This is a genomic window from Pseudomonas rustica (genome assembly GCF_018336155.1).
GTDB classification, from domain to species: domain Bacteria; phylum Pseudomonadota; class Gammaproteobacteria; order Pseudomonadales; family Pseudomonadaceae; genus Aquipseudomonas; species Aquipseudomonas rustica.
The window spans coordinates 55723-97285 of the sequence record NZ_JAGYHF010000016.1 but is presented as its reverse complement, the minus strand read 5'-3'; the positions used below and the strand labels follow the sequence as shown (position 1 = coordinate 97285).

Annotated in this window: 37 protein-coding genes (1 of these 37 cut by a window edge); 15 read left to right on the top strand and 22 right to left on the bottom strand. The window is 60.8% G+C overall.

Going from position 1 to position 41563, the window contains the following annotated elements:
- Positions 1-188: hypothetical protein (locus tag KFS80_RS25055; protein WP_212546266.1), on the top strand; the 188-nt coding region annotated here is incomplete at its 5' end.
- Positions 189-211: 23 nt separating this feature from the next.
- Here KFS80_RS25055 and KFS80_RS25050 read toward each other — a convergent pair.
- The 6 genes from KFS80_RS25050 to KFS80_RS25025 are packed head-to-tail and all read right to left on the bottom strand — an operon-like array spanning position 212 to position 10399.
- The gene (locus KFS80_RS25050) at positions 212-1024 is read right to left on the bottom strand and encodes a YfaP family protein (protein ID WP_212546265.1); all 813 of its coding nucleotides are present in this window, start codon (positions 1022-1024) and stop codon (positions 212-214) included.
- A 3-nt stretch (positions 1025-1027) separates the two neighbouring features.
- The gene (locus KFS80_RS25045; RefSeq protein ID WP_212546264.1) at positions 1028-2647 is read right to left on the bottom strand and encodes a DUF2300 domain-containing protein; all 1620 of its coding nucleotides are present in this window, start codon (positions 2645-2647) and stop codon (positions 1028-1030) included.
- A 1-nt stretch (position 2648) separates the two neighbouring features.
- Entirely contained in the window at positions 2649-7223 is a 4575-nt protein-coding gene (locus tag KFS80_RS25040) for an alpha-2-macroglobulin family protein (protein WP_212546263.1), read from the bottom strand.
- Positions 7220-7846 carry a DUF1175 domain-containing protein gene (locus tag KFS80_RS25035; protein ID WP_212546267.1) on the bottom strand — a complete coding sequence of 209 codons (627 nt, stop codon included), beginning with the start codon at positions 7844-7846 and terminating at the stop codon, positions 7220-7222. Before KFS80_RS25035 ends, KFS80_RS25040 begins: the two co-directional genes overlap by 4 nt.
- A gap of 8 nt (positions 7847-7854) precedes the next feature.
- On the bottom strand, positions 7855-9567 hold the full coding sequence (locus KFS80_RS25030) for a DUF2138 domain-containing protein (RefSeq protein WP_212546262.1): 1713 nt from the start codon (positions 9565-9567) through the stop codon (positions 7855-7857).
- Between the two features lie 40 nt (positions 9568-9607).
- Positions 9608-10399 carry a YfaP family protein gene (locus KFS80_RS25025; protein WP_212546261.1) on the bottom strand — a complete coding sequence of 264 codons (792 nt, stop codon included), beginning with the start codon at positions 10397-10399 and terminating at the stop codon, positions 9608-9610.
- Positions 10400-10996: 597 nt separating this feature from the next.
- Here KFS80_RS25025 and KFS80_RS25020 point away from each other — a divergent pair.
- The 4 genes from KFS80_RS25020 to KFS80_RS25005 all read left to right on the top strand — a co-directional run bounded on the left by KFS80_RS25020 (position 10997) and on the right by KFS80_RS25005 (position 16161).
- On the top strand, positions 10997-11239 hold the full coding sequence (locus tag KFS80_RS25020) for an exodeoxyribonuclease VII small subunit (protein WP_212546260.1): 243 nt from the start codon (positions 10997-10999) through the stop codon (positions 11237-11239).
- On the top strand, positions 11236-12123 hold the full coding sequence (gene ispA / locus KFS80_RS25015) for a (2E,6E)-farnesyl diphosphate synthase (protein WP_212546259.1): 888 nt from the start codon (positions 11236-11238) through the stop codon (positions 12121-12123). The genes KFS80_RS25020 and ispA overlap by 4 nt, the downstream gene beginning before the upstream one ends.
- A 91-nt stretch (positions 12124-12214) precedes the next feature.
- Positions 12215-14113 (top strand): 1-deoxy-D-xylulose-5-phosphate synthase, encoded by a 1899-nt coding sequence (dxs, locus tag KFS80_RS25010; RefSeq protein WP_212546258.1) that lies wholly within the window; start codon positions 12215-12217, stop codon positions 14111-14113.
- Positions 14114-14277: 164 nt separating this feature from the next.
- Entirely contained in the window at positions 14278-16161 is a 1884-nt protein-coding gene (locus KFS80_RS25005; protein WP_212546257.1) for a TonB-dependent receptor domain-containing protein, read from the top strand.
- A gap of 111 nt (positions 16162-16272) precedes the next feature.
- Here KFS80_RS25005 and KFS80_RS25000 read toward each other — a convergent pair whose 3' ends face one another.
- From KFS80_RS25000 to nrdR, 12 genes are all read right to left on the bottom strand, one after another.
- Entirely contained in the window at positions 16273-17073 is an 801-nt protein-coding gene (locus KFS80_RS25000; protein ID WP_212546256.1) for a cobalamin-binding protein, read from the bottom strand.
- The gene (locus KFS80_RS24995) at positions 17073-17492 is read right to left on the bottom strand and encodes an MFS transporter (RefSeq protein ID WP_212546255.1); all 420 of its coding nucleotides are present in this window, start codon (positions 17490-17492) and stop codon (positions 17073-17075) included. Before KFS80_RS24995 ends, KFS80_RS25000 begins: the two co-directional genes overlap by 1 nt.
- Positions 17489-18106: a GTP cyclohydrolase II gene (gene ribA, locus KFS80_RS24990; protein ID WP_053124247.1), complete on the bottom strand. Its 618-nt coding sequence runs from the start codon at positions 18104-18106 to the stop codon at positions 17489-17491. The genes KFS80_RS24995 and ribA overlap by 4 nt, the downstream gene beginning before the upstream one ends.
- 254 nt (positions 18107-18360) lie before the next feature.
- Entirely contained in the window at positions 18361-19098 is a 738-nt protein-coding gene (locus KFS80_RS24985) for a substrate-binding periplasmic protein (RefSeq protein WP_212546254.1), read from the bottom strand.
- A 35-nt stretch (positions 19099-19133) separates the two neighbouring features.
- The gene (locus KFS80_RS24980) at positions 19134-19637 is read right to left on the bottom strand and encodes a phosphatidylglycerophosphatase A family protein (RefSeq protein ID WP_007910933.1); all 504 of its coding nucleotides are present in this window, start codon (positions 19635-19637) and stop codon (positions 19134-19136) included.
- A complete protein-coding gene (gene thiL, locus KFS80_RS24975) occupies positions 19634-20599 on the bottom strand; it encodes a thiamine-phosphate kinase (protein WP_212546253.1) in 966 nt (321 codons plus the stop codon). The genes KFS80_RS24980 and thiL overlap by 4 nt, the downstream gene beginning before the upstream one ends.
- 18 nt (positions 20600-20617) lie before the next feature.
- On the bottom strand, positions 20618-21118 hold the full coding sequence (gene nusB / locus KFS80_RS24970; protein WP_053124252.1) for a transcription antitermination factor NusB: 501 nt from the start codon (positions 21116-21118) through the stop codon (positions 20618-20620).
- Positions 21115-21591 (bottom strand): 6,7-dimethyl-8-ribityllumazine synthase, encoded by a 477-nt coding sequence (ribH, locus tag KFS80_RS24965; RefSeq protein ID WP_123390292.1) that lies wholly within the window; start codon positions 21589-21591, stop codon positions 21115-21117. Before ribH ends, nusB begins: the two co-directional genes overlap by 4 nt.
- Positions 21592-21826: 235 nt before the next feature.
- Positions 21827-22918, bottom strand: coding sequence for a bifunctional 3,4-dihydroxy-2-butanone-4-phosphate synthase/GTP cyclohydrolase II (gene ribBA, locus KFS80_RS24960; protein ID WP_008081846.1), 1092 nt, complete (start codon positions 22916-22918; stop codon positions 21827-21829).
- A gap of 16 nt (positions 22919-22934) precedes the next feature.
- On the bottom strand, positions 22935-23600 hold the full coding sequence (locus tag KFS80_RS24955) for a riboflavin synthase (protein ID WP_159815460.1): 666 nt from the start codon (positions 23598-23600) through the stop codon (positions 22935-22937).
- 47 nt (positions 23601-23647) lie between these two features.
- Entirely contained in the window at positions 23648-24781 is a 1134-nt protein-coding gene (ribD, locus tag KFS80_RS24950; RefSeq protein WP_212546252.1) for a bifunctional diaminohydroxyphosphoribosylaminopyrimidine deaminase/5-amino-6-(5-phosphoribosylamino)uracil reductase RibD, read from the bottom strand.
- Positions 24778-25242 carry a transcriptional regulator NrdR gene (gene nrdR, locus KFS80_RS24945; protein ID WP_007910946.1) on the bottom strand — a complete coding sequence of 155 codons (465 nt, stop codon included), beginning with the start codon at positions 25240-25242 and terminating at the stop codon, positions 24778-24780. The genes ribD and nrdR overlap by 4 nt, the downstream gene beginning before the upstream one ends.
- A 128-nt stretch (positions 25243-25370) precedes the next feature.
- On the opposite strand from nrdR, the gene KFS80_RS24940 reads away from it, so the two are divergent.
- The 3 genes from KFS80_RS24940 to trxA all read left to right on the top strand — a co-directional run bounded on the left by KFS80_RS24940 (position 25371) and on the right by trxA (position 27494).
- Positions 25371-25835: a YbaY family lipoprotein gene (locus KFS80_RS24940; protein WP_053124259.1), complete on the top strand. Its 465-nt coding sequence runs from the start codon at positions 25371-25373 to the stop codon at positions 25833-25835.
- Positions 25832-26488 carry a class I SAM-dependent methyltransferase gene (locus KFS80_RS24935; protein ID WP_212546251.1) on the top strand — a complete coding sequence of 219 codons (657 nt, stop codon included), beginning with the start codon at positions 25832-25834 and terminating at the stop codon, positions 26486-26488. The genes KFS80_RS24940 and KFS80_RS24935 overlap by 4 nt, the downstream gene beginning before the upstream one ends.
- Positions 26489-26621: 133 nt before the next feature.
- The gene (trxA, locus tag KFS80_RS24930; RefSeq protein ID WP_212546250.1) at positions 26622-27494 is read left to right on the top strand and encodes a thioredoxin; all 873 of its coding nucleotides are present in this window, start codon (positions 26622-26624) and stop codon (positions 27492-27494) included.
- Positions 27495-27582: 88 nt separating this feature from the next.
- Here trxA and KFS80_RS24925 read toward each other — a convergent pair whose 3' ends face one another.
- Positions 27583-27942 carry a hypothetical protein gene (locus tag KFS80_RS24925; RefSeq protein ID WP_212546249.1) on the bottom strand — a complete coding sequence of 120 codons (360 nt, stop codon included), beginning with the start codon at positions 27940-27942 and terminating at the stop codon, positions 27583-27585.
- Between the two features lie 134 nt (positions 27943-28076).
- On the opposite strand from KFS80_RS24925, the gene KFS80_RS24920 reads away from it, so the two are divergent.
- The 5 genes from KFS80_RS24920 (at position 28077) to KFS80_RS24900 (ending at position 32197) form a co-directional block, all read left to right on the top strand.
- Positions 28077-28670 (top strand): DUF2796 domain-containing protein, encoded by a 594-nt coding sequence (locus KFS80_RS24920; protein ID WP_212546248.1) that lies wholly within the window; start codon positions 28077-28079, stop codon positions 28668-28670.
- Between the two features lie 127 nt (positions 28671-28797).
- Positions 28798-29508 (top strand): ABC transporter ATP-binding protein, encoded by a 711-nt coding sequence (locus KFS80_RS24915; RefSeq protein WP_053124268.1) that lies wholly within the window; start codon positions 28798-28800, stop codon positions 29506-29508.
- Position 29509: 1 nt separating this feature from the next.
- Positions 29510-30775 carry an ABC transporter permease gene (locus tag KFS80_RS24910; protein ID WP_212546247.1) on the top strand — a complete coding sequence of 422 codons (1266 nt, stop codon included), beginning with the start codon at positions 29510-29512 and terminating at the stop codon, positions 30773-30775.
- Between the two features lie 11 nt (positions 30776-30786).
- Positions 30787-31305, top strand: a complete 519-nt coding sequence (locus KFS80_RS24905; RefSeq protein ID WP_053124335.1) for a DUF3299 domain-containing protein — start codon at positions 30787-30789, stop codon at positions 31303-31305.
- Between the two features lie 193 nt (positions 31306-31498).
- Positions 31499-32197, top strand: a complete 699-nt coding sequence (locus KFS80_RS24900) for an OmpW/AlkL family protein (protein ID WP_053124272.1) — start codon at positions 31499-31501, stop codon at positions 32195-32197.
- 357 nt (positions 32198-32554) lie between these two features.
- On the opposite strand, the gene KFS80_RS24895 is transcribed toward KFS80_RS24900, so the two are convergent.
- Together KFS80_RS24895 and KFS80_RS24890 are read right to left on the bottom strand one after the other, a co-directional pair.
- Positions 32555-33487, bottom strand: a complete 933-nt coding sequence (locus KFS80_RS24895; RefSeq protein WP_212546246.1) for an NAD-dependent epimerase/dehydratase family protein — start codon at positions 33485-33487, stop codon at positions 32555-32557.
- On the bottom strand, positions 33480-34364 hold the full coding sequence (locus KFS80_RS24890; RefSeq protein ID WP_159815618.1) for a sugar nucleotide-binding protein: 885 nt from the start codon (positions 34362-34364) through the stop codon (positions 33480-33482). Before KFS80_RS24890 ends, KFS80_RS24895 begins: the two co-directional genes overlap by 8 nt.
- Before the next feature lie 308 nt (positions 34365-34672).
- Between KFS80_RS24890 and KFS80_RS24885 the strand changes: the two genes are divergently transcribed.
- On the top strand, positions 34673-38959 hold the full coding sequence (locus KFS80_RS24885) for a DEAD/DEAH box helicase (protein ID WP_212546245.1): 4287 nt from the start codon (positions 34673-34675) through the stop codon (positions 38957-38959).
- Between the two features lie 115 nt (positions 38960-39074).
- Here the strand turns inward: KFS80_RS24885 and KFS80_RS24880 are convergent, their stop codons facing one another.
- Complete coding sequence (locus KFS80_RS24880; protein WP_053124278.1) at positions 39075-41171, bottom strand: mechanosensitive ion channel family protein; 2097 nt, start codon at positions 41169-41171, stop codon at positions 39075-39077.
- A 302-nt stretch (positions 41172-41473) separates the two neighbouring features.
- Between KFS80_RS24880 and KFS80_RS24875 the strand changes: the two genes are divergently transcribed.
- Positions 41474-41563 carry the start of a DUF72 domain-containing protein gene (locus tag KFS80_RS24875; protein ID WP_159815621.1) on the top strand. It continues 837 nt past the right edge of the window, so the window shows 90 of its 927 coding nt (coding positions 1-90); it begins with the start codon at positions 41474-41476; the stop codon falls past the right edge of the window.

Below are 41563 nucleotides of genomic sequence, written 5' to 3'. Positions count from 1 at the left end.
CACTTAACTCATTGAATCTCAAGGAGTTTTCCGTTTCGACTGCGCCGGAAGTGGGGCGAATTATAGACGTCTGGGATTTGCCGTCAACGTCTATTTTCATATTTCTGTCACATTGGTCAAAAAAGCCCGCAAACACGAAGGCCGACCCCAAGGGGTCGGCCTTCGTTGCCCTGCTCTTCTATATATAAGCTGCGATCGCTGTACCTGAGCCTCACGGATAGCTAAACGACTTAACCAGCGTCAACTCCCCCACCGCGCGCATCGGGATAAGGAACGTCTCCATCTTCTCGCTCGGTGTTCCCTCTTCGGTGATCACCGTTACCTGCGCCGTGGTTAACGGCTGTACCGCGTCATCCCCTCCCTCTTCATCTCCTCGATAGCCACCGCCGTAATAATTCACGTAAACCAGATACTGACCCTTGATCGGTGCCGGCATGGCGAAGATTTCCGGGCCGTAACCAGTGGTGACGTCGACATCCAGCGCTGCACCGTTTGGCGCGACGCGATTGCCGTACCAGATGTGCGCGCCATCGGGCGTGACGAGGTGCAGGTCGAGGTCGGTACCGTCGCTGTCCCATGCCAATAAAACGCGAAGCTTGGCCGGGGTCGCACCACCACTGGTATTGAGGAACTGCGTGCGGTGCCGTTGTTGTCCGTCGGGACTGCGCACCTCGACACTGTTGCTCCCATTGGGAAAAGAGAACGGTCGATCAAAGCGCCCGGACTCGTCAATTTTCAACGGCATGCTCACGCCGTTGACGATCAATCGACCCGGCTCATTGCCCTTCGGCGTGGCTTTGATCTCGCCACTGATGCGCGCGGTCTTGGCTTGGCCAACCGGCGTATTCACTGATGAGGCCGGATAGTTGACGGTCTGACGAAAACTTTCGCCCTCGCCTTCGGGTGCGCCGCTGCGCCAGCCACCGACCGGCGTGTCGAGTTTGACGCTGTCGGCAGCCATGGCCACGGGCAGCACATTAAAGGCACAGAGCAGCAGCAAGACCTGTGGATAACGGAGTGTCATGGTCTATTCCAGCAAAAGGTGACGGGCGAGCCCTTCGATGTAGGTTTCATCCTGGCCATTGGGGTGTGCTTCAAAGGCAAGGTGCAGATATTCGTGAGTCAGATCGAGGCGATCCTGCAAGGTCAGCACGCCGCGCACATAAATGCGCTGGCGTTCGCGGTCGACGTAAGGTCGTCCGAACGCGAGTTTGCACACGGCAAATGTGCTGACTTCGTTGTAGCCGGTTTCGCTGTCCAGTTTTGGCCGCCAGCCACGACGCTGTTTTTGCAGCCAGTCCTGTGCGCCGGGCAATGCTTGGCAAGAAGCAATCGGGTTATCCCAACGGCTGAGGCTGGCGCGCGGATAGGCGTGTAGCAAAATCGCGTCATATCGTTGCCCCGCATTCGCCTGCTCGACAGCCTGCTGCCAAGAGAGTTTGTCCGGGCCGGGCTGATCCGAGTGATAAGTGACCGTACTGCCGGCCAACACCAGATCGGCTGTCCACGCGGCAATGTTGCGCGATTCGACAGAGGCCGGACGCGGCGCAACTCGCTGCCGATTGCTGCTGTCATCAATGCTCAGGCAATCGCCATTGCGCGTCGCGTTCTGCAATAGATAGGTGCGAATGGCGACGGCAAGCGCTTTGGCAGCTTCAGCGGGTTCGGCTTTGGCTTCGCGCTCGAGGACTCGGGCGACGTATTCTTCGCGATCCACGCGGGCGACGAGTTTGTCGTTGAGCAGAAACAGTTCGCCGTCGCTGTGGATATCCAACGCGTTGCCGTTGGCGAACTCGACGCGGTAGTCACCCTTTAGTGAACCCGATGCCGCGATACGTTCGCCCGCTAAAACCCTCGAAACCGGATATTTCGAAAACAGGCCGACTTCAACACAGCGTCCCGCGTCCACCGGCCATACCACTGGCAACACGGTCGACAGCGCCTGCCCGAAATGACGCAAGACCATCTGACTGGTGCCGCGCCCGCCCGCCCAGATCGGCGAGCCGTCAGCCGTCCAACCGGCGAAACCACCCTGCCGTGACTGGGGATCCCGATCGCCGAGCCAGCTCCAGGTTTTCACCCGTAGACGTCCGCCCAGTTCACCGACGACATTGCCGTCCGCCGCATTAAGCAGCACATCGAGCAGCACCCGCCGCGCCTGATCCTGCGCCGGCAAAGTTGCCAACACCTTAAGTAACTCGACAACGGAAATACGTTGCGCCGGCTGCACCGATGGCAAATCCAGCAACCACGACGGCGCCTGCCGCGCCTGCCAATAAGCACGCCAATCCCCAGCCGCTATCCCCAACCGCGAAGGCTCGAAATACAACCCGCAAGATTTCACCAACGCCTGATCACGTTCGATCTTGCCGCCAACCGTGCAGCAATAAACCTCTTCCTTCGACTGCCCACGACATTCATATGCCGGTTCCTGCGCGCCGGTATCCACCAGCCACGCATAGACGAACAACTTCCACAGACTGCCCAGAGGCGTGTCCAGCGTCGGTGGCAACGGTTCGCGCGCAACCAACTGCGTGTGATTCAGCGACAACAACTCGCCTTTATAAGCCAGACGCAGCGGCTCATCCTGCGCCGTCGCCAGCGCAGGCATCACACACAACATCAGCCACAGCAGCGAGCGGATCATGTCAGTTGACCGTGACCTGACCGAGCGCGGCTTTCGCTTCCTGGGCCTGATGCTGCGGCGCGTAAATCTGGGTGAAGCGCACCGGCGGCAGATTGAACTGGCCTTTCTGCGAGAAGCGCACCAGATGACGCAGACGCAACTCGCCGCTCAGCGCATCCACCGGCACCGCATAAGCCAGTTGTCCCGGCTCGAAGCGCGCCTTCTCCAGTGCGGTCGGTTCGGTGCCTTCCTTGCCCTGCAACTTGATGCCCCACGTCGTACGCTCGACATCGGCACCCGGCGGCAACGGCACTTCGAGCATGCCGTAACGCAGCGGTTTCGGCGCTTTGCTGGTGAGGATCACTTCGTCCAGATAAAGGCTGTCGCTGGACAACGGCTTGCTGCCGACCGGCTCCAGTTTGAAGGTGAAGGCTTCGTCGCCCGGCACCAGTCGCGACAGACGACGAGTGATGGTCACAGCCATCGGATCGACTGCCGGCTGCTGAGTCTGGAAGCTCAGCGCCGCGCGCAATGGACGCTCCTGCGTACCGGAAACCGTCAACACGCTTGGCACCGGCGTCGCGCCCTGCCACGTCCAGTACATCTCACCGGATGCACCGTAGTTTTTCTTCCAGCCGTCACCCGGCGTCAGCGCGATGGTCGGCGAGGCTTGAGCGATACTGCGTTGCAGCCAGGTCAGCGCCAGCGCTCGCTCCAGGGTCGATTGCTGCGGCAACAGACGTTGCAACAAAGCCTGCGCGCGCGCCTGATCAAACGGTTGCAGCGACAAATGCAGCGCTTCGGCAAATGGCTGCGAACTGACCGACAGACGCTGTTGCGCAGCGCCCACCTGACGATTGAACGCTTCCGGCAAGGTCACTTTCGACTGCGCGGCCAACGCTGCGGTCAACACCCGCGCCGCCGCCAGACCGAGCGCCGAATCCGGATCGCTCATCACCAGACTGTCTTGACCATCGTCGAGCATGGTTTCGGCATTGCCTTCACCAGCCTTGGCCAGATCCTCCATCAATCCCGTCAGCAACGTATTCACCGGCAGATGCATCTGCTTGGCGAACGACAGAGTCAACGCGCGCTGCAGCAACGGCGTGTTCGGCGCTTGTTTAGCGTAAACCTCCAACACTCGCTGCCAGTGCTCCGGCGGCAAGGTCAGTTCCAGCACTTGGCTGGCGTTGAAGTCGGCGTAATAAGCGTAAGCGGTGAGGAACGCATCCGGCTCACCGTCGTAGCCCCACCAAGTGAAGCTCGCCGATGGCCCGGCCATTTGCACCAGACGCAGACGGCTGTTTTGCATGATCAGGCGCAAGCGATCGCGGATCTGCGGGTTCGACGCCAGCGATGGATAAGCGATGCTCAATGGCAGCAAGCGGCTGGCCGTTTGTTCGACGCCGCCGTACGGATAGCTGAGCAGATCATCGAGCGCCGAGCGGAACAGCGCTTGCGGACTGTCGTCCAGGCGCAGGCGAATATCGGTGGCATCCGCCGGCAGGCTCAGCGCGGTATCGCCGCTGGCGACGTCGAGACTTTGCGTCTGCGTCACTTGCCAGCCATCACCCGTCGCGCTGAGGCGTACAGCCAAGGCATCAGCAGTTTTACCGCCCTGCACCAGTTCCGCAGTCCATTCGCCGGAAGCCAATGAGAACCCTGGCAGCGGCAGATAATTGATGCCGTTGTTCAAAGTCACCGGCAAACGCTGTTCGGTGCCAGCGTAGTGAGTGACCAGTTCAGCCTTCACCGGTTTCTCGGCCTGACTGAACGCGAACACACCAAGCTGTGGCTGATCACCTTTGCGGAATTTGCTCGGGCCGCTCCACTTCAGGTACAGCGGTTTTTCCGAGCGCACGAACTGCTTCTTCTGCCCGACCTGACCGTCGTCGGCGATCGCTCGGGCAGTGATGCGCCAGCGGGTCAGCGAGTCTGGCATCTTGAAGGTAAAGCGGGTTTTGCCATCGGCACCGGTCAACAACTCCGGTTGCCATGCGGCGGTGTCAACGTCTTCGCGACGCGGCCGCTCCAGCACTTTCACCCCGCGCTCGCTGCGGTTGGCTTTGCCGGGTGCGCCGGGGCTGCCCGGCAACGCGACGTCGTAACTGATGAACGACAGGCTGGCGCTGGTGCGCACGTTGTTACGGCGCGGGTGGTAGAAGAACTGGTCGATGGTCGGCGCAACTTCCGGTTGCAGCGCGTAGACCATTTCGTCGACCACACTGACGGTCAGATGCGCCGGAACCGCTTTGCCGGCGAACTGCGTAGTCAGGTCAACCGTGACCGTGTCGCCCGGCAGATACACCGCTTTGTCGGTGCTGATCGCCACGTCGATTTGCGGCGCAACCACTTTGATTCCGGCGTTCTGGAAGCTGTACTGACCGCCCTTGGTGTAGAGCACCGAGAAGGTCAGGTTGGGCGCGAAGTTGTCCTTCACCGGGATGCGCGCGCGGTATTGGGTGTCGCTGAGTTTTTCCAGTTTCAGCCAGTCGCCGCCCTTGGCCAGCAGCGCAGTAGCTTCGACCTTGTCGCGTTCCAGCGACAGCAACGCATCGCTGACCGGTTCCGGGAACGTGATCAGTGCCAGCGCTTCATCGCCAGCCTTGTACTCGGGTTTGTCGAGGACGATTTCCACAGTGCCCGGCACCGCTTTCACACCATCGCCAGTGACCGAATGACCGGTGGCGCCAAGGACGCGACCGTATTGATCTTTCAAAGTCAGGTTGTAAGTGCCGGGACGATCAAACGCCAGACTGAAGCCTTTGTCCGTCGCCGCCAGTTTGCCTTCACCGGTGCTCTGGTCTTCCAGACGCACCCAGCCATACGTGCTCGGCGTCACCGCTTTGCTTTGCTCGCTGCCGCCTTCGTTGGCGTAGCTGAACGCAACCTTGTCGCCGACCGCACTGAAGCGTTGCGGCGCGCTCAAACGGAAGCTCGCCGCGCCACGGTCGATGAGGATTTCCTTGGTGGTCTTGACCCGATACGCCGCGCCATCGCTGGCAAACACGGTAAGCATGTAGCGGCTCGGTTTGTCGGCGGCGGGCAGGTCGAGGCTCGCGTTGCCTTTGCTGTCGGTGGTCAGTTCGGTGCTGGTCAGCTCCACCGGGAATTGCCCGAGGTATTGCAGCTCGTTGTCGACCATCGACAGTTGCTGGGCACGGAGGCTCAGGGTCAGCTTGGCGTTGGCCACCGGTTTTCCGTCCGGATACAGCAACACCAGGCTGCCTTTGACCGGCTCGCCGGTGCGGTAATCCTGTTTGGCCAGGTTCAGCGAAATCTCGAAGTGCGGCTTGATGTACTCCGCCACACGGAAGGCGCTGCTGTAGGCCTGATCCTTATAGTTGAACCGGATCTCGTAACCGCCCGCCACCGCGTTGTCCGGCAACTGGAAACGGCCCTGAGTACCGGCCTTCGAATCGAGTTTCAAATCGAGGTGCTGCAACTCGGTACCGGTAGCATCGAGCACGCTGACCGTGACATCCGCCGCACCCGGCAACACCGAATCCCGCGCATTCTTGAATTCGCGACCGACGATTTTCAGCGACACCCAATCCCCCGGGCGATACAGCGGCCGGTCGGTGAACGCATAGAGTTTGGTGTCGTAGATTTCGCTGTCGTAATAGAAGTTTTCCGAGACGAACACGCCGCCCTCTTCATCCTCGCCGATCACGAACGAACGCTCCGGACTGACGTGTTTCAGGCGCAGCAAACCATCGGTATCGGTGGCGCCGCTGCTCATCACGCCGAGGCCATCAGTCCACAGCACATTGACCTTCGGCACCGAACTGCCTTCGTGTTTGCGCGCAGCCCAGACCAGCAATTCATCGCCGGCAATTTTGCTCACCGCGACGGTGTTGGAGACAAAAACCATGGTGGTCGCGCGGTACTTGCCGATCAGCGCTTCGACCAGATACAGACCCGGTTTCAGGTTACCCAACGGGATATAAACGTTGCCCGGTGCGACGCTGACAAAATCGCTCGAAGAACCGGCCAGATTGACCCCGGCTGGCGGCTGGATCGGCTTGGCCTGCCACAACGGATAGCGAAACTGGCTGACCACCGGCAGACCCGGAATCAACGCAAATTGCGGCTGCGCGTCGTACGGCGTCGGTGCTGCGATGGCGTTGCCCATCTTCAGTTCCGGCACTTCCTCGGTAACTTGTTTGCGCGATTCATAGGAGAACGCGCGCTGCATCACCCGCCGGGATTTGCGGTACCAGTTGTCCCACAGGTACGCGAGGGTGTTGGACAGGCCTTCGCCTTTGAATTGACCATCACTGACCACACGGTGCAGGTTCTTCTGGCGCTTGAGGAAATCCAGCGGCTTGTCGATGCGATACACACGAATGTCGGCGCCGCCATACGGTTCCATGCGGAAGCGACGGTAATCACGGCCCGGCGCTTCGAGGCGCACCATCGCCTGCTCGTCCGCCGCGAAACTACTGTCGGCGAGCAGGAAGAAGCTTTCACCGGAGACCGGCGTGTAGCCGCTCGGCTCGACCGAATCTTCAGCGCTGACGGTGGCCATTGGCAGCAACAGCGCCAGCAGCAAAGGAATTCGGGAGCAGATTCGCAACATGCGGGCACCGGTCATTGGGAGAGAAAGTTCAGTCGATAGACGCCGATGAAGTTGGGGTTGGCTGCGTCGGGTATCCATCGGGTGTCCTTCCATGTCATGAGTTGCTGCAGGCTTGCCGAACGCATGCCGTTGTCAGTCGGGGTGGTGGTGCCGGTGTGATAGGCGATGTAGCGGCCCATCCAGATCATCAGGTGCTGGTCGTCGCCCTGATCGAAAAACATCAAATCACCGGGCCGCGCCTGCGACACGTCGCGGCTGACCAGATGGCTGTTGAACTGAATCAGTTTGATCGCGTTGACATACGGCCCGACCTTGCCGCCGCCCTGCTGCCATTGCTGGGCGAGCTTGCGCTGGTCATCGGTCAGCGACAGCTCCGGCGGCAGATAACGATTGGACAGGCCATTGCTGCGCAGCCATTTGTCGTCGTGGACTTTCAGCGCTTCGTTGGCGGCAAAACGTACCAGCCCGGCGCAATCCTGTTGATACCAGCGCGGGCTCGGGCCTTGGCTCAGTTGCTCCTGAGCGATGCGCACGAACCAGGCGCGAAACACCTGGGACTGTGCCGGATCAAGCGCCGGCGCTTCGACGGCTCGGGCTCCCGCACTGAGTAACAGTGCGAGCAAGCCGAGACTGCGCATCAGTGCCGTCACAGTGCTTTCCACTCCAGCGGCAGCCATTGCCAGTGGCCGTCAGGCTCGCTGCCTTCCGGCAAGGTCAACGCGTATTTGCCGTAACCGCCGAGGGTGCGCAGTTTCGGGATCAGGTAGGTTTGCGCGGCGTTGTAAAACACCGGTTCCATGTCCTGCGGCAGGCTGTCGAGGGTTTCCTGCTGCATCAGTTGCGCCATCGAATCCGGGCCGAAGTAGATCGGCATCAGCACATCTTTGGGCAGTACGTCGGCCATCGGCGGGAAGCGTTTGTCGAGGGTGCCGAGGGCCTTGTCGACGAGTTTGTCATCGAGGGAGAACAGCAGCGTCGAACCGTGGCGCGCGAGACTGACTTTCATGAAAGCCTTGCCGGAAATAGCCTCCGGGTTCTCGGCATCTTTGGCTGCGTAAGGGCCGAAGTTGGAGCTGACCTGACGCTGCCAGACGTGGTTCTGGCCTTCCTGTTTCTCGACCACCGGGAATACGTTTTCTTCAACATTGGACTCAAACGCGCCGACCATCGAGCCGAACAATTTGCCGAGGTCGCCGTCGAGTTTGCCACTGTCTTCATCTTTCAGACTGGCGACCAACAGCGGCGTGTACAAACGCGAATCGGCATACCAGCAAAGGCCTGCTGCACCCGCGACGTGTTCGGTGATGGTTTGCGCCACGGCTTCTTCGGCACCGAGTTTTACCAGCAGCGGTTTTTGCGGTTCGGCCGCGACCGGCAAGGTCACGCAGGCACTGGCGCCGAGCGGCATCGCCTGCCAGACCGGTTTGAAATCGAAGTCCGGCTGGTTTTCCAGTTCGTCCATCGCGAGGTAGCTGTGCCAGCCCTTGTCGTCCATGTCGAAACGCAGCCCGGCGAAGTTCGGGATGAAACGCTGATAACCCATGGCGAGGACGCTGGAATTGACCGACAGACGCTGTTTGGTTTCCGGGGTTTTCGCTGGCAGACCGAAGGCTTCGGGGAACAGTTTTTCACCGTTGAGCAGCGCCGCGAATGCCTGCGGTGAGACGTGACCCGACTCTTCGGAGGCGCCGCTTTCCGGGTCGTAGTACTTGGCCGGGTTGGACAGCACCACCAGTTTGTCGCCGCGAGAGGCGAACAACAGGGCTTTACTCGCGTTGTAAGTCAGTTGATAGAGCGGCACGGTGTCGCCACCGACCTTGATTTCGGCAATCTGGCTGAGTTGCGTGTCATCCAGTGCGACCTTCGCCAGCGGCTCGAGCAATTTGGCCAGACCGCCGCGATCCATCACCAACAGGAAATCCTTCAGGCGACCATCCGCCCCGCGCCACAGCGCCACGTCGGCCGGTTGATCGAAAAGCGCTTCGATCAGGCTGTCCTGCAACTTCAGATCATGCTCGTAAATGATCCGGCGCAGGCTACCGATCAGGCCGAGACGATCGGCGTGGGTTTCGTAATAGAAGACGAAATCTTCGGTGAGCGTGGCTTTGAGGAACGGCACCGTCAGCAAGTCTTTGGGCAACTGGCTCAGGGAATGTGTTTCGAGCAGCGCGTCCGGGCGACTCAGGCCGAGCTTGTCACTGGCCAATTCCGCTGGCGGCGCCTTGGGTTTGAGCAACAGCCAGCCAAAACCACCCGCCACGCCAGCCACCAGGCACAACCCGGCCAGCAGCAATGGCCAGCGCCGCGAAGGTTTCGCCGTTGGCGTGTCGACAGCCGAAGTCACAGTGTTTTCGCTCATCTTTTCAAAGCCCGATTTCATCCGTGCAGCGGGATGCTTATTAATAGTTGAAAGTCTTTACCAGCAGCAGATCACCGATCGCCCGCAGGGGCACGATGAACGTTTCGCGTTTTTCGTCGACGGTGTTTTCGTTGAGCACCAGCGTGATTTGCGAGGTGATCACCTCGTTCTGATTGCTGGTCTCCTCGAAGTTATAGCCGCCGTTGCCGAAGTTGCCCCAATAGTTGACGTAAACCAGATAGGTGCCATGCAGCGGCGCGGTCATGGTGAACATTTCCGGGCCGGGGCCATCGACGCCATCCGGGTCGAGCCCGCCGCCATTGCTCAGCGCCGGCTGCGCCCAAAACGCATGCTGACCGTCGGGCGTGACAATGTGCAGATCGAGCTCGGCTTTCGGATCGTCCCATCCCAAGACAAGACGAATTCGCGCCGGCGTGCGCAAATTGTTTGCTTCATAAAATTGCACGCGCTTGAGCGACTGGCCCTCGGAGCTCATCACCTCGACGCTGTTGGAGCCGGCACCGAACGCATACGGCCGGGCGAAACGACCCTGGTCGTCGGTGTACAGATTCAGTGGATTGCCATTTACCGCAAGGCTGTGTGGCGGGCGCTGATGCCCGATAGCTTTGAGCTGACCCTGGATCATCGTGCGATTGCGCTGGATGCCGCGATCGATCGGCGGCGTCGGGTAGGCGACTTGCGGGTTTTCCGTACGATCGAGCAAGCCGTGATATCGCCAGCCACCGACCGGTTCAGACAGTTCGGCAGTCGGCGCGGCCCACAGCACTGGCGCGCAGGCCAGACCGATCAACAGCAAAAGAAGTGAACGCATGTAATGCCTCCTGCCATGCCTGAACGAAACCTTGCACCCGATCCTCGGTACTTCACAGCGGTGAAACTGCGTTTCGTCTGAAAGACCCGTGACTGTCGGGTCGTAGAAGGCGCGAAGATTAGCCATTTGGTGGTTTTTTAACAATCGGATACAGGTGCGATGGCTGTAGGAAACTGGCCTTAAGAAGGTTGTGAGCCGATTAGGAAAGTTATTCGGCTCACAAAATGAGCCGAATAAGCCTCTGCATTCCAAAATCACCGCTGCCCTGTGGCGAGGGGATTTATCCCCGCTGGGCTGCGCAGCAGCCCCAAAAGCTACGAGCACCTATTTTCAGGTCTACCGAGTCAGCATTGATTACGACTGCTGCGCAGCCGAACGGGGATAAATCCCCTCGCCACATTGGATCTTTGTTCTCACAAGGGATCTTTGTATTAAGATCAGATCTTTGTTCTGCACAAGGGATCTTTTCATTCAGAGGGGATCTTTATCCTGCACAAAGGATCATTTGTTCTGGTGCGCATCACCCTTGCTCATTTGCCCACAACCCCCCTATCTGCTAGTGTCGCGCCGGTTTAACGTCAACCGGAAATCGCCGCCATGGCCCGCAAAAAAGCTTCACTGGATTTCGAACAGTCCCTCGCCGACCTGCAAACATTGGTCGAGCGTCTGGAGAACGGTGAATTGTCGCTGGAAGACTCGCTGACCGCTTTCGAGCAGGGCATCGGTCTGACCCGTGATTGCCAGGCAGCGCTGGCGCAAGCCGAGCAGAAGGTGCAAGTGCTGCTGGAGCGTGATGGCGAACTCGCCGAGGAACCCTTCGACGCGGAACAGCCAGAATGATTGCAGCGTACACGGCGACCAGTCAGAACCGCGTCAATGCGGCTCTGGAGACCCTGTTCAATGCGCCGCTGCCAGAGCTCGCACGCCTCTATGAAGCCATGCGCTACAGCGTGATGAACGGCGGCAAACGCGTACGTCCGCTGCTGGCTTACGCTGCCTGCGAAGCGTTGGGCGGCAAGGCTGAGCAAGCCAACGGCGCGGCTTGCGCGGTTGAGTTGATCCACGCTTATTCGCTGGTTCACGACGATTTGCCGGCGATGGACGATGACGATCTGCGTCGCGGCCAGCCGACCACCCACAAAAAATTCGATGAAGCTTGCGCGATTCTTGCCGGTGATGGCTTGCAGAGTCTGGCCTTCAGCGCCCTGCTCGATCCGCGCCTGAGCGATTGCAGCAGCGATATCCGTCTGCAAATGGTCACCGCGCTGGCGCAGGCTGCCGGCCCGGCGGGCATGGTTGGCGGCCAGGCCATCGACCTCGGCTCGGTCGGCCTCAAGCTCGATCAAAAAGCCCTCGAGCAGATGCACCGGCACAAGACCGGCGCGCTGATCGAAGTCAGCGTCAAACTCGGCGCTCTGGCCAGCGGCCGTGCCGAGAAAGACGAACTGCGTGCCCTGCAGGCTTATGCACAGGCCATCGGCCTGGCGTTTCAGGTGCAGGACGACATTCTCGACGTCGAAAGCGATACCGAAACCCTCGGCAAACGCCAGGGCGCTGACATCGCTCGTGACAAACCAACCTACCCGGCATTGCTCGGCCTCGACGCCGCCAAGGCCTACGCCCTGGAACTGCGCGATCAGGCTCTGCATGCGCTGCGACCGTTTGACGCGGCGGCTGAGCCTTTGCGTGAGCTGGCCCGGTATATCGTTGAGCGGCGCAACTAAGCGCCGAGCAGCCAAAAAATACCAACGCGTGGGCAGGGGGCGATGCATCAGGTAAACTGCCGCATCTTTTATACCTATAACGATTCGCCTGATGCCCACGACGTTTCATGAGATTCCCCGCAAGCGCCCGACCACGCCCCTGCTCGACCGCGCGAATACGCCGGACGGCCTGCGCCGGTTAGGCGAAGCCGAGCTGGAAACCCTGGCCGATGAGTTGCGCCTGGAATTGCTCTACACGGTCGGTCAGACCGGTGGGCATTTCGGCGCAGGCCTGGGCGTGATCGAGCTGACCATCGCGCTGCATTACGTCTTCGACACGCCGGACGACCGGTTGCTATGGGACGTCGGTCATCAGGCTTATCCGCACAAGATCCTCACCGGTCGTCGCGAGCGCATGGGCACGCTGCGTCAGAAGGACGGCATCGCGGCGTTCCCGCGCCGCGCCGAGAGCGAGTACGACACCTTTGGCGTCGGCCACTCCAGCACCTCGATCAGCGCAGCGCTGGGCATGGCGATTGCCGCCCGCCTGCAAAACAGTGATCGCAAAGCGATCGCGGTGATCGGCGACGGCGCGTTGACTGCTGGCATGGCTTTCGAGGCGCTGAACCACGCGCCGGAAGTGAACGCCAACATGCTGGTGATCCTCAACGACAACGACATGTCGATCTCGCGCAACGTTGGCGGTCTGTCCAATTATCTGGCGAAGATCCTGTCCAGCCGCACTTACGCGAGCATGCGTGAAGGCAGCAAGAAAGTCCTGTCGCGCCTGCCCGGCGCCTGGGAAATCGCCCGTCGTACCGAAGAATACGCCAAAGGCATGCTGGTTCCCGGCACCCTGTTCGAAGAGCTGGGCTGGAACTACATCGGCCCGATTGACGGCCACGACCTGCCAACGCTGATCGCCACGCTGCGCAACATGCGTGATCTGAAAGGCCCGCAGTTTCTGCACATCGTCACCAAGAAAGGCAAAGGCTTCGCCCCGGCGGAAGTCGACCCGATCGGTTACCACGCCATCACCAAACTGGAACCACTGGACGCCCCGGCCGCTGCGCCGAAGAAAGCTGGCGGGCCAAAGTATTCGGCAGTGTTCGGCGAGTGGCTGTGCGACATGGCGGCGGCGGATCCACGCTTGGTCGGGATCACCCCGGCGATGAAGGAAGGTTCGGATCTGGTGGCGTTCAGCGAACGCTTCCCGCTGCGCTACTTCGACGTGGCAATTGCCGAGCAACACGCGGTGACGTTCGCCGCCGGCATGGCCTGCGAAGGCGCGAAACCGGTGGTGGCGATTTACTCGACGTTCCTGCAGCGTGGTTACGATCAACTGGTGCATGACGTTGCGGTGCAAAACCTCGACGTGCTGTTCGCCATTGACCGTGCCGGTCTGGTCGGCGAAGACGGCCCGACCCACGCTGGCAGCTTCGACCTGTCGTACCTGCGCTGCATCCCGGGCATGGTCATCATGACCCCGAGCGATGAAAACGAACTGCGCAAAATGCTCACCACCGGTCACCTCTACAACGGCCCGGCGGCGGTGCGCTACCCGCGCGGCAATGGCCCAAATGCAACCATCGAAAAAGATCTCGAACCGGTGGAAATCGGCAAGGGCATCGTCCGCCGTCAGGGCAACAAAGTCGCCCTATTGGTGTTCGGCGTACAACTGACCGAAGCGCTGAAAGTCGCCGAGAAGCTGGATGCCACCGTGGTCGACATGCGTTTCGTCAAACCGCTGGATGAAGAACTGGTGCGCGAGATTGCCGGCAGCCACGAGTTACTGGTGACCATCGAAGAGAACGCGATCATGGGCGGCGCCGGTGGCGCGGTCAGCGAGTTCCTGGCGCGGGAGAACATCCTCAAGTCGATGCTGCATCTGGGCTTGCCGGATATCTACGTCGAACACGCCAAGCCTGCGCAAATGCTGGCGGAGTGTGGGCTGGATGAGGCCGGGATCGAAACGTCGATTCGTCAGCGTCTGGAATTGCTCAACCGCTAAGTCGCTCAACACACAATCCCTGTGGGAGCGGGCTTGCCCGCGAAGAGGTCGGCACATCCAACATCAATGTTGAATGTGCTGACGCCTTCGCGGGCAAGCCCGCTCCCACAGTGTTTTGTGGAAACCAAATATTTGTGTACACCTGAAATTCCCGATGGATTGCCATGAAACTCTCGCGCCTCGCCCTGCCCTTCTTCCTGCTGCCGTCTGCCAATGTCCTCGCCGATAACTTCGAGCGTGATCAGGCGTTGAAGCTGCCGGACACGTTGATCTCCGCCAACCGCCAGGTCGAAGCCCGCAACGACAGCAGCGCCGCCAACACCGTGTTCACCCGTGAAGACATCGACCGCCTGCAACCGAGCGACGTGCCGGACTTGCTGCGTCGCGTGCCGGGTGTGCAAGTGGCGCAGACTGGCGGGCGCGGCAGTCTGCCGGGAATCTATATTCGCGGCACGCAATCGGCGCAGAGTCTGGTGTTGGTCGATGGTCAGCGCATCGGCAACTCGACTTCGGGCGACAGCAATCTGCAGCATCTGAACATCGAGCAGATCGAGCGTGTGGAAGTGCTGCGCGGCTCGCGTTCGGTGATTTACGGCAGTGATGCGATTGGCGGGGTGATTCAGATTTTCACCCGACGCGGTACTGAGCAGGGTTTGCAGCCACGCATGCACGTTGGTTTCGGCAGCAACCAGACGTGGGAACGCAGCCTCGGCTTGTCCGGCGGCGATGACAAAACCCGCTTCAATCTCGGCGCCAGCCTTGATGAAACGGCCGGGATTGATCGCACGCACGAGTCGTATCCAAGCGATGGCGATCACGATACCTACCGCAATAAGTCCGTTAGTTTGAGCCTTAGCCATGCGCTGACCGATGACATCGAAATCGGCGCCAATCTGCTGGATAACCGTGGCAAGAGCGAGTTCGACAACCCGTTCGGCCGCTTCGACATGAACACCTTCGAGTCGGTGCAGCAGCAGCCTTACAGCGATTTCAACGTCAGCAGTATCAGCAGCTACTTCGACGCACGGTTCAACGACCTCTGGAAAACCCGCGTCGAGTTTGGCCATACCGAGAACCGCGAGAAGACCCTGGATAAACTCAGCGACGAGCGCACGGTGTTCAACACCTATCGCGATTCGCTGAACTGGCAGAACGACCTGACCTTGAATGCGCGTAACAGCCTGATCCTCGGCGGCGACTGGTACGAAGATCGCGTCAACAGCAGCACCGCGTTCGACGAGGACAGCCGCTGGAACCGCGCGGCGTTTATCCAGCATCGTTATCAGGCCGACAGCTTTTCCACCGAACTCGGTCTGCGCCACGATGACAATCAGCAATTCGGCAGCCAGAATACCTGGAGCGGCACGTTCACCCTGCCGCTGAATCCGGATAACGATCTGTTGCTGAGTTATAGCGAAGGCTTCCGCGCACCGACGTTCAACGACCTGTACTACCCGGACTTCAGCAATCCTGATCTGAAACCAGAAACGTCGAAGAGCTATGAGCTGCAATGGCGCAGCCAGTTGAGCGACAGCAGCCGTCTGGAAGCGTCGATTTACCGCACAGATCTGCAAGACGCGATTATCTTCGGCAGCAACTCACGTCCAGAGAACGTCGCTTCGGCGCGAATCAACGGTTTTGAAGCGGCGCTGAAACAGGAATTGTTCGACTGGCAGAGCAACCTGGGCGTGTCGATCATTGATCCGCGCGATCGCGATTCCGGGCATACCCTGGCGCGTCGTGCGCGGCGGACGTTGAGCTGGGATCTGGATCGGCAGTTTGATCGGATCAGTGTCGGTGCGAGCTGGCAGGCGGTAAGCAGCAGTTATGACGATCGCGACAACAATCAATCGCTGGGTGGCTACGCATTGTTCGGCTTGCGCAGCAGTTGGGCGCTGAACCGCGAGATCAAGCTGGATCTGAAGGTCGATAACGTTTTCGACAAGGGTTACAGCCGCGCGAATTACAGCTATGACGGCGGTCAGTATGGTTATCGCGAGGAAGGTCGGATGTGGATGTTTGGTGTCACCTGGACACCTCAACTCTGATCTGAAATCTGCAGTGATTTGACTGACCCCTTCGCGAGCAAGCCCGCTCCCACATTTGGAATGCAATCCCCTGTGGGAGCGGGCTTGCTCGCGAAAGAAGTCACCTCGGTTTCAGCGGTCTGGCGCGATGAGTTGGCAGAGTTTGGCGGTGGCGTCGATCATCTGGCCGCTTGGGCGTTCGAGGCCTTTGTCGGTGACCAGCAGTAATTGCTGCTGCTTTACAGCGGCGACCTGCGGCCAGTTTTTCCAGGCGTTGAGCTGGGAATGGTCGCTGCCCAGAATGACTTCGGGATCACGTTGCAACACCGCCTCGATGCTGACTTGCGGCGCAGGCAAGGTCAGATCACTGAACACATTCCGCGCCCCGCACACTTGCAGCGCATCACTGATGATCTGCCCGCCACCAACGGTGTACAGCGGCTTGTCCCACACCTGATAAAACACCCGCAACGGCACTTCCCGGTGATAGCGCTGGCGTAGATCCGCGAGTTTTTGCCGCAGATCCGCTGCCAGTTTCACCCCACGCTCAGGCCTGCCCAATTGCTTGGCAATGGCTTCAATCTGCGTGGAGAGTTGATCTAAAGAATGCGGTTCGGCGACGAAAGTCGGAATGCCCAGACGCTTCAACTGATCCCGTTGCGCCGGGCCGACACTGCCGGGCCAAAGCAACAACAAATCAGGTTTGAGGCTGAGCAACTGTTCCATGTCGAGCTGGCCGTAACGACCCACCGACGGGACGTTGGCAATTTCCGCAGGACGCTCACCAGCATCCAGCACCCCGACCAACAGGTCGGCCGAATCCAGCTCAACGACAATTTCAGAAAGCGACGGCGCCAGGCTGACCACCCGCAGGTTTGCCAGCACCGGGCCGCTGACGGCCAGCAGCAGAACCGCCAGCCAGAGACGGTACATCAGCCGAGTTGACGCGGGATGCGGTAGAGATAAAACAGCACGGCGGTGGACAGCGCCAGCAGCATCAACGGTACTGCTTCGAGACCGACGAATACCGCCAGTGCGCCGATCCACGCTGGCAAGGCTGCCGCGAGAAACGCCGAGCGACGGTTCGCCGCAAGGGCAATCCACGCGTCGGGTTCTTCAGGGGTATCGAGGGCTTTTTGCGTGGCGATCAGTGCGTGTTTGTAGCGGCCGAAAAACTTCAGGCTGACAAACATCGACGCCACGCCGGCAATGAACAGCGGCATCGCCAGCACCGGCAGAATGCCGTCGCTCTGGCCGAATAATGCGTTGATCACGAACAGCGGCACCAGTGCCAGCGCGAGGTATTTCCACCAGGCGACGGACAATCGGCGCCGCACCTGACCACGGGTCACGCCCGGTCTACCTCGCCCTGATGCTCGTTGCCCATCATGTGGTCGAGCTTGCTGGCCTTGGTCGCCAGGTAGAGTTTGTTGTGCGGGTTGTGGCCGGTGTGCAGCGGCACGCGCTCGGCGACGGTGATGCCCATGTCGGTCAAGGCTTTGACCTTGCGCGGATTGTTGGTCATCAGCCGCAGGGATTTAACGCCCAGATGCTCCAACATCGGCAGGCACATGGCGTAGTCACGCTGGTCGGCGGCGAAGCCCAGACGCTCGTTGGCTTCAACGGTGTCGGCGCCGCCGTCCTGCAACTCGTAAGCACGAATCTTGTTCAACAGACCAATGCCGCGACCTTCCTGGCGCAGGTACAGCAACACGCCTCGGCCTTCGCGAGCGATGGCTTTGAGTGCGCCTTCGAGTTGCGAGCCGCAGTCGCAACGCTGGCTGAACAAGGCATCGCCGGTCAGGCATTCGGAGTGCAAACGGCCGAGTACCGGGGCACCGTCGGTGAATTCACCGAGGCTCAGCACAACGTGCTCGCGGCCGGTGGCTTCATCGAGAAAACCGTGCATGGTGAATTGCGCAAAAGGCGTTGGCAGCTTGGAAGCGGCGACAAAGACGACAGGCACCGGTGTGCTCCTGATCTAAAGAGTCTGAAAATTCGCAGGCCGGCATTGTAACAGCAGGTTCCTACCGGCGCTTAGGCTGAATTATCGGGGATAACGATCAAAAAGTTTGATAACTACAGACTTGCCTAGATCCCTGTGGGAGCGGGCTTGCTCGCGAATGCGGTGTGTCAGTCGACAGATTGGCTGGCTGGCCCAACGCTTTCGCGAGCAAGCCCGCTCCCACAGGGGTTTTGTACAAGCATCCGGATCGGTGTTCAGTTCGGGTTGAAGGGATAGGGCTGCTTCCAGTGTTCGAAGATCGGCTTCAGCTCGCCGCTCTTCACCAGTTGCTCCATGCGCTGGTCATACAGCGCCATCAAGGCCCGAGCCTGCGAGGTGTCGGCGAAGCCGAGGTACAGCGGCAACTCGACCAGGTGCGAATAGCGATACTGCGCCGGATCCGGCGCACTGCGCATCACCGCTTCGATCTCGGTCAGCGCGTCGATGTAGTAATCCGCCCGCCCCTGTTTGAGCATCGGCAGGATGCCGGTGCGGCGCTCGATCTGGTTGTAGCGTTTGACGTTCGGCAGGTAGTTTTCGTAGCGATAACCGCGCACCCAGGCCAGTCGGTATTTGCCGAGTGTCGCCAGGGTCGGCGGCGGATTGCTCGCCAGACCCAGCGCGTAGATGTGATCGGAATCGAAATTCCAGTGCGGATACAGCACTTGCCCGGCTTCATCACGATAGGAACCGACCAGCGCGTCGACTTCCTTCAACTGCACCAAACCGATCGAGCGGGTGTACGGCACGCTGCGGATCTCGACTTTGACGCCGATCGGCTCAAAGACCTTGCGCAGCACATCCCAGGCGAGTCCGTGGCCGTCGGCGGCGGTGTAGTCTTCCCAGTCTTCGCTGGCCAGATGAATCACCGCCGGCGCATGCACAGCTTCCTGAGCACTGACGACAGTGCTCAACAAGGTCAACATCAGCAGCGCCAGCCAGCGTCGAGCCATCCCTAGTGTCCTCACTTAACCCTGTACGGCGCGGATCAGGCGAAAATCCACACCAGTCCCTGCATGGCCAGCCAGGCGAACACGCCGGCCAGCACGTCGTCGAGCATGATGCCGACGCCGCCGTGAACATGCCGGTCGATCCAGCGAATCGGCCACGGCTTGAGAATGTCGAAGAAGCGGAACACCAGAAAACCCGCGAGCAACCAGTACCAGCCTTCCGGCACCAGCCACAGAGTGATCCACATCCCGACCATTTCGTCCCAGACGATGCCTTCGTGGTCGTGTACCCGCAGATCGTCAGCCACTTTGCCGCACAGCCAGAAGCCGAACAGCATGGTGATCCCGAGCATCAGCCAGTAACCCCAGTCGGGCAGCATCTGCCACAACGGGATAAAGGGTAGCGCAACTAACGAGCCCCACGTGCCCGGCGCTTTCGGCAGCGTGCCGGAACCGAAGCCGAACGCGAGGAAATGCCAGGGATTGCGCCAGACCGACGGCGGAACGAATTCGGCCGGAACCTGTTTCGGGTGATCTGTCACGGTGTCTCCTGAAAATGTTGATAGCCCCGGGTTTGCGGGGTGATGTCGTGCCCTTCGCGATCCAGCAGCACCACGCCCTGCCCTTCGGCCACGCGACCGATCACATGGATCGGCCAGCCATTGGCCAGCAGCGCCGACAACTCGACGGACGGCAGGGTAAACGCCAGCACGTAATCATCGCCACCGCTCAACGCCGCGCGCTCGGCACCCCGTTGACCGAGAAACGCCACTAAAGCATCCGACAACGGTACGCGCTCGCGTTCAATCTCAAGTCGCACCTGCGACGCCAACGCAATGTGGCCGCAGTCGGCGAGCAGGCCATCGGAGATATCCAGCGCCGACGTGGCTTTGCCGCGCAGGGCCTGACCGAGGGCGAGTTGCGGTTGCGGCGACCAGTAGTGATCGAGCAGCGGTTGGGCGATATGAGGTTCGGCATCACGCTGACCGAGCACCAGCGGCAGCGCGCCGGCAGCATTGCCCAGCTCGCCGCCGACACAGAGCAAGTCGCCCGGTTGCGCGCCGCTGCGGGTCAACGCCTGACCGGCAGGCACGCGACCAAACACAGTCACCGTCAGGCTCAACGGCCCGCGCGTGGTATCGCCACCAACCAATGCAACGCCGCAACTCTGCGCCATGCGGTTCAAACCGCGGGCATAGGCTTGCAGCCAATCGGCGGTCACCGTCGGTACAGTCAGGGCAAGGGTAAAGGCAACGGGCGTGGCGCCCATGGCGGCCAGATCGCTGACCGCAACGGCCAGCGAGCGCTGACCGAGCAGAAACGGATCGCAGGGGTCGGCGAAATGCACACCGGCCACCAGCGTATCGGTAGAGATCGCCAGCTGTTCCCCGGAGGGAACAGCGAGCAAGGCGCAGTCATCGCCAATCCCGAGAGCAACGCCTTCGCCGCCCTGCGCACAAGGCGCGGCGGCGAAGAAATTGCGGATCAGCTCAAACTCGCCCATTGAAGTATCAAGCGCGTTTCAGCGCTTGAACGCCTTCACTTCAGCTTCACGCAGGCGCGGGGCCAGCTTGTCGAGCACACCGTTGACGAACTTGTGACCGTCGGTGGAACCGTAGACTTTCGCCAGTTCGATGCCTTCGTTGATCACAACGCGGTACGGCACGTCGACGCGCTTGAGCAGTTCCCAGGTCGACAGGCGCAGTACGCACAGTTCAACCGGGTCGAGCTCTTCGATGGTCAGATCCAGGCACGGCGCCAGCGCGGTGTCGATCTCGGTCAGACTGGCCGGAACACCGTGCAGGATGTCGTGGAAGTAGCTCTGGTCGGCGAAGGTGAAGTCGTTATCGACGCGAAACTGCGCTTCGATTTCGTTCAGCGAAGCACCGGCCATGTGGCGCTGGTACAACGCTTGCGTCGCCAACTGACGGGCAGCGCGGCGCTTTTCGCTTTTCGAAGGCTTGCCGGCGTCGGTTGGACGCGGCTCGCGCGGGTTGAAACGATCGCTTTCGTCGCTAATCACTTGGCCTCCAACTGTGCCAGCAGGCTGACCATTTCCAGAGCGGACAGGGCAGCTTCGGCACCTTTGTTACCGGCCTTGGTGCCGGAACGTTCGATGGCTTGCTCGATGGAATCAACGGTCAGGACGCCGAACGCGACCGGTACGCCGAACTCCATGGACACCTGGGCCAGACCCTTGGTGCATTCGCCAGCCACGTATTCGAAGTGCGGAGTACCGCCACGAATGACCGCGCCGAGGGCGATGATGGCTGCGAACTCGCCTTTCTGAGCGACTTTCTGCGCAACCAGCGGGATTTCGAAGGCGCCAGGCGCGCGGATGATGGTGATGTCGCTTTCGCTCACGCCGTGGCGAATCAGGGCATCAACTGCACCGCTGACCAGGCTTTCAACAACAAAGCTGTTGAAACGGCCTACTACCAAAGCGTAGCGGCCTTTTGGGGCGATGAAGGTACCTTCGATGGTCTTCAGGGTCATTCGTCAGATCTCTTAAAGAGCCGGGACGCGTCTCGTACGCATCCCTCAGTGATATTAGCCACGAACACATGGCCGGAAAAAACCGCATTGCTACTCGACTGCACCCTTGTGGCGAGGGGATTTATCCCCGTTGGGCTGCGCAGCGGCCCCTGTTTTTGGGACTGCTACGCAGTCCAACGGGGATAAATCCCCTCGCCACAATGGGCACACACCAGCAATACGATTCTCCGGGTCATTATTCGGAGGGCACGTATTCTACAACTTCCAGATCGAAACCGGATATCGCATTAAATTTCATTGGCGCAGACATCAAGCGCATTTTGCGCACACCGAGATCACGCAGGATCTGCGAACCGGCACCGACGATGCTGTAGGTGGTCGGTTTTTTCGGTGCTGGCTGATCACCGGTTTCACGGATATGCGCCAGCAACACGTCGCCATCGAGCGGGTGACCGAGCAACAGAACAACACCGCTGCCCGCCTCGGCAACCGCAGCCATCGCGGCGCGCAGGCTCCAGCGGCCCGGTTGCTTGACCATCAACAGGTCGCGCAGCGGATCCATGTTGTGCACGCGAACCAGCGTTGGCTCTTCGGCGCAAACAGTGCCCAGGGTCAGTGCCATGTGCACGTCGCCTTCCACCGAATCACGATAGGTCACCAGGTTGAATTGGCCCAGTTCGCTGTCGAGTGGCTGCTCGGCAATCCGCTGAACGGTACGTTCGTGGATCATCCGGTAGTGAATCAGGTCGGCGATGGTGCCGATCTTGATGTTGTGTTCGGCAGCAAAAGCTTCCAATTCAGCGCGACGGGACATGGTGCCGTCGTCGTTCATCACTTCGCAGATCACGCCGCTCGGCTCGAAACCGGCCATGCGCGCGAGGTCGCAGGCGGCTTCGGTGTGGCCAGCGCGAGCGAGGGTGCCGCCGGCCTGAGCCATCAGCGGGAAGATGTGGCCCGGGCTGACGATGTCTTCAGCCTTGGCATCTTTGGCCGCCGCCGCTTGCACGGTACGCGCACGGTCAGCAGCGGAGATGCCGGTGGTGACGCCTTCGGCCGCTTCGATCGAAACGGTGAACTTGGTGCCGAAACCGGAACCGTTGCGCGGTGCCATCAGCGGCAGCTTCAACAGTTCGCAGCGCTCGCGGCTCATCGGCATGCAGATCAGGCCACGGGCGTGCTTGGCCATGAAGTTGATGTGCTCGGCCTGGCAGCATTCGGCGGCCATGATCAGGTCGCCTTCATTCTCGCGGTCTTCGTCATCCATGAGGATGACCATCTTGCCTTGGCGGATGTCTTCAACCAGTTCTTCGATGCTATTGAGCGCCACAAGGCACCCCCTTGAGTCAGGATTTGAGATAGCCATTGGCGGCCAGAAAGCTTTCAGTGATCGTGCCGCCGGATGCCGACTCTGCGGCTTTGTCGCCCAAAAGGAGACGCTCCAGATAACGCGCCAGCAAATCGACTTCCAGATTCACCCGGCGACCCGGCTTGTACGACGCCATGATGGTTTCGCTCAGGGTGTGCGGAATGATCGTCAGCATGAATTCGGCGCCATCGACTTCGTTCACGGTCAGGCTGGTGCCGTCGACGGTGATCGAGCCTTTATGGGCGATGTACTTGGCCAGTTCTTTCGGCGCGCGGATGCGAAATTCCACGGCGCGGGCATTGTCGGAGCGCGAGACGATTTCGCCGACGCCGTCGACGTGGCCGCTGACTAGATGCCCGCCGAGACGGGTGGTCGGGGTCAGGGCTTTTTCCAGATTGACCGGGCTGCCGCTTTTCAGGTCATTCATGGCGGTGCAGTCGAGGGTTTCACGGCTGACGTCGGCGGCAAAGCCGTCGCCCGGCAGCTCGACCGCCGTCAGGCACACGCCGTTGACTGCAATGCTGTCGCCGAGTTTGACGTCGCTCAGGTCGAGCTTGCCGGTTGCGACGTGTACCCGCACATCACCGCCCTTTGGGGTCAGTGCGCGGATACTGCCGATGGATTCGATGATGCCGGTAAACATGGGGTTCTCCTTGAGAACTAAGCCAGCGCTAACGCGATGGCCGGGAATTATACGCTCGCCGATGGCACAGGGATGGCAGTGACTCGCCAGTCATCGCCCACCGCACGAATTTCACTGATTTTCAGCTCCGGGGCATCCTTCATATGGGCCAGCGGCCAGTCGAGCAACGGCCTCGCCGTGGAGCCAAGGAACTTGCCGGCGATGAAGATCACGAATTCATCCACCAGACCGAGCTGAGCGAAGGCGCCGGCCAAACGTGGGCCAGCCTCGACCAGCACTTCGTTGACGCCGCGATTGGCCAGTTCGATCAGCAATTGATGCAGATCGACCTGACCGTCATCACCCGGCACGATCAGGCATTCCGGGCCATTGGCGTATTGCTCTTCGACCGCCATGCAAGTGGCAACCAACGCCGGGCCGGCCTTGAAGAACGGTGCATCGAGCGGCACGCGCAGGCGCCCGTCGATCAGCACGCGCAACGGCGGACGGCTCATGGCCAGCGCAGTTTGTTCGCCATCCAGCCCCAACTCGTCGGCGCGCACAGTCAAACGTGCACCATCGGCCAGCACGGTGTCGGCGCCGGTCAGCACCACGGCGGCCTGAGCGCGCAAACGCTGTACCGCCGAACGCGCGGCCGGGCCGGTGATCCATTGGCTCTCGCCGTTTTCCATCGCGGTGCGACCGTCGAGGCTCATGGCCAACTTGACCCGCACGAACGGCAAGCCGTGTTCCATGCGTTTCAGGAAACCCTGGTTGAGCTTGCGCGCCTCGGCTTCGAGCACACCGCTTTCGGTGGCGATGCCGGCATCGGCCAGACGCTGCAAACCACGGCCGGCAACTTGCGGATTAGGATCGCGCATCGCCGCAACCACCCGAGCAACCCCGGCATTCACCAGCGCATCGGCACACGGCGGCGTACGGCCATGGTGGCTGCACGGTTCCAAGGTCACATAAGCAGTGGCGCCCCGGGCCAGTTCGCCGGCGGCGCGCAGGGCGTGGACTTCAGCGTGGGGTTCGCCGGCGCGTTCGTGCCAGCCTTCGCCGACAATCTGCCCGTCGCGCACCACCACACAGCCGACCCGAGGATTGGGATGGGTGGAGTAGTGACCTTTGCGCGCCAGTTCCAGCGCACGCGACATAAAGTGGGCGTCGAGGATGGCCTGCTCGGCGACGGTGGTCATTCTTTCACCGGTTCGCGGGCTAGGCGGTCGATTTCTTCGCGGAATTCGTTGAGATCCTGGAAGCGCTTGTACACCGAAGCGAAGCGGATGTAGGCGACTTCATCAAGCTTCTGCAATTCGGCCATGACCAGTTCGCCGACCACGAGGGATTTGACCTCGCGTTCGCCGGTGGCGCGCAGCTTGTGCTTGATGTGAACCAGAGAGGATTCGAGGCGCTCGACGCTCACCGGACGTTTCTCCAGGGCGCGTTGCATGCCGGCGCGGAGTTTTTCTTCGTCGAACGGTTGGCGGCTGCCGTCAGTTTTGATCAGGCGCGGTAACACCAGTTCGGCCGTCTCGAACGTCGTGAAACGCTCGCCGCAGGCCAGGCATTCACGCCGGCGGCGCACCTGTTCGCCCTCGGCGACCAGACGCGAGTCGATGACCTTGGTGTCGTTGGCACCGCAGAAGGGACAGTGCATGGTGGCTGGCAACAAAAAAAGGGAGGGCCATGGTAGCGCATCCCGGTGGCAAGACAAGCCATAGGGTTTGCGGTATACAGAACGGCATGATCGTTTGATCCATGGATTTCATTTTGCCGGAGCCTCCAATGCCGTTACGTCCGCTCGTTTTGCTCAGTCTTTTCAGCCTGCTGGTGGCCTGTGGCAGCGATGCTCCCAAGCCCCAGCCGCCGACGCCAGGCCCGGCGCCACAACAGGCGCAGAAAAAAGCCAAGGAAGCCGCCGAGCTTGGCCCGCTGCCGGCTTATCAACGTGAACTGAGCGGCACCCTGCAAGGCGTGCCGGCCGGCGCCGAAGTCGAGCTGGCGCTGCTGGTGATCGATGAGAAGGATCGCCCGCAGCAATTGCTCGCCAGCTCCAGCCTGATCGGCAACAACCAGATCCTGCCGTTCCGCCTGCGCTTCAACCCGGACGCCTTCCCGGCCGGTGCGCGAGTTGAGCTGCGTGGCCGCGCCAGCCAGTCCGGCCAGTTGATCCTGCATTTGCCTTCGCAAACCATCAGCCAGCCGACCACTCAGGCGTTGGGCCAACTGCAATTTGTCAAAGCACCATGACGGCACCGCTCGACCTGCAACTAGCGTTAGGTGAATTGCTCGGCGACGCCAGACTCAAGGTCTGCGCGTTGTCCGACACTGATTTACAGCTATGGCTGATCGATGGCGACAACATGGATCGCCAATTCAGCCAGGAAGAAATCCAGCGAATTCTGCATGAGCCGCCGTACTGGGGATTCTGCTGGGCCAGCGGTCTGGCGGTGGCGCGTTATCTGGCGGAGTTTCCCGAGTGGGTGCGCGGTAAGCGTGTGCTGGATTTCGGCGCTGGCTCGGGGATTGCCGGGATTGCGGCGGTGAAGGCCGGGGCACTGGAGGTGGTGGCGTGCGATCTCGATCCACTGGCGATTTCCGCCTGCCGGGCGAATGCCGCGTTGAATGATGTCGAGATGGGTTATTCGACAGATTTCTTTGCCGAGGCCGACCGCTTTGATCTGATTCTGGTGGCGGACGTGTTGTATGACCGGGCGAATCTGCCGTTGCTCGATGCGTTTTTGAGCCGTGGCCGTGAGGCGTTGGTGGCGGATTCGCGGGTGCGGGATTTTCGCCATCCGTTGTATGAACGTATTGAAATGCTTGAGGCGATGACGTTGCCGGATCTCGCGGAGCCTGAGGAATTTCGGCATGTCAGCCTTTACCATGCGCGGCGTGATTGAGATCGTTAAAAGATCGCAGCCTTCGGCAGCTCCTACAGGTGCAATGCGCATCCGCGTGTAGGAGCTGCCGAAGGCTGCGATCTTTTGCGCCACCGCTTATAGTGCGTTCATAAACGCTTTGACGAGATCCCCCATGAGTGAGCAAACGCCGTACATCTTCGACGCCACGACGGCCGATTTCGACCAGTCGGTGATCGAGGCTTCTTTCAGCAAACCGGTGCTGGTGGATTTCTGGGCCGAATGGTGTGCGCCGTGCAAGGCGCTGATGCCGATGCTGCAAACCATTGCCGAGAGTTACCAGGGCGAGTTGCTGCTGGCCAAGGTCAACTGCGACATCGAGCAGGACATCGTCGCCCGTTTCGGCATTCGCAGCCTGCCGACCGTGGTGCTGTTCAAGGACGGTCAACCGATCGACGGTTTTGCCGGTGCGCAACCGGAATCCGCCGTGCGTGCCCTGCTTGAGCCGCATGTGCAGATGCCACCGCCGGCCGAAGTCGATCCATTCGAACAGGCTCAAGCGTTGTTCGATGACGGCCGTTATGCCGATGCCGAAGCGGCGCTGGTGGTAATGCTCAATGAAGACAACACCAACGCCAAAGCGCTGATTCTCTACGCGCGTTGCCTGACTGAACGCGGTGAGCTGGGCGAAGCGCAGACCGTGCTGGATGCGGTCAAAAGCGACGAACACAAAGCCGCGCTGGCCGGGGCCAAGGCACAAATCAAATTCCTTGGTCTGGCGCGTGATCTGCCGGATACGGCTGACTTGAAAGCGCGTTTGGCAAAAGATCCGCAGGACGATGAAGCGGTATATCAACTGGCGATCCAGCAACTGGCGCGTCAACAGTACGAAGCCGCGCTGGAGGCGATGCTCAAGCTGTTTATCCGCAATCGCAATTATGCCGAGGGCTTGCCGCACAAGACGTTGCTGCAAGTGTTTGAGTTGCTGGGCAACGATCATCCGCTGGTCAGCGTTTACCGCCGGAAGATGTTTGCTGCCCTTTATTAAAATCAAAAGATCGCAGCCCTCGGCAGCTCCTACATTGGGATCGTGTACATCCCTGTAGGAGCTGCCGCAGGCTGCGATCTTTTGCGGCTTATTCGATCCAGCTGTAAAGCGGCGTATCCCCGCCACTCACCACTTTCACGTCCGAACTGTGGCGCAAACGCACCAGCAAGCGCTTGCCCGCCACCGCGCTGCCGGTCAGCCCTTCAAGCTGATCGAGCAGATCCGGCCCGCTGAGTTGCCCGGCCTTGCGCAACAGATCCCGCGCCACCTGCCACAACGCATCATCCTGATTCAGCGGTTTCGCCGCTGGCGCCGACGTGGCCACTTCAGGTTGCGCCGTCTGCGCTTGACCATTCAGGGCCGAGCCGAGACGTGCCCAGTCGCTGTCATCCAGTTCCACCGTCAAATCCACCGGCAGGTCACCGACGGTTCCGCGTATCCGCAACATTGAGTTCGCTCCTGCACTTTTCTGACCTGCATGCTCCCACGGGACTTGTGCAACGCCAAGCGCACGGGCAAACTCTGCGGACTTTCGTTATAAGATTACATAACAAACTCTTCACTTTACTCCCGGAGTTCGCCATGCGCCGTCTGCTGCTCGCTTTGCCGTTTGCCCTGTTGCCGCTGGCCGTCGCCCATGCTGCCGATGAGCACGACCACGATCATGAACACGGCAGCCTCGGCGCGCATGAGCACGGTGTCGGTCGCCTGAACGCCGCGCTCGACGGCCAGACCCTTGAACTGGAGCTGGAAAGCCCGGCGATGAACCTCGTGGGTTTCGAACACCTCGCGACCACGGATGCCGATAAAGCCAAAGTCGCCGCAGCCCGTGCGCAGCTGGAAAAACCATTGGCGCTGTTCAGTCTGCCAGCCGCTGCCGGTTGCAAAGTCGTCGGTCAGGAACTCGAGAGTCCGTTGTTTGGCGACAAACCGGATGCCGACGATCATGACGAAGATGAAGCGGACAAGGACGGTCACGAACATCACCACGACCACAGCGAAATCCACGCGCACTACCAGATCAAGTGCGCAACGCCCGGCGCGTTGAAGACCCTGGATCTGGCGAACATCTTCAATACCTTCCCGGCGACCCAGAAAATTCAGGTACAACTGATCAGCGCGAGCGGCCAGCAAGGTGCTGAAGTGACGGCCAAGGCTGCCTCCCTGAAATTCTGATCACACCGAAAATCCCCCTGTAGGAGCTGCCGAAGGCTGCGATCTTTTGACTTTTGTTTTCAAGATCAAAAGATCGCAGCCTTCGGCAGCTCCTACAGGGGCTATGAAAACTCATGATATTGGTGCCATGACCCAAGCACTCATCGAACTGTCCGACCTGGGCTTCAGTTGGCCCGGTCACCCGCCGTTGCTGGACATCCCGGCGTTTCGTCTGGAACCGGGCGAAACCCTGTTTCTCAAAGGCCCGAGCGGCAGCGGCAAAACCACCCTGCTCGGCCTGCTCGGCGGCGTGCAGAAACCGGATCGCGGCAGCATTCGTTTGCTCGGCCAGGAACTGACCGAACTCTCCGCCGGCGCCCGCGACACCTTCCGCGTCGATCACACCGGCTACATTTTTCAGCAGTTCAACTTGCTGCCGTTTCTCTCGGTACGCGAGAACGTCGAGCTGCCATGCCACTTCTCCAAACTGCGTGCGCAACGGGCGAAACAGCGTCACGGCAGCGTTGATCAAGCCGCCGCTACCCTGCTCGCGCACTTGGGTCTGAAGGATGAAAGCATTCTCAGCCGTCGCGCGGATTCGCTGTCGATCGGTCAGCAACAACGTGTGGCCGCCGCGCGTGCCTTGATCGGTCAGCCCGAACTAGTAATCGCCGACGAACCGACCTCGGCGCTGGATTACGACGCCCGGGAAAACTTCATTCGTCTGTTGTTCGCCGAGTGCCGCGAAGCCGGATCGAGCTTGTTGTTCGTCAGCCACGATCAGAGCCTGGCGCCGTTGTTCGACCGTCATCTGTCCCTGGCCGAACTCAATCGCGCCGCCACGTCTGCCGAGGTCTGAGATGTATTTGTTTCGTCTGGCCATGGCCAGCCTGGCCAACCGCCGCTTTACCGCCCTCCTCACCGCGTTCGCGATTGCCTTGTCAGTGTGCCTGCTGCTCGCCGTTGAACGGGTGCGCACCGAAGCCAAAGCCAGTTTCGCCAGCACCATCAGCGGCACCGACCTGATTGTCGGCGCGCGCTCCGGTTCGGTGAATCTATTGCTGTACTCGGTGTTCCGCATCGGCAACGCCACCAACAACATTCGCTGGGACAGCTTCGAACACTTCGCCAACAACCCGAAAGTGAAGTGGGCGATCCCGATGTCCCTCGGCGACTCCCATCGCGGCTATCGCGTGATGGGCACCACTGAAGCGTATTTCGAGCACTACCAGTACGGTCGCAAGCAGCATCTGGAGTTGGCCGACGGTCGTGCGTTTGCCACCGATCCGTTTGAAGTGGTGCTCGGTGCTGAAGTCGCCGACGCATTGCATTACAAACTCGGCGACCAACTGGTGCTGGCCCACGGTGTGGCGGCGATCAGTCTGGTCAAACACGACGACAAACCGTTCACCGTGGTCGGCATTCTCAAGCGCACCGGCACGCCGGTCGATCGCACGTTGCACATCAGCCTCGGTGGCATGGAGGCGATTCACATCGACTGGCACAACGGCGTGCCGGCCCGAGGCAATGGGCGGATCAGCGCTGATCAGGCGCGCAATATGGACCTGACGCCGCAAGCGATCACCGCGTTTATGCTCGGTCTCAACAGCAAAATTTCCACTTTTGCGCTGCAACGTGAGATCAACGAATTCCGTGGCGAGCCGATGCTGGCGATCCTGCCGGGCGTGGCGTTGCAGGAGTTGTGGAGCCTGATGAGCACCGCTGAAAAAGCCTTGTTCGTGGTTTCGCTGTTCGTGGTGCTGACCGGTTTGATCGGCATGCTCACGGCGATTCTCACCAGCCTCAACGAGCGTCGCCGCGAGATGGCGATTTTGCGTTCGGTCGGTGCGCGGCCGTGGCACATCGCGAGTCTGCTGGTGCTGGAAGCGTTCGCTCTGGCGCTGACCGGGGTGATCGCCGGCGTTGCGTTGCTGTACATCGGCATCGCTGCGGCGCAGGGTTACGTTCAGGCCAACTACGGTTTGTTTCTGCCGCTGGCGTGGCCGAGCGAGTATGAATGGACGCTGCTCGGTGGCATTCTGGCGGCCGCGCTGCTGATGGGCGCCGTGCCGGCCTGGCGCGCTTATCGCCAATCGTTGGCCGATGGCCTGTCGATCCGTTTATGAGGATGTTCACCATGCCCCGCGCCGTACTTGCGCTGCTGTTGCTGGTTGCCCTGCCCGTGTGGGCCGCGGCGCCAAAAGACCTGACATGGTCGGAAATGATCCCGCCGGACGCCGCACCGGAAGTGCCGAACATGACCCCGCTGCACGACATGTCGAAAATGAGCGATGCGCTGTCGGCGGAGTCAGCGCCAGCGGCGAAGCAGGATCTGCCGAACGCGCCGGTGGTGCAGGCGCTCGATGGCCAGAACATTCGGTTGCCGGGCTATATCGTGCCGCTGGAAGTCAATGAAGAGGGGCGCACCACGGACTTCTTGCTGGTGCCGTATTTCGGCGCGTGCATCCATGTGCCGCCACCGCCGTCGAACCAGATCGTGCATGTGAAAAGCGAGTTGGGCGTGAAGCTGGATGAGCTGTATCAGCCTTACTGGATCGAGGGGCCGTTGCAGGTCAAGGCGTCGAGCAGCGAGCTGGCGGATGCCGGGTATCAGATGGAGGCGGACAAGATTTATGTGTATGAGCTGCCGGAGTAAATCCCGGTAGTTTCAAGATCAAAAGATCGCAGCCTTCGGCAGCTCCTACAGGGGATCATGTTTCTCTGTAGGAGCTGCCGAAGGCTGCGATCTTTTGCGGACTTCACTGTTTCATTGAGCTGCGTCAAAAGACCGTATCAGTTGGCTTCGTACCATAGGACGTCAGAAATTTTTAACGTCCTTTGGAGCCCCCATGAACAAGTCCTTGCTCAGCGCTTCGTTGTTTGCCCTCGCGCTCGCAGCCCCGCTCGCCCACGCCCACGATGCCGGTGACATTATCGTTCGCGCCGGTGCAATCACCGTCAACCCGAAGGCCGACAGCTCCAGCGTCAAGGTCGATCAGGGTCCGCTGAGCGGCGCCAATCTGGGCGGCAAGGCGACCATGAGCAGCGACACTCAATTGGGTCTCAACTTCGCCTACATGATCACCAACAACATCGGTATCGAGTTGCTGGCGGCCTCGCCGTTCGAACATGACGTGAAGCTGAAAAACACTGCTCTGCCGGCGGCCAACGGCAAACTCGGCACCCTGAAACACCTGCCGCCGACCCTCAGCGTCGTTTACTACCCGCTGGATTCGAAGTCGGCCTTCCAACCGTATGTGGGCGGCGGCATCAACTACACCTGGATCTATGACGAACACGTCGGCAGCGAAGCGCAGACTGCAGGCTTCAGCAACTTCAAGGCGAAAAACTCCTGGGGGCTGGCGTGGCAGGTCGGTGCCGATTACATGCTGACTGACAAGGTGATGATCAACGCCCAAGTGCGTTATATCGACATCGATACTCGCGCGACAGTGGAGAACAACGCAGTGGCGCCGGGCACTCGGGCACGGGTGAATGTGGATGTTGATCCGTTTGTGTACATGGTGGGGTTGGGTTACAAGTTCTAAGGAACATTCGCGTGGTGGTGGATGAGGCTTGGTGGTGGGCAGACTTGAATCTGAAGGCGACTGCCAGTTAGTTGATCGGGGGATAAATCCCCTCGCCACAAGGGATAGCGGTACATTCCGGCCGTGAAAAAGGCGCCTGTTGAAGGGCGCCTTTTTCATGTCTGCTGGAATTGTTGGGTGGCTGAAATCCAACCCCCTCACCCCAGCCCTCTCCCTCTGGGAGAGGGGGAAAGGGAGCCGATCTTCATGTTTTTCAAAACCTGAATTCGACTCGGTATCTCACGTCGGCGTAACTCGACCATCCACCGCAATCAGTCCCCTCTCCCTCCGGGAGAGGGCTAGGGTGAGGGGCTCTTCTCAGGAACGCCCCAACAACCGCGCCAACCCCACACTCATCGGCGTCTGCTCCGGCAGCTTAAACCGCGCCAGCAAGCGCTGATTATTCGCCCGCGAATGCCGAATATCCCCCGACCGCGCCGGCCCGTAGCTAATCGGCGGCAACTCACCCACCACTGTCTGCAACGCCGCGAGCATTTGCTTGAGGTTCATCGACTGATTCCAGCCAACATTCACCGCGCCGGCTTCCACTTCAGACTTTTCAATCGCCTGCACCAGCACATCGACCAGATCCTCGACATAGAGGAAATCCCGCGTCTGCTCACCGTCACCAAACACGGTGATCGGCAACCCTTTCTGCGCGCGTTCGCTGAAGATGCTGATCACCCCGGAGTACGGCGAGGACGGATCCTGGCGCGGGCCGAAGATGTTGAAGAAGCGGAAAATCGCCGGTTCCAGACCGTGCTGGCGGCGATAGAAATCGAAGTAATGCTCACCGGCCAATTTGTCCGAGGCATACGGTGTCAGCGGTGCTTTCGGCGTGTCTTCGTCGATCGACTCGCCTTCACCGTTGTTGCCATACACCGCCGCGCTGGAGGCGAACAGCACACGTTTAACCCCGGCCTGACGCATGGCTTCGCAGACATTCAGCGTGCCTATGAAATTGCTCTGGTGAGTCTTCACCGGATCATCCACCGAAGCCTGCACCGAGGCCACAGCCGCAAGGTGCGCCACGGCGCTGCAACCCTGCATCGTTTGAGCGACCAGCGCCGCGTCGGCAACATCGCCAACAACCAGTTCAACCTTGGGATTGTCCAGCGGCAGGTTGGCGCGTTTACCGGTCGACAGGTCATCGAGAATCCGCACCGAATGGCCCTTGGCGAGCAACGCGTCAGTCAGGTGCGAGCCGATGAAACCGGCGCCGCCGGTGATTAAAACAGGGCCTTCAGCCATGACGATAAAACCTATCCAGTAAAGCCGGGAGCGCGGCACGCCAGGCGCGCGGTTTGATCCCGAAAGTGTGCAGAATTTTCTTGCAGGCCAGCACCGCGTGTTGCGGTTCTTCGGCAGCGTCCGGGCGCGCGGCGTGAGCCTGTGCGGTCGGCGCCTCGATGGCCAAGGCGTGCAGGCTGCGCGCTTCGGTGAGAATCGCCTGACCCAGCGCCAGCGGCGTGGTCGCCTCGTGGCCGGCGTAGTGATAAGTGCCCCACAGCGGCGCGGCGCAATCGAGTTGCTTGAGCACCGAGATGATCACCCGCGCAGCGTCATCGACCGGGGTCGGATTGCCACGGCGGTCATCGGCCAAGAGCAATTCTTCCGGTTGCTCGGCGCGGGCGAGGAAACGTCCGAGGGTGCCGTCGGCGCTGTCATCGAGCAGCCAGCCGAAACGCAGCAACACATGCTGCGGGCAAGTCGCGCGAACGCTCTGCTCAATGCGCCACAGCGCCTGACCGCGCAGGCCCAGCGGCACTGGTTCATCTTTTTCGCTGTAAGCGGTGGCGCGCGAGCCGTCGAACACCCGATAACTGGAGGGCTGCACGAGGACAATGTTGTGGTGCTGGCACAATTCGGCCAGACGCTCGATCGCGCGTTCCTGCCCGGCCATACGGATTTCGCTGACCGTCTCGGCCTGGAACCAGTCGAAATAGTAGGCGAGGTTGATCAACGCATCGGGACGGGTGTCGTCGAGCAATTGGGTCAGGCTCGCGGCATCCCAGCCGTTTTCGGGCGGGCGGGGGGCGAGGAAACCGATGTCTTCCTCTGCACCGAGGCGAATCAGCGCCTGCCCAAGGGCATTTCCGCCGCCCAGTAACATAAGGCGCATTCGCATAAAGTCAGCAGGCCCAGTCTGATTGGAACGATGGCTTGAGCGACGGATCTTGTGGAAGCGTCGCCGATAATTGCCGGAATCGTTGCATTTTGCGGGTTTAGTGCGCAACCGTCATCCGTAAAGTGTACATCCCCGGGATTTGTGTCGTGGCATCTGGCCCCTTCGCGAGCAAGCTCGCTCCCACAGTGGATTTATGTGCGCCGCAAATCCCCTGTGGGAGCGAGCTTGCTCGCGAAGAGGCCCGACCAGACGCTGAAGCTCCTGAGCGGTACTTGCATCTTCCCCCCTGCGACCGCATAACTTAAGCCATGAATCTGCCCCTCCCCGCCGACAGCGCTCTGGCAGGCTTTCACCCCGCCGTCAGCGCCTGGTTCCGCAAGACCTTCCCGACGGTCACCGCCGCCCAGGCCCGCGCATGGCCGTTGATCCGCCAGCGCCGCTCGACGCTGATCGCCGCGCCCACCGGCTCGGGCAAAACCCTGACCGCGTTCCTCGCCGTACTCGACGACCTCGTCCACCGTGGCCTGGAAAACCCCGACGGCCTGCCCGCTGAAACCCTGGTGGTCTACGTTTCGCCGCTCAAAGCCCTGTCCAACGACATCCGCATCAACCTGCAAAATCCACTTGTCGGGATCACCGAACAGCTGCGGCAGATGAACCTGCCGGAAATCCACATCACCACCGCCGTGCGCACCGGCGACACCCCGCAAAAAGACCGCGCGGCCATGCGCAAAACCGCGCCGCACATTCTGGTGACCACCCCGGAGTCACTCTACGTCCTGCTCGGCTCGCAATCCGGGCGAAAAATGCTCGGCACCACGCGCACGGTGATCATCGACGAAATCCATGCGATGGCCGCCGGCAAACGCGGCAGCCACTTGTCCCTGAGCCTGGAGCGCCTGCAAGCGCTGTGCGCCGAACCGCTGACCCGCATCGGCCTCTCCGCCACCCAGAAACCGGTCGAAGCCGTAGCGCAATTCCTCGTCGGCCATGATCGCCCCTGCGAAATCATCGACATCGGCCACGCCCGGCCACGGGATCTGGGCATCGAAGTCCCGCCCGTGCCGTTATCGGCCGTCATGGCCAATGATGTCTGGGAATTGGTCTACGACCGCCTCGCCGAACTGGCCCGCGAGCACCGCACCACGCTGATTTTCGTCAACACCCGACGCCTCGCCGAACGCCTGAGCCGGCACCTCAGCGAGCGCCTCGGCAAACATGCAGTGGCGGCGCATCACGGCAGTCTGGCCAAGGAGTTTCGCCTCGACGCCGAACAACGCCTCAAGCGCGGCGAGTTGCAGGTGTTGATCGCCACCGCTTCGCTGGAACTGGGCATCGATATCGGTGAAGTCGATCTGGTCTGTCAGATCGCTTCACCGCGCTCCATCGCCGGGTTTCTGCAAAGGGTCGGTCGTTCCGGACACCAGGTCGGCGGCACGCCCAAGGGCCGGTTGTTCGCCACCACTCGCGACGACCTGATCGAATGCGCCGCCCTGCTCGACTGCGTGCGCCGTGGCGAACTCGACACCCTGCATATTCCCGTCGCGCCGCTGGATGTTCTGGCGCAGCAAATCATCGCCGAAGTCAGCTGTCAGGAATGGTCAGAAGACGCCTTGCTGGCGATGTTCCGCCAAGCCTCGCCCTATCGCGACCTCGACGAAAAACACTATCAAGCCCTGCTGAGCATGCTCGCCGAAGGCTACAACGGTCGTCAGGGCATTCGCAGCGCCTACCTGCACCGCGACGCCGTCAGCCGCACCTTGCGTGGCCGCCGGGGGGCGAAACTCGCTGCCGTGACCAGCGGCGGCACCATCCCCGACAACGCCGATTACAGCGTGATGCTTGAGCCGCAAGGCTTGAACATCGGCAGCGTCAATGAAGACTTCGCCGTGGAAAGCATTGCCGGCGATGTGTTCCAGCTCGGCAATACCTCTTATCGGATCCTGCGTGTGGAAACCGGCAAGGTGCGCGTCGAGGATGCCCACGGCCAGCCACCGACCATACCGTTCTGGCTCGGCGAAGCACCGGGGCGCAGCGATGAGTTGTCGTTCGCCGTGGCGCGCCTGCAAGCGCAGCTCGACACGTTGCTTGGCGCCAGCCCCGGAGACTTGCAACCAGCCCTCGTCTGGCTGACGCAGACCCTCGGCCTCAACCTCGCCAGCGCCGAGCAACTGGTCGAATACCTCGCCCGCGCCCGGCAAACCCTCGGCGCCCTGCCCTCGCAGGACACGCTGTTGATGGAGCGATTTTTCGACGAGTCCGGCGGCACGCAACTGATCATCCATTCACCGTTCGGCAGCCGCATCAACCGCGCCTGGGGTTTGGCCCTGCGCAAGCGTTTCTGCCGCACGTTCAACTTCGAATTGCAGGCTGCCGCCAGCGAGGACGCCATCGTGTTGTCGCTGTCCACCAGCCACAGCTTTGAACTGGATGAGATCTGGCGCTACCTGCACAGCAACAACGCCGAGCACACGCTGATTCAAGCGGTGCTCGATGCGCCGCTGTTCGGCGTGCGCTGGCGCTGGAATGCCGGCGTGGCGCTGGCATTGCCGCGTTTTACCGGTGGCCGCAAAGTCGCGCCGCAGTTGCAGCGGATGAAAAGCGAAGACCTGATTGCCAGCGTGTTTCCCGATCAGATCGCCTGCCTGGAAAACCTCGCCGGCGAACGGGAAATTCCCGAGCATCCGCTGATTGAGCAAACCCTCGACGACTGCCTGCACGAGGCCATGGACAGCGAAGGCTGGCTCAATCTCCTGCGGCGCATGGAGCGTGGCGAGGTGCGTTTGATCAGTCGCGATTTGCCGGCGCCCTCACCGCTCGCGGCGGAAATTCTCAGTGCGCGGCCGTACGCCTTCCTCGACGATGCACCGCTGGAAGAACGTCGTACCCAAGCAGTGATCAACCGCCGCTGGAGCGATCCGCAATCGACTGATGATCTCGGTGCGCTGGATGCCGACGCGATTACGGCCGTACGCGAAGAAGCCTGGCCGACGCCGAACGCTGTGGATGAAATGCATGAGGCGCTGATGAGTCTGGCGTGTATCAGCGAGGATGAGGTGCAAGCGAACGAAGGTTGGCGTGAATGGCTGGAAACCTTGGCCAAAAGCGGTCGCGCCTGCCGATTGCAGATCAATGCCGAGCATTGTTTATGGCTGGCTCGCGAACGCCTGACCTGCCTGCAAGCGCTTTATCCACAGGCCAAATTGCAGCCTGAGCTGGATGCGTTGCCGGGATTCGATGAGGTCTGGGCGTTCGACGAGGCGTTGGTCGAAGTAATCCGTGCGCGCCTCGGTGCGTTCGGCCCACTGCCGTTACCTGCCATAGCTGAACCGCTCGCGCTGCCGACCGCTCAAGTCAATCAGGCTCTCGCCCAACTGGAGCGTGAAGGCTACGTGCTGCGCGGCCAGTTCACGCCGAAACTCAACATCGAGGAATGGTGCGAACGCCACCTGCTCGCGCGTATTCATCGCTACACGGTCAAGCGTCTGCGCCGGGAAATCGAACCGGTGGCGTTGCAGGATTTCATGCGCTTTCTGTTCGACTGGCAGCATCTTTCGCCCTCGACTCGTGGCCAAGGCAGTGCGGTGTTGCCGGCGATTGTCGGCCAGTTTGAAGGTTACGCGGCAGCGGCCTCGGCGTGGGACAGTGACATTCTCCCGGCGCGGCTCAAGGACTATTCGCCGAGCTGGCTGGATGACCTGTGCCGCAACGGCAAACTGGTGTGGACGCGCCTCAGTGCCCGGCAAAAAATCAGCGGCACGGCTTTACGCAGTACGCCAATCGTTTTGCTGCCGCGCAATCAGGTTGGCTTATGGAGCGCGCTGGCCGAACAGACGCCCGAGAGCGAACTCTCGCCGAAAACCCAGAAGGTCTTCGAAGCGCTTAGTCAGCACGGTGCGCTGTTTTTCGATGAGCTGATTCATGAAGCGCATTTGCTGCGCACCGAACTGGAAATCGCCTTGCAGGAACTGGTCGGCGCCGGGCTGGTGAACGCCGACAGCTTCGCCGGCCTGCGCGCGCTGATTACGCCGGCGAGCAAGCGCCAGCAGCGCAGCAGTCGGCGTGGACGCGGGGCGTTTGTTGGCGGCATGGATGATGCCGGGCGCTGGGCGTTGCTACGGCGCGGGGCGGCTGTGGATAACAGCGAAACCCTGGAGCATGTCGCCATGACCTTGCTGCGCCGCTACGGCGTGGTGTTCTGGCGCTTGCTGGAGCGTGAAGCGGATTGGCTGCCGAGTTGGCGGGAATTGCTGCGCACGTTTCATCGGCTGGAAGCGCGCGGCGAGATTCGTGGCGGGCGGTTTGTCAGTGGTTTGGCGGGGGAACAGTTTGCCTTGCCCGAAGCCATTCCACTGTTGCGCGAGGTACGGCGGCGGCCGCATGACGGCAGTCTGGTGGCGGTGTGTGGGGTTGATCCACTGAACCTGGCCGGGACGTTGTTGCCGGGGGTGAAAGTGCCGGCGCTGGTGAACAATCGGTTGGTGTATCGGGATGGGTTGCCGGCGGCGGCGGAGATTGCCGGCAAGCAGCAGTTCTGGCTGGAGCTGGATCAGATCGATATGGAGCAGGTGCGCGGCAAGCTGATTCGGCATTGAGGGTGACTGTTCTGACCTCATCGCGAGCAGGCTCACTCCTACATTTTGGAATGCGTTCCCCTGTAGGAGTGAGCCTGCTCGCGATAAGGCCAGTATTAGCAACACGAGACCTGCGCTATGTCCGCGACCCCTGCGGCACCTCGGTCGCCACCACCTCTCCCTCCTGCACCTGCCGCTTCGGCAACAGAACCTGCTGTGGATAAGTCTGCGCGAAATGCACCGTCTCGGTGTTATCCACAAGCTTCTTCAAACGCTGGTTAAACGCCCGGCTCACCGCATACTGCCCGCCCGACACCGTCCTGAACTGCGCCGTCAGCACCACGCCATTCAAATCCATCCGGTCCACGCCAAACACATCCAGCGGCCCTTGCAGGTTGTACTTGAGGAACGGGTCTTCGCGGATCGAATCGCCGGTCTCGCGAATCAACTCGATGGCTTTATCCACGTCCGTGTCATAGGTGAACTGCACCGAGAAAAACGCATAGGCAAACTGCCGCGATTGGTTGGTCACAGCCTTGATCTGGCCGAACGGCACCGAGTGCACAAAACCCTTGCCGTCACGCAGCCGCAGCGTGCGAATGGTCAGCCCTTCGACCGTGCCGGCATGCCCGGAATCAAGCACCACCCAATCACCAATCGACAGGGTGTCTTCGATGATGATGAACAGCCCGGTAATCACGTCCTGCACCAGTTGCTGCGAACCGAAACCGATGGCCAGACCGACCACCCCGGCACCCGCCAGCAGTGGCGCAACGTTGATCCCCAGGTTGGCCATGGTGGTGATCGCGCAGATCACCACGAGGATGATTTTGATCGCGTTGCGCAGCAGCGGCAGGATGGTTTTCACCCGTGTGCTCGGTTGGCGCGCCGCGCGTTTGCTGAGCGGTGGTTTCAGTGCCTCCTGAATCGCCGTGTCGAGCACCACCCACAACAACCACGTCACCAAGAAGATCAGACCGATGCTGCTCAGCGCGTTACTGATCGCTCGCCCGACCGTGCTGCTCTGGGCGAAATCAAGCAGCGACACGCCCCAGATCCGTCCGAGAATATCGATGAAGGCAATCGCGATGACGATCCGCAGCAAGGCGTGCAACAGGCTCAGGAAGCGTTCCTTGTAAGCGCTGCTGCGCTGGATCGCTTCGGCTTTTCGTGACTTGAACAAGTGCTGCAGAATCGTGCTGAGAAATACCGTGCCGATCAGCAGCACCGTGGTGAACAACGCGCAGCGCAGGGCTTTTTGATTGTCCTCGCCGATGCCGATGAGGTTGACCGCCGAGACCAGCACCATCAACACAATCGGCCAATACCACAGCCCGGAAAAAATCCGCAGTGACTCCTGCAAGGAGGGCTGTTTCAAACGTTGAGCCAGCGAGCGGTTGCGGATCAGATGCGCCACTGGGCGACGCAAGCGAATCACCAACAATCCGAAAATCACCGAGGCGATCAGGCCGGTAAACACGGCGACGCTGCTGGTGATATTGCCGCCCAGTTGCCGGGCGATTTGCGGGCTGGTCAGCGCATCGCTGAGGGCGGCGAGGAAGCCGATCAGGAACAACGGCCGCGGGCAATAATTGCGGATGATACGTGCAGCGGGACGTTTGTGCCCGACGTTGAACATCACCACCACGCATAGCAGCATCGAAGTGGAAAAGATGCCGCTGCTGGTGGCATAAGCCAGACACAGCGCCAGCGCGCGCCCCACCGAAGCTTGCAGAAAATGACTGACATACAGGGTCAACGGCAGGCAGATCAGCGCCGGAAGGGTGTACGGCAGCAGGTAACCGATCAGATCCTGACTGCGTTGGCGGGTGCGTAACCAGCGGCCTCCACGCATACGGTTGGCCAACAAACTGCCGAGAACGGTGAGCAGCGCAAAACTGCCGAGCCAGGTGCCAGACAGCGTGAGAAAATCCCCGGCGACACTCCAGCCTGAGCGGTTCGACGGCTGGTTGACCAATTTGTCGACTTCATCGGCCGCACGGTCGGCGCGCAGGCGCCAGGCGTCGACCAGATGCTCGTTGATGTCGAGTTTGTCCTGCACGTCGTCGATGCTCGAACTGATCGCACCGAGCAGACCGCCCTGCACCAGCGGCTCGGGTTTGGCCGGTTCCTCGGCAGCGGCCGGAACACCCGGCAGCGCGGCGGCGTCGATTTCACTGGCACCGAGAAACAGCAATGCTCCCAGCAGAATGGCGATCCTGAACTTGACCAAAACTCCGATCTCCCGTGGCTGAACCTGTAAGGAACTGATCGATAATTGCCCGGCAAGTTCACGAGCCCCTCCCCCTATGCCCGTGTCCTGTGGTTCTGTAGGAGCAGAGCTTGCTCGCGAAGGCGTCCTTTCATTGAACATTGATGCTGGATGATCCGCCGCTTTCGCGAGCAAGCTCTGCTCCTACAAAGGCTCGGTCACCCCTATTGGCTGACCGTCCGTAATACCGCCGAAACTTTCCCGATCCGCCCGCAGTCATCAAAAGACAGCGGCAACACGAGGGCTTTCAACGGGAGGGTGGCATGGCGACGATTCACATCGGTATTTCCGGCTGGCGCTACGAACCGTGGCGCGGGGACTTCTACCCCAAGGGACTGGCGCAAAAGCGCGAA

Coding starts and splice junctions, on each gene's coding strand:
- KFS80_RS25050 (WP_212546265.1), bottom strand. CDS start 1,024: ATGACACTCCGTTATCCACAGGTCTTGCTGCTGCTCTGTGCCTTTAAT.
- KFS80_RS25045 (WP_212546264.1), bottom strand. CDS start 2,647: ATGATCCGCTCGCTGCTGTGGCTGATGTTGTGTGTGATGCCTGCGCTG.
- KFS80_RS25040 (WP_212546263.1), bottom strand. CDS start 7,223: ATGACCGGTGCCCGCATGTTGCGAATCTGCTCCCGAATTCCTTTGCTG.
- KFS80_RS25035 (WP_212546267.1), bottom strand. CDS start 7,846: ATGCGCAGTCTCGGCTTGCTCGCACTGTTACTCAGTGCGGGAGCCCGA.
- KFS80_RS25030 (WP_212546262.1), bottom strand. CDS start 9,567: ATGAGCGAAAACACTGTGACTTCGGCTGTCGACACGCCAACGGCGAAA.
- KFS80_RS25025 (WP_212546261.1), bottom strand. CDS start 10,399: ATGCGTTCACTTCTTTTGCTGTTGATCGGTCTGGCCTGCGCGCCAGTG.
- KFS80_RS25020 (WP_212546260.1), top strand. CDS start 10,997: ATGGCCCGCAAAAAAGCTTCACTGGATTTCGAACAGTCCCTCGCCGAC.
- ispA (WP_212546259.1), top strand. CDS start 11,236: ATGATTGCAGCGTACACGGCGACCAGTCAGAACCGCGTCAATGCGGCT.
- dxs (WP_212546258.1), top strand. CDS start 12,215: ATGCCCACGACGTTTCATGAGATTCCCCGCAAGCGCCCGACCACGCCC.
- KFS80_RS25005 (WP_212546257.1), top strand. CDS start 14,278: ATGAAACTCTCGCGCCTCGCCCTGCCCTTCTTCCTGCTGCCGTCTGCC.
- KFS80_RS25000 (WP_212546256.1), bottom strand. CDS start 17,073: ATGTACCGTCTCTGGCTGGCGGTTCTGCTGCTGGCCGTCAGCGGCCCG.
- KFS80_RS24985 (WP_212546254.1), bottom strand. CDS start 19,098: ATGGCTCGACGCTGGCTGGCGCTGCTGATGTTGACCTTGTTGAGCACT.
- thiL (WP_212546253.1), bottom strand. CDS start 20,599: ATGGGCGAGTTTGAGCTGATCCGCAATTTCTTCGCCGCCGCGCCTTGT.
- ribH (WP_123390292.1), bottom strand. CDS start 21,591: ATGACCCTGAAGACCATCGAAGGTACCTTCATCGCCCCAAAAGGCCGC.
- KFS80_RS24955 (WP_159815460.1), bottom strand. CDS start 23,600: ATGTTTACCGGCATCATCGAATCCATCGGCAGTATCCGCGCACTGACC.
- ribD (WP_212546252.1), bottom strand. CDS start 24,781: ATGACCACCGTCGCCGAGCAGGCCATCCTCGACGCCCACTTTATGTCG.
- nrdR (WP_007910946.1), bottom strand. CDS start 25,242: ATGCACTGTCCCTTCTGCGGTGCCAACGACACCAAGGTCATCGACTCG.
- KFS80_RS24940 (WP_053124259.1), top strand. CDS start 25,371: ATGCCGTTACGTCCGCTCGTTTTGCTCAGTCTTTTCAGCCTGCTGGTG.
- KFS80_RS24935 (WP_212546251.1), top strand. CDS start 25,832: ATGACGGCACCGCTCGACCTGCAACTAGCGTTAGGTGAATTGCTCGGC.
- trxA (WP_212546250.1), top strand. CDS start 26,622: ATGAGTGAGCAAACGCCGTACATCTTCGACGCCACGACGGCCGATTTC.
- KFS80_RS24925 (WP_212546249.1), bottom strand. CDS start 27,942: ATGTTGCGGATACGCGGAACCGTCGGTGACCTGCCGGTGGATTTGACG.
- KFS80_RS24920 (WP_212546248.1), top strand. CDS start 28,077: ATGCGCCGTCTGCTGCTCGCTTTGCCGTTTGCCCTGTTGCCGCTGGCC.
- KFS80_RS24915 (WP_053124268.1), top strand. CDS start 28,798: ATGACCCAAGCACTCATCGAACTGTCCGACCTGGGCTTCAGTTGGCCC.
- KFS80_RS24910 (WP_212546247.1), top strand. CDS start 29,510: ATGTATTTGTTTCGTCTGGCCATGGCCAGCCTGGCCAACCGCCGCTTT.
- KFS80_RS24905 (WP_053124335.1), top strand. CDS start 30,787: ATGCCCCGCGCCGTACTTGCGCTGCTGTTGCTGGTTGCCCTGCCCGTG.
- KFS80_RS24900 (WP_053124272.1), top strand. CDS start 31,499: ATGAACAAGTCCTTGCTCAGCGCTTCGTTGTTTGCCCTCGCGCTCGCA.
- KFS80_RS24895 (WP_212546246.1), bottom strand. CDS start 33,487: ATGGCTGAAGGCCCTGTTTTAATCACCGGCGGCGCCGGTTTCATCGGC.
- KFS80_RS24890 (WP_159815618.1), bottom strand. CDS start 34,364: ATGCGAATGCGCCTTATGTTACTGGGCGGCGGAAATGCCCTTGGGCAG.
- KFS80_RS24885 (WP_212546245.1), top strand. CDS start 34,673: ATGAATCTGCCCCTCCCCGCCGACAGCGCTCTGGCAGGCTTTCACCCC.